This is a genomic window from Cysteiniphilum halobium (assembly GCF_003574425.1).
Lineage (GTDB): Bacteria > Pseudomonadota > Gammaproteobacteria > Francisellales > Francisellaceae > Caedibacter > Caedibacter halobius.
This window is the reverse complement of sequence record NZ_QLIU01000032.1, coordinates 1-55,256: the sequence shown is the minus strand read 5'-3', so window position 1 is coordinate 55,256 and position 55,256 is coordinate 1. Positions and strand designations below refer to the sequence as shown.

Annotated in this window: 44 protein-coding genes and 1 tRNA gene; 10 read left to right on the top strand and 35 right to left on the bottom strand. The window is 37.0% G+C overall.

The features are described from left to right. Nucleotides 1-75 precede the first annotated feature (75 nt). A tRNA-Arg gene (locus DNK85_RS07330) sits at nt 76-150 on the top strand. Nucleotides 151-345: 195 nt separating this feature from the next. Next, nucleotides 346-1,617, top strand: coding sequence for a cation:dicarboxylate symporter family transporter (locus DNK85_RS07325; RefSeq protein ID WP_119328930.1), 1,272 nt, complete (start codon nt 346-348; stop codon nt 1,615-1,617). A 68-nt stretch (nt 1,618-1,685) separates the two neighbouring features. Here the strand turns inward: DNK85_RS07325 and DNK85_RS11540 are convergent, their stop codons facing one another. From DNK85_RS11540 to DNK85_RS07295, 7 genes are all read right to left on the bottom strand, one after another. After that, nucleotides 1,686-1,841, bottom strand: a complete 156-nt coding sequence (locus DNK85_RS11540) for a hypothetical protein (protein ID WP_162896587.1) — start codon at nt 1,839-1,841, stop codon at nt 1,686-1,688. A 175-nt stretch (nt 1,842-2,016) separates the two neighbouring features. After that, nucleotides 2,017-3,714: a peptide ABC transporter substrate-binding protein gene (locus DNK85_RS07320; RefSeq protein WP_119328929.1), complete on the bottom strand. Its 1,698-nt coding sequence runs from the start codon at nt 3,712-3,714 to the stop codon at nt 2,017-2,019. Nucleotides 3,715-3,804: 90 nt separating this feature from the next. Beyond that, the gene (locus DNK85_RS07315; RefSeq protein WP_119328928.1) at nt 3,805-5,460 is read right to left on the bottom strand and encodes a peptide ABC transporter substrate-binding protein; all 1,656 of its coding nucleotides are present in this window, start codon (nt 5,458-5,460) and stop codon (nt 3,805-3,807) included. Nucleotides 5,461-5,477: 17 nt separating this feature from the next. Beyond that, nucleotides 5,478-6,497: an ABC transporter ATP-binding protein gene (locus DNK85_RS07310; protein ID WP_119328927.1), complete on the bottom strand. Its 1,020-nt coding sequence runs from the start codon at nt 6,495-6,497 to the stop codon at nt 5,478-5,480. After that, nucleotides 6,490-7,479 carry an ABC transporter ATP-binding protein gene (locus tag DNK85_RS07305; protein ID WP_119328926.1) on the bottom strand — a complete coding sequence of 330 codons (990 nt, stop codon included), beginning with the start codon at nt 7,477-7,479 and terminating at the stop codon, nt 6,490-6,492. Before DNK85_RS07305 ends, DNK85_RS07310 begins: the two co-directional genes overlap by 8 nt. 8 nt (nt 7,480-7,487) lie before the next feature. Then, nucleotides 7,488-8,423: an ABC transporter permease gene (locus DNK85_RS07300; RefSeq protein WP_235842407.1), complete on the bottom strand. Its 936-nt coding sequence runs from the start codon at nt 8,421-8,423 to the stop codon at nt 7,488-7,490. A 15-nt stretch (nt 8,424-8,438) separates the two neighbouring features. Then, nucleotides 8,439-9,377, bottom strand: coding sequence for an ABC transporter permease (locus tag DNK85_RS07295; RefSeq protein WP_119328925.1), 939 nt, complete (start codon nt 9,375-9,377; stop codon nt 8,439-8,441). A 613-nt stretch (nt 9,378-9,990) separates the two neighbouring features. On the opposite strand from DNK85_RS07295, the gene trmB reads away from it, so the two are divergent. Both trmB and DNK85_RS07285 read left to right on the top strand, forming a co-directional pair. Next, nucleotides 9,991-10,677 (top strand): tRNA (guanosine(46)-N7)-methyltransferase TrmB, encoded by a 687-nt coding sequence (gene trmB / locus DNK85_RS07290; RefSeq protein ID WP_119328924.1) that lies wholly within the window; start codon nt 9,991-9,993, stop codon nt 10,675-10,677. Nucleotides 10,678-10,759: 82 nt separating this feature from the next. Beyond that, nucleotides 10,760-10,987, top strand: coding sequence for a hypothetical protein (locus DNK85_RS07285; RefSeq protein WP_119328923.1), 228 nt, complete (start codon nt 10,760-10,762; stop codon nt 10,985-10,987). A 9-nt stretch (nt 10,988-10,996) separates the two neighbouring features. Here DNK85_RS07285 and DNK85_RS07280 read toward each other — a convergent pair whose 3' ends face one another. Both DNK85_RS07280 and secA read right to left on the bottom strand, forming a co-directional pair. Beyond that, nucleotides 10,997-11,305 carry a helix-turn-helix domain-containing protein gene (locus DNK85_RS07280; protein ID WP_119328922.1) on the bottom strand — a complete coding sequence of 103 codons (309 nt, stop codon included), beginning with the start codon at nt 11,303-11,305 and terminating at the stop codon, nt 10,997-10,999. Nucleotides 11,306-11,551: 246 nt separating this feature from the next. Continuing rightward, complete coding sequence (secA, locus tag DNK85_RS07275; RefSeq protein ID WP_407919667.1) at nt 11,552-14,254, bottom strand: preprotein translocase subunit SecA; 2,703 nt, start codon at nt 14,252-14,254, stop codon at nt 11,552-11,554. 84 nt (nt 14,255-14,338) lie between these two features. Between secA and DNK85_RS07270 the strand changes: the two genes are divergently transcribed. Next, nucleotides 14,339-14,794: a hypothetical protein gene (locus DNK85_RS07270; RefSeq protein WP_119328920.1), complete on the top strand. Its 456-nt coding sequence runs from the start codon at nt 14,339-14,341 to the stop codon at nt 14,792-14,794. Further along, on the top strand, nt 14,787-15,458 hold the full coding sequence (locus tag DNK85_RS07265) for an HAD-IA family hydrolase (protein WP_162896586.1): 672 nt from the start codon (nt 14,787-14,789) through the stop codon (nt 15,456-15,458). The genes DNK85_RS07270 and DNK85_RS07265 overlap by 8 nt, the downstream gene beginning before the upstream one ends. Before the next feature lie 50 nt (nt 15,459-15,508). Here the strand turns inward: DNK85_RS07265 and DNK85_RS07260 are convergent, their stop codons facing one another. Then, entirely contained in the window at nt 15,509-15,796 is a 288-nt protein-coding gene (locus DNK85_RS07260) for a helix-turn-helix domain-containing protein (RefSeq protein ID WP_119328918.1), read from the bottom strand. Nucleotides 15,797-16,244: 448 nt separating this feature from the next. On the opposite strand from DNK85_RS07260, the gene DNK85_RS07255 reads away from it, so the two are divergent. Beyond that, nucleotides 16,245-16,664 carry a hypothetical protein gene (locus DNK85_RS07255; RefSeq protein WP_119328917.1) on the top strand — a complete coding sequence of 140 codons (420 nt, stop codon included), beginning with the start codon at nt 16,245-16,247 and terminating at the stop codon, nt 16,662-16,664. A 5-nt stretch (nt 16,665-16,669) separates the two neighbouring features. On the opposite strand, the gene DNK85_RS07250 is transcribed toward DNK85_RS07255, so the two are convergent. The 6 genes from DNK85_RS07250 to DNK85_RS07225 all read right to left on the bottom strand — a co-directional run bounded on the left by DNK85_RS07250 (nt 16,670) and on the right by DNK85_RS07225 (nt 22,433). After that, a complete protein-coding gene (locus DNK85_RS07250; protein WP_119328916.1) occupies nt 16,670-17,665 on the bottom strand; it encodes an FUSC family protein in 996 nt (331 codons plus the stop codon). Next, entirely contained in the window at nt 17,658-18,677 is a 1,020-nt protein-coding gene (locus tag DNK85_RS07245; protein ID WP_119328915.1) for a hypothetical protein, read from the bottom strand. The genes DNK85_RS07250 and DNK85_RS07245 overlap by 8 nt, the downstream gene beginning before the upstream one ends. Continuing rightward, nucleotides 18,652-19,653, bottom strand: a complete 1,002-nt coding sequence (locus DNK85_RS07240) for an HlyD family secretion protein (protein WP_119328914.1) — start codon at nt 19,651-19,653, stop codon at nt 18,652-18,654. The genes DNK85_RS07245 and DNK85_RS07240 overlap by 26 nt, the downstream gene beginning before the upstream one ends. 72 nt (nt 19,654-19,725) lie before the next feature. Then, nucleotides 19,726-20,670 carry a DMT family transporter gene (locus DNK85_RS07235; protein WP_119328913.1) on the bottom strand — a complete coding sequence of 315 codons (945 nt, stop codon included), beginning with the start codon at nt 20,668-20,670 and terminating at the stop codon, nt 19,726-19,728. Nucleotides 20,671-20,711: 41 nt separating this feature from the next. Next, nucleotides 20,712-21,758 (bottom strand): Holliday junction branch migration DNA helicase RuvB, encoded by a 1,047-nt coding sequence (gene ruvB / locus DNK85_RS07230; protein ID WP_119328932.1) that lies wholly within the window; start codon nt 21,756-21,758, stop codon nt 20,712-20,714. A 126-nt stretch (nt 21,759-21,884) separates the two neighbouring features. Continuing rightward, on the bottom strand, nt 21,885-22,433 hold the full coding sequence (locus tag DNK85_RS07225) for a PadR family transcriptional regulator (RefSeq protein ID WP_119328912.1): 549 nt from the start codon (nt 22,431-22,433) through the stop codon (nt 21,885-21,887). Nucleotides 22,434-22,567: 134 nt separating this feature from the next. On the opposite strand from DNK85_RS07225, the gene DNK85_RS07220 reads away from it, so the two are divergent. Continuing rightward, complete coding sequence (locus DNK85_RS07220) at nt 22,568-23,752, top strand: multidrug effflux MFS transporter (RefSeq protein WP_119328911.1); 1,185 nt, start codon at nt 22,568-22,570, stop codon at nt 23,750-23,752. On the opposite strand, the gene DNK85_RS07215 is transcribed toward DNK85_RS07220, so the two are convergent. The 4 genes from DNK85_RS07215 to guaB all read right to left on the bottom strand — a co-directional run bounded on the left by DNK85_RS07215 (nt 23,753) and on the right by guaB (nt 27,790). After that, a complete protein-coding gene (locus tag DNK85_RS07215; RefSeq protein ID WP_119328910.1) occupies nt 23,753-24,361 on the bottom strand; it encodes a hypothetical protein in 609 nt (202 codons plus the stop codon). It lies immediately after the preceding gene. A gap of 190 nt (nt 24,362-24,551) precedes the next feature. Beyond that, nucleotides 24,552-25,097: a pyridoxal 5'-phosphate synthase glutaminase subunit PdxT gene (pdxT, locus tag DNK85_RS07210; protein WP_119328909.1), complete on the bottom strand. Its 546-nt coding sequence runs from the start codon at nt 25,095-25,097 to the stop codon at nt 24,552-24,554. A gap of 3 nt (nt 25,098-25,100) precedes the next feature. After that, on the bottom strand, nt 25,101-25,976 hold the full coding sequence (gene pdxS / locus DNK85_RS07205; RefSeq protein WP_119328908.1) for a pyridoxal 5'-phosphate synthase lyase subunit PdxS: 876 nt from the start codon (nt 25,974-25,976) through the stop codon (nt 25,101-25,103). A gap of 353 nt (nt 25,977-26,329) precedes the next feature. Continuing rightward, nucleotides 26,330-27,790, bottom strand: coding sequence for an IMP dehydrogenase (guaB, locus tag DNK85_RS07200; protein ID WP_119328907.1), 1,461 nt, complete (start codon nt 27,788-27,790; stop codon nt 26,330-26,332). 407 nt (nt 27,791-28,197) lie between these two features. Between guaB and DNK85_RS07195 the strand changes: the two genes are divergently transcribed. Next, nucleotides 28,198-28,842, top strand: coding sequence for a helix-turn-helix domain-containing protein (locus tag DNK85_RS07195; protein WP_119328906.1), 645 nt, complete (start codon nt 28,198-28,200; stop codon nt 28,840-28,842). On the opposite strand, the gene DNK85_RS07190 is transcribed toward DNK85_RS07195, so the two are convergent. The 8 genes from DNK85_RS07190 to DNK85_RS07155 all read right to left on the bottom strand — a co-directional run bounded on the left by DNK85_RS07190 (nt 28,826) and on the right by DNK85_RS07155 (nt 41,657). Beyond that, the gene (locus DNK85_RS07190) at nt 28,826-29,815 is read right to left on the bottom strand and encodes a VUT family protein (protein ID WP_119328905.1); all 990 of its coding nucleotides are present in this window, start codon (nt 29,813-29,815) and stop codon (nt 28,826-28,828) included. The two genes, DNK85_RS07195 and DNK85_RS07190, sit on opposite strands and share 17 nt — an antisense overlap. Nucleotides 29,816-29,833: 18 nt before the next feature. Further along, nucleotides 29,834-30,658: an NADPH-dependent 7-cyano-7-deazaguanine reductase QueF gene (gene queF / locus DNK85_RS07185; RefSeq protein ID WP_119328904.1), complete on the bottom strand. Its 825-nt coding sequence runs from the start codon at nt 30,656-30,658 to the stop codon at nt 29,834-29,836. 249 nt (nt 30,659-30,907) lie between these two features. Beyond that, complete coding sequence (locus tag DNK85_RS07180; RefSeq protein ID WP_119328903.1) at nt 30,908-32,443, bottom strand: HAL/PAL/TAL family ammonia-lyase; 1,536 nt, start codon at nt 32,441-32,443, stop codon at nt 30,908-30,910. 19 nt (nt 32,444-32,462) lie between these two features. Further along, entirely contained in the window at nt 32,463-33,701 is a 1,239-nt protein-coding gene (locus tag DNK85_RS07175) for an MFS transporter (protein ID WP_119328902.1), read from the bottom strand. A gap of 309 nt (nt 33,702-34,010) precedes the next feature. Further along, on the bottom strand, nt 34,011-34,781 hold the full coding sequence (locus tag DNK85_RS07170; protein WP_119328901.1) for a phosphodiester glycosidase family protein: 771 nt from the start codon (nt 34,779-34,781) through the stop codon (nt 34,011-34,013). Between the two features lie 136 nt (nt 34,782-34,917). Further along, entirely contained in the window at nt 34,918-37,518 is a 2,601-nt protein-coding gene (clpB, locus tag DNK85_RS07165; protein ID WP_119328900.1) for an ATP-dependent chaperone ClpB, read from the bottom strand. A gap of 502 nt (nt 37,519-38,020) precedes the next feature. Further along, nucleotides 38,021-38,653 (bottom strand): peroxiredoxin, encoded by a 633-nt coding sequence (locus tag DNK85_RS07160; RefSeq protein WP_119328899.1) that lies wholly within the window; start codon nt 38,651-38,653, stop codon nt 38,021-38,023. Between the two features lie 217 nt (nt 38,654-38,870). After that, nucleotides 38,871-41,657: a valine--tRNA ligase gene (locus DNK85_RS07155; RefSeq protein ID WP_235842406.1), complete on the bottom strand. Its 2,787-nt coding sequence runs from the start codon at nt 41,655-41,657 to the stop codon at nt 38,871-38,873. A 393-nt stretch (nt 41,658-42,050) separates the two neighbouring features. On the opposite strand from DNK85_RS07155, the gene DNK85_RS07150 reads away from it, so the two are divergent. Next, nucleotides 42,051-43,046, top strand: coding sequence for a hypothetical protein (locus DNK85_RS07150; RefSeq protein ID WP_162896584.1), 996 nt, complete (start codon nt 42,051-42,053; stop codon nt 43,044-43,046). Between the two features lie 109 nt (nt 43,047-43,155). Here DNK85_RS07150 and DNK85_RS07145 read toward each other — a convergent pair whose 3' ends face one another. The 7 genes from DNK85_RS07145 to DNK85_RS07115 all read right to left on the bottom strand — a co-directional run. Next, nucleotides 43,156-44,628 carry a sodium-dependent transporter gene (locus DNK85_RS07145; protein WP_162896583.1) on the bottom strand — a complete coding sequence of 491 codons (1,473 nt, stop codon included), beginning with the start codon at nt 44,626-44,628 and terminating at the stop codon, nt 43,156-43,158. A gap of 309 nt (nt 44,629-44,937) precedes the next feature. Next, nucleotides 44,938-48,018, bottom strand: a complete 3,081-nt coding sequence (locus tag DNK85_RS07140; RefSeq protein ID WP_119328896.1) for an efflux RND transporter permease subunit — start codon at nt 48,016-48,018, stop codon at nt 44,938-44,940. 3 nt (nt 48,019-48,021) lie between these two features. Then, a complete protein-coding gene (locus tag DNK85_RS07135; RefSeq protein WP_119328895.1) occupies nt 48,022-49,227 on the bottom strand; it encodes an efflux RND transporter periplasmic adaptor subunit in 1,206 nt (401 codons plus the stop codon). A 93-nt stretch (nt 49,228-49,320) separates the two neighbouring features. Further along, nucleotides 49,321-50,262: an alpha-L-glutamate ligase-like protein gene (locus tag DNK85_RS07130; protein ID WP_119328894.1), complete on the bottom strand. Its 942-nt coding sequence runs from the start codon at nt 50,260-50,262 to the stop codon at nt 49,321-49,323. Between the two features lies 1 nt (nt 50,263). Next, nucleotides 50,264-51,892: a UUP1 family membrane protein gene (locus DNK85_RS07125; RefSeq protein ID WP_119328893.1), complete on the bottom strand. Its 1,629-nt coding sequence runs from the start codon at nt 51,890-51,892 to the stop codon at nt 50,264-50,266. Nucleotides 51,893-51,928: 36 nt separating this feature from the next. Continuing rightward, entirely contained in the window at nt 51,929-52,618 is a 690-nt protein-coding gene (locus DNK85_RS07120) for an ATP-dependent zinc protease family protein (protein ID WP_162896581.1), read from the bottom strand. A 243-nt stretch (nt 52,619-52,861) separates the two neighbouring features. Beyond that, the coding region (locus DNK85_RS07115) for a BspA family leucine-rich repeat surface protein (protein WP_119328891.1) at nt 52,862-55,256 on the bottom strand (2,395 nt) is incomplete at its 5' end.

The window sequence follows — 55,256 nt, the reverse complement described above, 5'->3', positions numbered from 1 at the left end:
AAATCATCGTGTACAGAGAAGAATATTTTCATATGCTTGAATATATTTAGCTTTTCAGGCATTATCTCATCTTCCGTCCTGATAGTTCAACGGATAGAACAAGCCCCTCCTAAGGGCTAGATGCAGGTTCGATTCCTGCTCGGGACACCATATTGCCTATATCAAACGTTATCATCAAACCAAACAAGCAATTCATACCACACATTAGTTAACTCATTTCATTAATCAGTTTTTCTTATACTGTTAATAAATAATATATCAATTGTTTGTTTTGCTATCGTGTAATAACTCGCCTATCATTATTTGATACTTGTCTTTATTATTTCAACACTACGGAGTCCTTACGTGATTACAACTATTTTTTTGATCATATTGATCTTATTGGCATTGGTACAGTTCTATAAAGTTAGCTTTAACATTCGCGCAGTCGCCTCTTTAGTTCTAGGTGTTGTGTTTGGCATTATTTTACGCCTACTAAATCAAAGCGGTAGTGATGATACGCTACATAACCTGCTTCATTTAGTCAGTGATACTTATGTCAGTTTACTTAAGATGTTAATTATCCCATTGGTGTTAACTGCCATTATCCATGCGATTATTAACCTGCGCCATCATCAAGGGGCTTATCTCATTAAGATGGTAACAAGAGCGGTTGTTGTTATCCTTCTTCTCACAGGTATCAGTGCTATTATTGGTGGATTGGTTGGCTCTTGGATGCATATTGGTCTTGGCATGTCATTCTCTGGTGCGCTAACAACCCCTGAAACACATAATCTTGTTGATACCATCACAGGAATGTTACCAAGTAACCCTATCACAGCTATGGCAGATAATAACGTTATCGCTGTGGTCATTTTTGCAGCTTTGATTGGTTTTGCCACATTAAAGCTTCACCAACAGGAAAAGGAAATTGCTGCCCCATTTATCAGCTTTATTCATTCAACATTTTTTGTTGCCAAAAAACTTGCCAATATGATTATTGCGCTAACCCCTTATGGTGTCTTTGCGTTAATGACACAAATGACACTTGATCATGGGTTAACAACGCTCATGCAGATGATTAATTTTATTGCTGCAATGTATATTGCCATGCTTGTTGTTATCATTATGCATACCATACTCATCACCCTATGCGGCGTTAACCCAGTGTATTATTACAAAAGCGTTTGGCGTGCTTTACTCGTTGCCTTTACCACTCGCTCAAGCTTTGGCACACTACCTGTAACCATGGATGCCTTAGGAAATCGATTAAAGCTATCTGAAAGTGTTTCAAACTTCACACCAAGTATTGGTGCTACTATTGGAATGAATGCTTGTGCTGGTATTTATCCAGCGATGCTCGTTGTAATGACCTTAACGATTATGGGTGAGCCAGTTACTTGGCAAATTATCTTACTCGTTGGTGCAATTAATATGATCGCTTCATTGGGTGTCTCTGGCATCCCAGGTACTGCCTTTATTGCAGCAGGTGTTACCTTTGCAACACTTGGTTTACCGTTTAATATCATCGCACTTGTTCAAGGTGTTGACCCTATTCTTGATATGGGGCGCACAGCCACCAATGTCAACGGTGCAATGACAACAGCAGTCATTACCGATAGAACAACCATACGATAATTTATCATTTGAAAAAGCATCTCTACAATTGAGAAATTGTAAGCATCAAATTTCAAATATCCCTTGCGTTATTTAAAATAAAACCATTTGGAATAAATAAAATCTAAATTATTATCAGCTGGATGATAGCCACCAATACGTGGTTTAACCAGATTAGTGTATGAAGCATTATAAATTGGAATCGTCAAATAGGCATTCATTGCAGTGGTTAAAGCACTTTTCATATAATGGTTATAATCTTTAAAACTTGTTGCATGAATTGCTGCTTGATAATCCTTATTGATCGATGGAATACAGGAGCCACCACTATTAGATGGTGCATTACAAGTTAATGCGTAGACGAACTCATTAACCGCATTAATAAATGTAAGGCGTATAAATACGCCCCTACGGATAATTTTAACTTTTCGTATCCTCTTTAAAATGTAACCATTTAGATTGAATTTGATTCATATGATCATTTTGTGCCGTAAATCCAGCAATACGCTTACTCATCAAATGGCTATACGAGTAATTGTAAAGTGGTAGAATAATATAATCATTCATTGCTGCCTTGATAGCTTTGGTCATATATGGGATCTCATCCTGCTCATTTTTCTGACTAACCGCTTTTCTAAAGTTTTCCGTTACTTCTTGATTACACGATTGACCATAGTTGTTACCACTACCACAAGTCATTAATTCTACCCAGTCACTAGCATCATTATAATCCGCCTTCCAATCCAAAAGACCGACATCAAATTGATGATTGTTCATGGTTTGTAAAAACACTTTCCACTCTTGATTTTCCAGCGATACATCAATGAGGTTCCCAAATGCCTGCTGCCACATTCCAATGACTGCAAGCACGAGTTCCTTCTTCCATTGCAAAGTATCATAAACCACTGTGAATTTAAGTGGATGCTCTTCAGAATACCCTGCTTTTTCAAGTAGTTGTTTTGCTTCTTGTTGACGTTTAGCCATGTCTTGAGATACCCAACTATAACTTGGCATTGTCTTATAAATATCCTTATATAAACCACCTTGTACACCATCAGCTAAAACACTATAAGATGGTGTTTCACCTTTTTTTGTCACACTTTCAACTATTGCTTTACGATCCACTGCAATCGTTAATGCCTTACGTACATCAACTTTTGCTAAATCTGGATTCTTAAAATTAAACCAAAAAAATTCATTACCAAGCATTGTGTTGTGCTGTAGTTGAGCACCATATTTTTTAGCATAAAACTCAATACTTTTACCATTGGGGACATCCCAAGTCATGTCTAAATTGCCCGATTGAAATTGCGCATATTCTGTTGATAGATCAACAATTGGTAAGTATTTGACCGTTTCAATAGCTACATGCTTTTTATCCCAATAATAGGGGTTTTTAACCGCAAGTAAATGCCCATTAGGCACCCATTCTTTTAGTACATAGGCACCGTTACTCACCATTTTACCTGGTTGCGCCCATCCTTGCCCATATTTTTCAATTTCTGCTTTATGTAATGGATAGCTAGATGGCATTAGCATTAATTGTATGAAATATGGCTGCGGATGCGATAAGCTAATTTGCAGTGTATAGTTATCTATAGCTTTCACACCTAGACTTGCAAAGTCTTTTGATTTGCCATTAATAATATCTGGCGCACCAACAATTGCCTCATACATTGTATTAAATACATTGGGTACTTCTGGATTTAAATTACGTCTAAATGCATAAACAAAGTTTTCAGCAGTGACTGGATCACCATTTGACCATTTAGCATCATGCCGCAAATGGAATGTGTAGGTCTTACCATCTGGAGAAACATCCCAAGATTGAGCAACACCAGGAATAATTTCATCTTTTTGATTAAGCGTCACTAAGCCCTCATACAAATCATTGGCAACGCGAAATGAACTTATATCAGATAAGATCCCTGGATCAAGTGTTGGTACCGCAGCACCAACACCAACAGTTAGCACCTGATCTTTTGTTGACGTTTGTTGCTGTGTTACAGTCTGCGCCTGTCCACTATCGTTTTTTGTCGACTGTGATTTTGAGCAGGCACTCATCGCCACAGCTACAACACCAAGTGACATGCACAGCAGTAGTTTTTTGATTTTCATATTTTCCTCCCTCTTGATGGTTGTTGTTTAGCGTATAAAAACCTCTTTATTTATCTTTCCTGTTTTATTCATCATTCATCTTAGTAAGTTTTACTTTTTAAAATACATCCACTTCGAATAAACATGATCCATGTGGTTGTTTTTCGGATCATAGCCACCAATATATGGCTTAACTAAACGATAATACGTGTAATTATACAGTGGTAATGCGTAATAACCTGACATTGCAATCTCAATGGCTTTTCCCATGTGTGCGTCAAATTGTGCCTGTGTTGGCGCGTACATACCTAAATTATATTCTTTGTCTAATGCCTTGTTACAGAATCCAGCATTATTATTCGGGCTATTACATAAAAACATATCGACAAAATTGCTTGCGGCATTAAAATCAGCAACCCACGCAAAACGTCCAATTTGATAGTTTTGTTGCTGCAAGGTTTGCAGATAAACTTTCCACTCTTCATTTTGCACTTTAACCTTAACCATATCACCAAAAGCACGCTTCCACATTTGCGTAATCGCTTCAGCAATTTTTTGATGCATTGGTAAGGTATTATAGCTAATCGTTAAATTAAGCGGATGTGTATTGGAGTAACCCGCTTTTTCCAAAAGCTTTTTGGCTATTTGATCGCGCTCTGCCATCGGTTTATTTACCCAGCTATAACTTGGTACATTTTTGTAAATATTATCATAAATACCACCTTGAATACCTTGTGGCACAATGCTATATAAAGGAGTTTGTCCCATACGTAATATAGAGTCAATAATGGCTTTACGATTCACTGTCATCGTTAGCGCTTTACGCACTCCCAACTTATCAACCCCCTCAGAATGGGTGTTAAACCAATAGTAATAAGCCCCTAACTGTGTCACATCAATAAATTGTGCACCAAACTGCTGACGATATTGCTCAGCGCTTAAACCATCGGGTAATGTAAATGTCATATCCATCTGCCCTGCTTTATAGCGATTAAGCTCATCTGTTGGATTACTAATTGGCAGAAAGCGTACTTTATCGATTTTGACATTATCAGCATCCCAGTAATATGGGTTTTTAACTGCCAGAATATGTCCATTAGGGATCCATTCTTTAAGCGCATAAGCACCATTACTCACCATTTCACCGGCTTGTGCCCAACTTTTTGGATCCTTTTTAACTAGAGGGGGGTAGACAGGATAGGCGACTGAATTTGCCAAAATTGCTGGAAAATACGCTAAGGGATGCGCTAAGGTAATTTGTAAAGTTAAGTCATTTAATGCTTTAACACCTAAAGTATCTGGCTTTGCCTTGCCATCCATAATCGCTTGCGCGCCTTTAATAACATTGAGCATCGTATTGTTCGGTGCCGCGGTTTTGGGTGTTACTGCACGTCTTAGTGAAAAAACAAAATCTTCAGCAGTCACAGGTTGACCATTTGACCATTTAGCATTATCACGCAAATGAAAGGTATACACGGTGCCATCCTTAGATATATCCCAGGATTTAGCAACACCAGGAATCGCTTTATTTGACTGGTCTTCAGTGGTTAATCCTTCAAAAAGATCATCAACTACACGCCCTGAAGTGACATCATTCACAAGCTGTGGATCTAAGGTTGGTACCCCATTGCCCACACCGACAATCAATGTATCTTTAGCCTTTGGTGCGACATCTGAATTTGTTGATTGCGTGTTACCTCCACCACAACCAGAAAGTAGAGATGCCAAGGTTAAACCTAATACTAATACCTTTTTTGATCCATTCATATTACTGCTTTCACTCCTTAGTTTTGTAAGCTTCTTAAGTTATCTTGCTTAATGTTCAATTTTATACATGCGGCTTTGCGCTCATCAGATAACGCATATAATAATGGTTTGTCTTTAGCACACACCTCATCTGCTAATGGGCACCGTGTACGAAATACACAACCTGATGGTGGATTAATCGGTGAGGGTAAATCACCCTCCAAAATCTGTATTTTCTTATCGCGCTCAAGAACCGGATCAGGTAAAGGCACAGCTGATAATAAAGCTTTAGTATATGGATGCACTGGATGATCACACAATGCTTTTGACTCCCCAACCTCCATTAAATTACCTAAATACATTACCATAATGCGATCTGAAATATGCTTCACCACACTTAAGTTATGTGCAATAAATAAAATTGTCAATCCTAATGTTTGCTGCAATTCTTTTAATAAATTCACCACTTGTGCCTGAATAGATACATCAAGGGCACTAACAGGTTCATCACAAACTAGAATGGATGGATTTAAAATCAATGCACGCGCAATACCAACACGCTGACACTGCCCGCCTGAGAACTGATGTGGGTAGCGATTAATATGTTTTGGTGATAAGCCCACCATACGCATCATCTTTTCAACACGTGTGCGACGTTCCTCTTTTGATAGCTTTGGTTCATGCACTCTTAATGGTTCAGCAATAATATTACCAATTGTAATGCGCGGGTTAAGTGAGGCAAAAGGGTCTTGAAAAATCATTTGAATCTCTTTTCTAACTGGCTGCCACAATCTTTTATGTTTCAATGCCGTTAAGTCTTTACCTGCCCATACCACTTTGCCTTCTGTCGCATTTACTAACCCGACAACAGCACGAATAAGCGTTGATTTACCACAACCTGACTCACCTACTATTCCTAGTGTTTCCCCCTTTTTGACATTAAATGACACGCCATCAACTGCTTTGACAAAACGTGTTTCCTGCCATGGCCATGATTTTTTTAGTGGAAAATAAACTTTTAGATTTTCTATATTTAAAACAGTATCACTATTAAGCATGACTTATTGCCTCCATTTGTTGCTTGGCATAAAAACATGCGACCAAATGAGTTTTATCTTTTGCAAAATTTTCTAACTGCGGTTTATGATTTAAGCAATTTTGTAATGCAAAATCACATCGCGGCTGAAAAGCACAACCTTGTGGTAAATTCGATAAATCAGGAGGCTCTCCCGGAATTGCCTGTAAACGAGAACTTGGGATATCAACACGTGGTGTTGCTGCCATTAAACCCTTGGTATATGGATGATAATTATGCTTAAACAAATCATCAATATTTGCTGATTCAACAGGAGAGCCACCATACATGACCATCACACGGTCACATGCACCAGCAATAACACCAATATCATGGGTAATTAAAATTGTTGCCATGTGAAACTCATTTTGTAGTTCCTTTAATAGCTTTAAAATCTGTGCTTGCACCGTAACATCTAACGCGGTTGTTGGCTCATCTGCAATCAATAGTTTAGGGCGACACATCAAAGCCATTGCAATCATTACTCTTTGACGCATCCCACCTGAAAATTCATGCGGATAGAGCTTTACACGATTTTTGGCATCAGGGATATGCACCGCATCAAGCATCTCTATGGCTTTTTTAGCAGCGTCCGCTTTAGAGCAATTACGATGAATCATTAATGTTTCTGATAACTGCTTTTCAACCGTAATATAAGGATTAAGTGAAGTCATGGGATCTTGGAAAATCATCGAGATTTTATCACCTCGTATTTTATTTAATGCTTTTGCAGACATACCAATAAGTTCTTGACCATCAAACTTAGCTGAGCCTGAAATCACCGCATTGGATGCAGACAATCCCATTAGTGCTAAAACTGTTTGGCTTTTGCCTGAGCCAGATTCACCAACGATACCTAATGTTTCCCCTTGATTTAAACTGAAATTAATTTTATTGACTGCACTAACAAGCCCATCATTGGTTTTAAACTTTACTTCTAAGTCTTTTACTTCTAATAGTGACATATTCCCTCCTAGCGATGCTCACGCGGATCAAGCGCATCTCTTAAACCATTTCCCACAAAGTTAAAACATAACAAAGTAACCGTTAAGAAAATTGATGGGATCACCAATACCCACCAATAATTAAAAGCAATCACTTGCACACCATCACTAATGAGACCTCCCCAATCGGTCATGGGTGGTTGAACACCTAAACCTAAGAAGCTTAAAAATGCTGCCGTCATAATAACAACAGGCACAGTTAGCGTAATATAAACAGCAATAATCCCAATCAAGTTTCTAATAATATGACGTGTGATAATCACTCTTTCGCTGACACCACAAACATAAGCTGCTTCAATAAACTCTTTGCTTTTCAACCCTAATGTTTGACCACGTACCACGCGTGCCATATCAAGCCAGCTGACAGCACCAATGGCAATAAAAACAAGTACAAAGTTTCTGCCAAATAATGTCACCAATAAAATAGCAAAAAACATAAAAGGTAAACCATATAATACATCGACAATACGCATTAAAATATTATCGATCTTGCCGCCAAAAAAACCAGCAGTTGCACCTACCAGTGTGCCAATAATCACACTGACAAGTGTTGCTACCAAACCGATTTCAAGCGTTACTCGGCCGCCAACCATCACCCGTGTAAAGACATCGCGGCCCAAACTATCGGTGCCAAACCAGTGACTCGCACTAGGTGCTTGATAAACCTCAAGCAAGTTTTGATAAGCATAGGTATAAGGTGAAAACCACGGTAACACGATAACTGCTAAGACAATCAACAATAATATTACGAGACTAATCATCGCAACTTTATTCTTCTTAAAACGTACCCATGCATCATAATATAGACTTCGCCCTTTAAAGATTTGCTCATGCGAGGTGTTTACCACATCTTCTAAAAACTTTGCATTTTTCTTTTTTTGTTCAATCGTAAAACTTTTTGCCATTTTATTTCCCCCTTTCTAATAGCGAATTTTTGGATCTAAAAAGGCATAAACAATATCAACAACCAGATTAAATAAAATCACTAATAAACTATAGATAATCGTTAATGCTAACACTAAATTATAATCGCGATTTGTCGCCCCTTGAACGACTTGCACTCCAATACCAGGAATGGTAAAGACTGTTTCAACAACAACCGACCCTGTTAGAATACCTGCAACCGCAGGACCCAAGAAAGAAACCACAGGCATTAATGATGGTTTTAAAGCGTGTTTCCAAACAATACGCGGCATTGAAAGCCCTTTAGCCTTTGCTGTACGAATAAATGGCGAACTTAAAATTTCAATCAAGCTACTTCGTGTGATTTGCGTGATAATTGCAATATAAGGAATCGCCAAAACAATCACTGGCAAAACTAAATCATTCCAACTCCCCCAACCACCTGCTGGGAACAAGCCTAAAATCACCGCAAAAATAAGAACGGCTAAAGGCGCTGTCACCACAATTGGTGTTGAGATGAAAAGCATCGCAATCACACCAATAATATGATCAACAAAACTAAGTTTCGTATTACGTGTTAAGGCTGAAAAAATGCCGAAGATAATACCGAAAATACTTGCCAAAATAATACTAAAAATACCTAATTGCACTGAAACCCAAAAACCACCCTTTCCACCATCAGGGAAAACTAGTCCATTAATTGACTGCCCTTGGTATTTATAGGAATAACCTAAATTACCATGCAATAAATCATTGATATAGTAGAAAAACTGCTTCCACAAAGGTAAATCCAAATGGTATTGATGGTGTAGCTGCTTTAAGACTTCAGGTGGCAGAGCACGCTCTGTTGCAAATGGGTCACCTGGTGTCATATGCACCATCAAAAAGCTAATAAGCACCACTACAAATAATGTGGGGACTGCTCCAGCTAAACGTCGAATAATATAACTAAACATTATTTCTCCCTTGTTGTTTTAACGCATATTGCCAATAAATCAACGTGAATTCATAAGCAACGAACATATGCATTTTAAATTTCTTACAATAGTGTCACAAAGTGTTTATAGATTTATTGCGCATACTACTGGACTAGATCTAACAAATCAGACTCCGCTGCATTTGCACACACCAAAATATCTTTGTCTTTAGCCGTAAACTGATCTGATGACTTAACAGAAGTTTGCTAGCTATCATTGCTACGACCGGCAATGAAAGTGCAGACAACAGCAATGTTGGTATTAAGTTAATCTTTTTCATATTTCCTCCCCAGGAATGAAGTTTCACTACTATCCAAATTAAGTTATAACTTTTAAAAGGAGATGTCACGCAAAATATATCGATAAAATGTAAAATTATTACTCAAGGTTTTGATAAGATCAAAACATAACCTATCATCTGTTTTCTGCAGATCATTTAATCATTAGCCATATCAAAAGCATGGAAAGTGCAATAGCAAAAGTACTGTAAAATGATTTGTGGTGGGTATAGATACAAAATTCAGGCTTGTGCTTTTTAAGTTGACGTTTTACCATAGCGCTTTTTAGACTGACCCTTTTTCATCAAGATAAAATGAGCGACAACAATACACTTCCTATACGGACAATTAAAAGCTTTGTTAAGCGTGCTGGTAGAACCACCGTACGCCAACAACGCGCATTAGATAATTACCTACATCTCTACCAAATTCTTTATACAACTGAAGAAACTAATTTTGATAACTATTACAATATTAAACAGCCTTTAGTTGTTGAAATTGGTTTTGGGATGGGCAACAGCTTAGTCACCATGGCCAAAGAAGCGCCTGATACCAATTTCCTTGGCATTGAGGTCCATGAACCTGGTGTCGGTAATATTGTAGATCATATTCACGAAGGCTTATTGGCCAATTTGCGTGTTATTCAGCATGATGCTGTTGATGTTTTTAAACACATGATTGGGGACAATACCTTAAAAGGAGTACAAATATTTTTCCCTGATCCATGGCATAAAAAACGCCATCATAAACGCCGCTTGGTTAATCCTAAGTTTATTGAAATTATCCTCCAAAAACTTGCAACCAATGGTTTTATTCATTTCGCCACTGACTGGCAACATTATGCTGATGAAGTGTTGACACTTCTCACTAGTAATAGTCAGCTTGAAAACCCACACAATGGTTTTGCACCACGTCCTAAGCACCGACCACTGACAAAGTTTGAAGCACGTGGTCAACGCCTAGAGCATGGCGTATGGGATATCATTGTTTATAAGTGTTAATTATTTCGCTGTAAAACCTAGTATTGACCCTTTTTTTTGCATATAGTTTGACCTATTGAAATTTTTAACTCATTAAAAATATATGAAAAAACTACATCCTTTACAACTTATATTCTTGATAACCATTGCCATACTATTATTGCCACTTTTTCTTTTTCTAGGAATGTGTTTTGTTATTTATGGGTTAATTATCAAAAGACGTATTAAAGAGATGCTTAACAAAACTGGACGAAATACAAACGAAGAATTAAACAACACCACCAACAGTTATAAAAATACAACTAATGGGCGTGTTATTGATCATGAATAAATAAAGAAATTATTTTAATGGTGATTCGTCTTCAACAAGCATATTGTATTGCTCAAGCTTCTTACGAAAAGTACCACGATTAAGACCAAGAATGCGCGCAGAGCGACTTTGATTACCGCCAGTGAAATCCATGGTTGCCTCAATCATTGGACACTCCGTTTCTTCCATAATTAATTCATATACATCGTCAGGGTTTAACCCTTCCTGCGAGACCATTTTGTAATAATGTTGGACGCGTTTGCGTACGACTTCACGTAATGGAAATGTCTCAGCAGATTCTTGATCCGGTTTCAATTTATAATGCATTGTTGCAGCCATAATCGTTTCCCCCTATATTGAAACTTTATTTCATTAGCTTGTTGGTTAATATCCAACAAAAGATTAATTGATTTAATACCTAATAACAATAGCGGTACTGCCAAAAAACTATATTTGCAGATAAAAAATGCCTTACTTATATAGGATAGACTGAAAAATATACCATAGACATAAATAAAAATTATGCCGCTCATAAATTGTTTTGTGTGTTTAATGCTAAAGAAGTTTTACTACTTTTTGGAAATATTAATCTAATGCACCATGACATTGTTTGTATTTTTTACCTGAGCCACAGGGGCATAAATCATTACGTTTTACTTTGGGCATATCGCGTACAAAAGGTTGATTTGCTTTTTGCGCATTTTTTTCCTCGGTAACCGATGAAGAACTGCCTTCTAGGATATCTTCATGCTGTGCTTCAATATTTTTAATGGAATTCTTCCATTCTTCTTCCATACGCTGAGCCTCTTCTGGCGCCTGGATTCTGATCTTGGCAAGATTAGAAATCACTTCGTACTTAAAGTTATCAAGCATACTGGAAAATAGCTCAAAAGATTCTTTTTTATATTCATTCTTAGGATCTTTTTGTGCATAACCTCTTAGGTTAATACTATTGCGCAAGTGATCCATCGCATTTAAGTGCTCACGCCAATGTGTATCTAATGCTTGCATTAAGCTAATTTTCTCAAATTGGCGAATCGATTCGGCTTCAAGATTTTCTGTCTTTTGTTGATACTCTTCAACAATGGCTTTAATCACCAGCTCTTTTAGTGTTTCATCATGCAGATGATCATCTTCAGCAAGCAATTTACGTAAATTAAGTGAAATAGAGAAGTCACCTAATAAAGCTTTTTCTAAACCTTCTAGATCCCACTGTTCTTCCATTGAGCCTGCTGGCACATGATCATGAAATAATTTTTCAGCAACATCATAACGCATATTGGCAATAATTTCAGAAACATCATCCTTGCCTAGCAGCTCTTCACGTTGCTTATAAATGACCAAACGCTGTTCATTAGCAACATTATCATATTCCAATAGATTCTTACGAATATCAAAGTGATATTGCTCAACTTTAGACTGTGCCTTAGCAATAAAGCGCGTCATCATCCCAAATTGAATAGACTCACCACCAGAAAGCGCTTTTTTCATGCGATTGGCTAAGCTTTCAGAAGCAAAAATACGTAGCAAATTATCATCCATTGATAGATAGAAACGGCTTTCACCTGGGTCTCCTTGACGTCCAGCTCGTCCACGCAACTGATTATCAACGCGACGTGAATCATGGCGTTCTGAGCCTAGAATACACAAGCCACCAGCTTCAATAACTTTTTTGTTACGTGCTTTCCATGCAGTTTTGATTTCATTAATTTGCGCCTCAGTTGGCTCTTCAATCTCCGCAATTTCAGCTTCCCAGTTACCACCTAAAATAATATCCGTACCGCGGCCTGCCATGTTAGTGGCGATTGTGACATTACCAGGATAGCCCGCTTGCGCGATAATAGCTGCTTCTCTGGCATGTTGTTTGGCATTTAACACATCATGTTGGATCTTTTTCTTACGTAAAAGTGTCGATAAGATCTCAGAGGTTTCAATGGATGCTGTTCCCACAAGTATTGGCTGCCCCTTTTCAACACGCTCTTTGATATCATCAACAATCGCCATAAACTTATCTTTTTGATCACCAAAAATGCGATCATGATGATCTTGTCGCTGAGGTGGCCGATTTGTTGGAATAACCACTACTTCTAAACCATAAATTTCATGAAACTCAAAGGCTTCAGTATCTGCCGTTCCCGTCATTCCCGACATTTTGTTATAAAGTTTAAAGAAATTCTGGAAAGTAATTGATGCCAAGGTTTGATTCTCACCCTGAATTTTAACACCTTCTTTCGCCTCAATCGCTTGATGTAAACCATCTGACCAACGACGACCTTCCATCGCACGCCCTGTGTTTTCATCAATAATGATGACTTCCTGATCACGAATAATGTAATCAACGTTCTTTTGATACAAGCTATGCGCTCGTAAACAAGCATTTAAATAATGCATTTTTGTCACATGCTGTGGTGAGTACAGATTATCACCCTCGTTTAACACGCCTTCTTTAATTAAAGCTGCTTCAATTTTAGTATGTCCTTGATCGGTTAAATACGCCTGCTTTGATTTTTCATCTAAGTAATAATCTCCACCTGTCGCTTCTTCATTTTCCTGTTTAATTAAGGTTGGAACCAATCGATTAAACAGTAAATACATATCTGAGCTATCTTCTGAGGCGCCTGAGATGATCAGTGGCGTGCGCGCCTCATCAATTAAGATAGAATCAACTTCATCGATTACCACAAAGTTGCGACTGCGCTGAACCTGTTCTTCTTTGCTAAATGCCATATTATCGCGCAGATAATCAAAACCAAATTCATTATTTGTACCATAGGTAATATCACAAGCATAAGCAGCACGACGTTGATCAGGTGATAGATTGGCAACAATAACACCAGTGGTTAACCCTAAGAAACCATAAATTTGCCCCATTAATTCTGCATCCCGTGAAGCTAAATAATCGTTTACCGTAATTACATGTACACCTTTACCTGTTAGTGCATTTAGATACACGGGTAATGTTGCAACAAGCGTTTTACCTTCACCGGTACGCATCTCGGCAATTTTACCTAAATGCAACACCATACCACCGATAAGCTGTACATCATAATGGCGCATACCCTTAACACGTTTAGCCGCTTCTCTTACAACTGCAAAAGCTTCTGGTAACAGTTGCTCCAACGTTTCATCTTTAGCTAGCCTTTCTTTAAACTCAAGGGTTTTGGCTTTAAGCTCAGTCTCGGACAGTTTTTTAATATCTGACTCTAAGGCATTGATCTTATTGACTGTCTTTTGCATTTTCTTAATCAAGCGGTCATTACGACTGCCAAATAGCTTTTTAATAATCATTGATATCCTAGATAAGGCTTTTCCACATAACTGGTTTTGGATTATACTGCAACTTATACCATAACAAAAGCCAAGTGCATCAAAATGATCCGTAAGTATAGTGCGTCTGTCACTGAGCTTTTAAACAGCAGAAAAAACAAAAAAGGTTCACTTTTACACACCATTAAACAGCAACATGAACTGGTCAAAATGACCGAACAAAAATTGCTGTATTTTGATATCCCCTATTTCAATCATACTAAGGTTTGTTTTTACAATGGCAAAAAGCTTGTATTAAAAACAGAAATCCCTGAATTGATTGCCAAATTTCGTGAATTGAAAAAAGATCTTATTGCCCTCTTAAATACCAGCGACTACTTCAAAGACTTAAATGCTTTAGAGTTAGTTCTCGTGTTTGAACCAAAGAAAAAAATAAACTCAACTGAAACACATATGCCTAATAGTGCACAAACTGCATTTAAAAACTTGGCAAAAACGCTAGAAGATGGTCAAATCAAACAATCAATTAATAACTTACTTAAAAAACATCAGCATGAATAAACCACACTATGATACTTTGTTTTTTGATCTTGATGGCACACTAATCAATAGTGTTAGCGACATCACCTATGCATTGAATAAAATGCGTGCGCATTTTGCTTTGAATCCGATTTGTGACCGTACAACAGCAAGCATTATTGGTAAGGGCTTCCCAGAGACAACCAAAAAAGTACTATCACTTGATTTGGCACCTGACAAAGTTGCCGTTTATGCAAACGATGCACTAAAGCTCACCTTAGATTATTATGAAGCAGCTATGGGGCAACACACGCATATCTACCCAGGTGTTACTGAAGCACTGACACATTTTAAAGATCTTAAAATTAATATGGCAGTGGTAACGAATAAAGAAGAATCGCACGCCATTAAAACACTAGAACATTTAGGTTTAGATCAATACTTTGATTGTATTGTTGGCGGTGATACCACAGCATTTTATAAACCAAACCCTGCCCCCTTGGAATACGCAGCTAAAATGCTAAACGCTAAGATAATAACAAGTCTGATGATCGGTGACTCTGTAAATGACGCTTATTGCGCTGAAGCCTATAACATGCCCTATATTCTTATTAGCCACGGTTATGCCAATGGTGTTGATCTACACAGTTTAAATGCCATTGCGGTTATTAAACATTTTGATGAATTAAAGAATTATATTATTTGAAATAAAAAAGGCCGCACAAGGCAGCCTTTGGATATCAGATTATATTGGAATTACAACATACCGTAATGTGCTAATTTCTTACGGAAAGTACCGCGATTAATGCCTAAAATTTTTGCAGCACGACTTTGATTTCCACCTGTATACTCCATCGTTGCCTCAATCAAAGGTAACTCAACCTCAGCCATCACTAGTTCATAAACGTTTTGTGGTTTAGTACCCTGTGAAACCATGTTTTTATAGTAAGTAGCAATCACTTCTTTAATGTGATCACGCAATGGTAACTCTTGCTGATGAGCATCTTGTTTATGCGCATCGCCATAATGCATAGTTGCAGGCATAGTATTTTCCTCTTTATCTTGATTTTCTTATATTTCTGTTACTTGTTATTAAACAGGAACTCCCCACCAAATCATGTTTTGAGCACTGTTTCTATTGATCTTGTCAATCAACTGTGTATTATAAGGACAGCTTAATTTAAAAGCAAGCATAATACTTGCTCAATAATTTAGTTATGCCCATCGTAAATCATTTTGTGGTGTTCAGTGTCAAAAAAGTTTTTAATGCTTTTGGACAATTGGATTGCGGATAATAGTTGCCCTTGACAGAGTCTTTGGGCGCTCATTTGCTAAAAACAATGAAACTTTTCATTGTTTCTTAACGCATTTGCTATTGGCAAAATCTAATTGTCCAAAAACGCGAAAAATTCAATGGCAGAAATACTGTTAAATAACTTATGATGGGTATCACCCCTCAAACTGATAATTAATAACCTAAAGAACGATATTCATGACAGACACGCCATTTAGAAAAACCCTCTCATTGAAACGCAAAAAACTAACTGAGACAAAACATAATCAAGAATCAAACAACACAAATGATAATACCAATAATCGAAGCAATAACACATCACAACATAATCATCGCCCATCCAAGCAAAAACGCCATTTTCAAGAGCAAGAAATAAGCTTTAGCACACAAAAACAATATCAAAACAACACAAAGGATCATGTAACACTCCTTGCCAAGAATGATCCGTTGTTACAGAGTTTACAGAAAAAGCGTGATGGTTTACTTGAGCAAATTAAAGTACTTGAGCAGCGTTTAGTGTTCATTTCCAGCGAACCGTTACAAGCTGCCTGCAATGAATTAAAAAAAGAAGATACTGAGATTTTATGCCAGATCAATGACTATCTAATCAAAAAATAATCATACTAATTGCTACTTTGTTTAAACTCTATCAGTGCACTTTGCGATTGATATGCCAAATGATTAAAAGACAGCAAATTCCCTATAATTTCCCGCTCAACATCTGTTTTGAAATTATTTTTTTCAAATACTTTATTTAAAGAAAATTGACGTGTCTTGTCATAAGTTAAGAGTTGACTTAAATTATCACAAATAGTAACAAACACCGTTTGATGCTGAGTAATAAATGCATACATTTCTTCTTCATTATATTCTGCTAAATAATGCAAGCTTATCAAATGCACACGCATCTTAAAAACTGGCTCAAGACAAGCATCCATCAACTGCTGATGATTTAGTCTTAACTTTGTTTTATTTAGCTCTGCTGCTTGCTTTAAACTTAGTAAACTATTATTAAAGTTCATGGAATATTCGATAGAGATATTTTTAAATTGTTGCTTGGCAAATGATTCGTACATTAATCTAAAATGTTTAGCATAAGCCTCTAAGATATCTTCCAAATCTTTTAAAATAGCATGTGCAATCATCTTTCTTGGTCTAAAAAAAACTTCTGCAATAAAACAAATTGCACAAGCAGTAAAAGTATCCATTAATCGCGCTAACATAAAGGTTGCTGGCGACATACCTTTGGTATACATAGCTGAATAAAACAACATAACTGCAACCGTCACAAACATTGAAGAGTAGGTATAATTAATCATTGAGAAATAAAGTACAAAAAGCACCACAAGCGGCAAAAAAGCCAGCCAAGTGACATCTGCTATTACAATTTCAACTAAAACGAAACCAAATAAAAGACCAACAACCGTACCAATTAAGCGCATCTTGATACGATTATTAACAAGTCCTGGCTCAAAAGGCATATAGATAATCATTAAAGTCATTGCAATCCAATAACCACGTTCTATATCAAAAAATAGCCACGTAGCAACAGCGATTGTTAACATAACACTGATTCTAACCGCGCGATAAATGCTTAAGCGATCCATTATACTAAGCATATTTTTTCCTTAGTTGCTTGATCTCTGTATAGAGCTGAGCTAACAACTGTAGATCAGCATCTGCTCGCTCAATCGCTTTTTTAAATTGTACATTTTCTTCCATTAACTGCAAACGAAGCACTCTATTTTCGATCACTTTATCTTGAATCTCTGGATCTTCTTGCTCTAATAAATTATCAATTTTAAGACATGCATCGTAAAATGGTAATTTCACCGCATGATTATTGAGAATATAAACATAAATCATCACAATCTGATAAACCACATTAATATATTTATCAATCATTTGCTTAAATTCCGTATTAAAACGCTTATGATGTTCATCTCTTTGTTGCCGCATATAGTATAAGTGGCGATACATGGAATATAGGTTATCACGATAGCTCTTTTCATCCGTGCTACTTAACATACGTCTTAATGCGTAAATATACTCGATCATGGCAATCAACACCTTTGCCTCATAACGTCGTGGCTGGATTATAGCAACGGCTATAGAAAACAAAGTACAAATAACAATTGCCACACTGTAATTGACAAATACCTGTATATTATTGACTGGTACCATCGCTGAAGCATCATCAACCAAGTGAATAAAAATCGGCAAAAATAATACACTCAAACCAAAATATAAACGTAAATTCATATCTTTAAGTGTCAGCAAATAATAGCCCAAAGAAAATGCAAATACTAATACAATAGTCCAACTTCTGGAGCTGGCGACAACAAAAACACATACAAAGCAAAACCAAAGACCACAACTCATGATCACAGAAGCCTTTACCTGTCCCCAACGTGATTGTCCAAGCGGGAAAACACTCATAAAAATCAGCATAATCGAGACTAATAAAAAAATTAAAAAGTCTGGCCATTGGAAAATCATATATAAAATCAATAACACACAGAATGCCATTAACGTAACGATAACATGGTAAGCAATATCTAAATAAGGGTCTTGGGGCAGTGTGTAGCTACTGCAGTATTTACGCTTATTTCGTCGGTTCAATCGTAACATATGCGCTTGCCCCAACATGCAATGGAAAATTTGGATCTGGCTTATCTATTTTTATCATCACAGGAAACCGTTGCGGCAATAGTAGCCACTGATTCTCTTGTGGCACTGATTGTAAAAGATCTGCTGAGTCATCAGCTCTTCTCCCCACCGCCCAGTTGGTATCTTCAACCGTTCCATGATAAACTTTGTCACCTAAATACATACGTAAACGAATCTTGGCTTTATCACCCTTTTTAACACCTGCTAAATCTGTTTCTTGAAAATTCGCCTGAACCCACCACTGTGACGTATCTATTAATGTCACAATAGGTTTATAAGCATTAACAGGACTCCCTTTAACCATATGTAAATTGCTAATAATTCCATCTTCTGGTGCATATATTTTTGTAGATGCTAAGTTATATCTTGCAATTTGCACTTGATTAAATAATTCTTTGATACTACTTTCAATATTTTTCTCATCAAGCTCTGCACTTTTTAGATTTTGATTTGCTTGACTCATTAAATACTGTGCGTTTATATAATCTTTTTTAGTTTCATAGTATGTTATAGTTGCCAACAGTCCTTTTTGATGAAGATCTGTTGCAGCATCAAAGCGACTTTTCTGTAAATCAAGATTTGACTTAGCAAATTCAATAGACTCTTTGGAAACCTGAATTTTTTCTATATTCTTTTGATAACTTATCTTCATTTGTTTAAGTTTTGACTCTGCGACGTTTAATGCATACTTATACTCTGTTGGATCAATATCTATTAATAATTGACCTTTATGCACAGACTCATTATTTTTCACATAAATATTTTCAATAATTCCTGAAATTGGTGTACTAACATAGCTCATGTTGGCGACCACATAAGCATTATCTGTTGATGTTGAGTGGGTCGCCCAAAAATAACCAACATAAGCAATAATGAGTAAAATAACAATACTAAAAACTACTTTACTGCGTCTGAGTAAATTAAATAATGCTAGCATTTTATTACGCTAAACTCCTTTTATATATAGACAAAGAAAGTGTAGAACATCATTACGTTTTCGCAACTTTAATTAACAGGTAACTTGCGCATATTTTTTATTCCCCTTTGATGCAAAATAAATACCTATAATCAATACGATACTCCATAAAATGAATGACTCTTGAACATGAGTAATATTAAATAATACACTAAAAATTCCTGCCCAGAAAATAAAACTAGCATTAAATGTCGTACCCAGGCTTGCTCCTATGCGTTTGATTGCATGATAATACGCAAGGTATGAGCTTGAAGCAGACAATACACAGCCAATAATTAAAAGTGGCACAAATAAATGACTGATCACTGCCCATGTTTGTTGGTAATCACCAACAAGTAATATTGCAAGAATTAATAAATAACTTAATGCTGAAGCACTTTGACGTACTGCTAAAAGCCATGAGACATCTTGTGTTGATGATTTTTGCGCAATGGAAAATAAAATCGACTCAGCACCCCAGCCCAACATCGCACAACTGGCAAAAATTAAACCGATTAAAATATGTGGCGCTCCCGAGCGCACACCTGCAATAGAAATAAACATCACAGCAATAACCGACAATATAATGCCAATCACCTTTATTTTTGTTGGCTTCTCGCGCAGCAAAGTCATCGCTAACAAAAGTGCAATAACAGGATAGCATGAGGTCACAACTCCTGCATAAACAGGTCCGGCATAAGCAATACCCATAATACCTGCAACCATTCCTAAGGGGCCTGCACAAACAGCAGCTATTATTAATGGCCAGAAGTTTTTATGTCTGGTTTTAGCAATATTTTTCTTAAAACTACCACGCATAGTGTGATAGCTATAAATTCCAACACAGGAAAAACTATCCTGCATCAAAGATAATACCAACGCAAATACCAGTACTGCAAAAGTAGCTGTGCTAAATAAAGCTTGCTCAGAGTAAACGTTAGTCAATACGTCATTTAATCCCCATAACATGCCTGAAATGATCCCAATAATAATACCCAAAACTTCCCCTCTTATAATTTGGTGCTATTCACTAAAAACAACTAATATTCATCATCTAATGATAACTGCTGCAAATCACTTAACTTCTCAGGCATTACCACATCAAAGTGCCGATAGGCATGATGTGTTGCAACTCGCCCGCGTGCTGTACGCATGATATAACCTTGTTGTATTAAATAAGGCTCAATCATATCTTCAATTGTGCCACGTTCTTCTGAAATCGATGCGGCAATCGTATCTAAGCCAACAGGTCCTCCTGAGAATTTATCGATCAAAGCCAATAAATAGCGTCTATCCATATGATCAAAACCAACCGGATCAACATTAATCAGTGACAAGGCTTTGTCGGCAACCTTGTGATCAACAACACCTTTGGCTTTAACATCAGCATAATCACGCACACGTCTTAATAAACGATTAGCAATGCGTGGCGTGCCACGCGCGCGTTTTGCAATTTCTTTGGCACCTGATTCTTCAATTTTTACACTTAATAGTTTTGCGGAACGCATCACAATATCTGCTAGATCATTTACCGAATAAAACTCTAAGCGTTGAACAATACCAAAACGATCACGCAAAGGAGAGGTCAAAAGCCCTGCTCGAGTGGTTGCTCCCACCAAAGTAAAGGGAGGCAAATCAATTTTTATGGATCTAGCGGCAGGTCCCTCACCAATCATAATATCTAATTGATAGTCCTCCATCGCAGGATAAAGAACTTCTTCAACCACCGGACTTAAGCGATGGATCTCATCAATAAACAATACATCATTGGCTTCAAGATTCGTTAATAGCGCTGCTAAGTCACCTGCCTTTTCTAATACTGGACCGGAGGTTTGCTTTAATGAAACATTCATCTCATTAGCAATAATGTGTGACAGTGTGGTTTTGCCCAAGCCAGGAGGACCAAAAATAAGCACATGATCCAAAGCTTCAGCACGCTTTTTTGCCGCTTCAATAAAAATTTCCATCTGCTCTTTAACCACTGGCTGACCGTGATAATCCTGAAGCATTTTAGGGCGGATCGCACGATCGATCTGCTGATCTTCTTTTTGTTTATTACCCGAGATAATACGATCTGTTTCTATCATAGAATATAGCTGATCAAAACTTATTACAACTAAACAAAAGCCTATCATGTTTTAACTCTAAAAACGATGAAAACGATATGATTTTTAGGCTTTTCATTATCCTTAACTGTTTTACTTAATCTAATTTTACATCGCCTGTAACGATTGAATAGTCTCTAGCGCCCATTCAATCTCTGCTTTTAAGCGCTTTTCATTATAGCGATACACCAACAATAGGTAAGCTTGATCCTCTCTACCATCATGATCGACATGAATATGGTTAACAACCTCAGTTAGCTTAATCTTCAACATTTGTAAATGTGTGATGTAATTATTAATATGTTGCAAGAGGTCTGTTTTGTCCATCACAAAACCACTACTTAGCTTTAATAACAATTCATTACGCTCTTTAGCGTTATAGCTAATTGGCTGCATTAACCACTTTATTAAATGGGCTTGGCCTGATGCAGTGATCGCATAAATGCGCTTTTGACGTTTGCCACTGGATTCATCTAATCGTGATTTGACAAATCCTTGATCCTCTAATTGTTTCAGCATTGGGTAAATTTGCGCATTACTTTCCGACCAATAAAAATGCGCAATCTTTTCAAAAATCACTTTGATACCGTAACCGGATAATTCTTTTTTATTGAGTAAACTTAAAATTGCATAACAGGAATTATTTTCTCTTGCCATATTATCTTTCTCTTATTTACCTTTATGAGTTGTAACTACTTAATTTTAAAAAGAGATCTTATTGCATTTTACGTGTACAAAGAGTATAGTCAACAGGTATTTAATACCTATATGGTAAATCCAAAGAGGATAAAATGAAAAATAAGATGATGTTCTTGATTCTCACTGTTTGTGTTATCACACCTTTTGCAAATGATGTATTCGTTGCTTCTTTGCCGGCAATGGCGCAAAATTTTCACACTGCTCATATTGGATTGGTCATGACTGTATTTATGATTGGCCTTTCCACTTCTCAGCTTTTTTATGGCCCTTTGCTTGATCGTTTTGGCAGAAAACCCGTTCTTATAATTGGGCTTGTTATTTACACCTTAGCCAGCCTTATGATTATCTTCTCAAGCAGTTTCCACATGCTACTTATCGGACGCTTCTTTCAAGCAATTGGCACATGCAGTAGTATTGTTGCGGCAATGGCAATTGCTCGTGATGTGTATAAAAAAGAAGATCTGGTTAAAGCAATGGCAATGATAATGGCGATTATTGGGATTTGTCCTGCAATTGCCCCTCTTCTTGGTAGCATGTTACAAGAGCTATTTGGCTGGCATGGCGCCTTTGTATTTCTATTGTTACTTGGCGTATTTTACCTATTGGTTATTAGCTTTTTGTTTACGGAAAGTATTAAGCAAAAAAATATGCATGCTACAAAGCCCAAACAGCTTTATCATAATTATCTATCACTACTTAAAATCAAAAGCTTTCAAGGTTATATTCTAACAAGTGCTTGTTCTTATGGCGTTCTATTTTCATATGCTGCAGCAAGTAGCATGTTGATTATCGGTGTGTTTAACTTTTCAGTATTAACTTTTGGCATCATTTTTGCATTAAATTCACTAGCGATTGTGATTATGTCCATTCTAGCACCTAGATTAAATAAACGCTTTAGCATTGCACAATTAGTACTTACAGGTGCAGTACTTCTTGTCACAGGAGCAATATTAACCATTCTTTTAAACATTATTTTTACGAGTAATATCTACACTTTAGTGTTACCTATGTGGATAACAACCCTAGGTTATGCCATGATTCGTCCAACGGCAAGTGCCGGAGCAATATCAAGCGCACCACATCAAATCACAGGATCAGCCGCTGCACTGTTTAACTTCATGTCTTTCTTCGGTGGCGCAATTGCAACCTTTCTATTGACACAATTTACGATGACAAATATTCATTTTGCTATTTTTATACTTGCAATCGGATTGCTAGCAGTTGTTTTTGCGCGTCATGCGCATAAGGGGCACTCCCTTGACCTAGCCACTACTTAGTTAAAATCGTATAAAAAATTTCACAGTAAATACGACACCAATATAAGATAGTTCTGCTCCCAAATTTTTATAGGCATAGTCAATATAAAGCTCGGTAATTGGTAAAACCGGTAAGTATTTTGCAAAATCTGACATACGTTGATCATAACCTGACATCATACCTAGACGATAACCCACATTCACCTGATTGTTTTGTGATAATTGGTTAGTATATAGATTGCGTTGCACACCAACAACAAAAGCACGATCACTAAATGAGTTGAGCAAAGTACCTACAAAAATACTATTATAAAGCCCACCAACCAAATTATTTGACCAACGGTCATGCGCCCGACTTTCAGGATTAAAATGCCAGGTAAACATCCCTAAGTAAAGGGCATTATCCGGCTGTGTTCCTTTTAGAAATACCCAAAAGCTCTCATCTTTATCGGGTGTGCCTTTTGTTTTGTCATTTGTAGCATGTCCTTGCTTTGTTGTCCCAGGATTAATAGAAGCATTGACTGGTTGTACTGTTTTTGCAGATGACTCACCACTATTTGCAGCAAAACTAACACCCGCTATAGTCAATAAAACCAGCCTTAACAAATGTTCTTTTACCCTTAATCTCATTTTTATCACGCGAATAACCATATCCCTATTACAAGCAGCATATTCATTCAAGTATTGTTACAAAAACTATAAAAACAAGCGCGCATGATCGCAAAATCCTGCTTTATAGTCAATGCACAAAAATATGTAAAAATATTTACATATTGTAAATGATCGTAACCATTAAATCCTCGATACCATTGATGTTTCTTTAATGGCGTATTAAATCAATAAAGTATTTATGAATTGGTGAGCTTTGGCATAGCTCAGGATGAAAGGTCGCTGCTAATATTTTATTTTTTCTAATTAAAACTGGCTTATTTAAGTGGTAAGACATAATACGAATCTCTTGATCATGTATCGCATTGATGATGGGTGCACGAATAAAAAAGGCTTCAATTTCCTCATTCATCGTATCAAATGTGACCGTTAAAGGAAAAATGCCACTTTCTAATTGTCGCCCATAGCCATTACGAATTACATCAATATCCAGCACACCCATCCTTTGCAATAGGATGACCCCTGCACACGTTGCTAAAACAGGAATTTCTTTCATCCGCGTGATCAGCGGCTGCCACAGATGATGTTTTTGTAACAAGTAAGTCATCGTAGTACTTTCACCACCTGGTAAAATAAGTGCATCAACCTTTGCCAAGGCTGCTTCTGTTTTTACCAAAATACAATTAATACCAAATGATTCAATTTTTTTCTGGTGCGCATCATATGCGCCTTGCAAGGCAAGCACCCCTATATTCATCTTCTAGCCTCTAACTGAAAACATCTCATGTGGTAACAAATGGTCGCAATTAATCCCTGTCATTGGCGCTCCTAAGTCTTCTGAGACTTTGGCAATCACCTCTGCGTCATTAAAATGCGTTGCTGCGCTAACAATTGCTTCCGCACGCTTCTTAGGATTATTAGATTTAAAGATACCAGACCCAACAAAGACGGTTTCTGCACCCAATTGCATCAGCATAGCTGCATCAGCAGGAGTTGCAATACCACCAGCTGAGAAATTAGGTACCGGCAATTTACCATGTTCATGTACATACCTTACTAACTCATAAGGTGCAGCTAGTTTCTTAGCAATTGCCATTAGTTCACCACTGTCAGCCATTTGTACTTCTTTCATCTGACGATTTAACGCACGCATTTGCTTCACTGCTTGAATCACATCACCTGTTCCTGCTTCACCTTTTGTACGGATCAAAGCAGCCCCTTCGCCAATTCGACGTAGTGCTTCACCTAAATTACTACAACCACAAACAAAAGGGACTTTAAAAGCATGCTTATCAATGTGATTCTCATCATCAGCAGGTGTTAACACTTCACTTTCATCAATAAAGTCAATACCTAGAGATTCTAGAATCTGCGCTTCAACAAAGTGACCAATACGCACTTTTGCCATTACTGGAATACTTACTGTTGCCATAATCTCTTTGATAAGCTTTGGATCTGACATACGCGCAACACCACCATCTTTACGAATATCAGCAGGGACGCGCTCAAGCGCCATCACCGCAACAGCACCAGCATCTTCTGCAATTTTTGCCTGCTCTGCAGTTACAACGTCCATAATCACGCCACCTTTGAGCATTTCAGCCAAGCCAACGTTAATCTTTAATCTATCATTCATGAGCCAATACTCCACTTCTATTTATTACCAGTTTTAAAAACAAGGTTTATACTATTACATCATTTATACTATTACATCGGGGTAAATTACTTAGCGATGCATAAAATACCCGCATACAATAGAGCAATTTTAAAGCTGATACAATCGCTTAAATTCCAAATTTACCTTTTTTGCTATTTTTTCTTAGTGATAACCCAATATCGCCCAGCAAAACTGATCTGACCACACCCTGAGCGAAGTCAAAGGGAAATACAAAAATGACAAAGAAATGACCATTGGTTTCAACTACCGATCAGCCAATGCTTGCACAATAAAACTGCATAGCAGTATGGTTGTAACTTTTCCTTTGTTATTTATTTCAACTGATAATTCGGCGGTTCTTTGGTAATCATTACATTATGCACATGACTTTCATTAAAGCCAGCTCCTGTAATCTTGACAAAGGTTGGTTTAGTATTCATCTCCCTAATCGTAGCACAGCCTGTATAGCCCATACCAGCACGTAAGCCACCAATTAATTGATGAATAACCGCAGCGAGTGTCCCCTTGTAAGGAACACGACCCTCAATTCCTTCTGGCACAAGCTTTTTCGCATCAATACTATCTTGAAAATAACGATCTGATGAGCCTTTTGCCATCGCACCTAAGGAACCCATACCACGATATGATTTATATGAACGCCCTTGGAATAATTCAACTTCACCTGGTGACTCTTCGGTTCCTGCAAATAAGCCGCCAACCATAACAACAGAAGCACCTGCAGCAATTGCTTTACAAATATCACCAGAGTAACGAATACCACCATCAGCGATCACTGGTACATCCAGTGGCGCCATCACTGCAACAATATTTGAAATAGCTGTTAATTGTGGTACACCAACACCTGCTACCACACGTGTTGTGCAGATTGATCCTGGACCAATACCCACCTTGACGCCATCAGCTCCCGCTTCAACTAAAGCTTTTGCCGCTTCTGCTGTGGCAATATTACCACCAATAACTTGTACTCTTGAGAAATGCGTCTTCACCCATTTCACGCGGTCAAGTACACCTTGAGAGTGACCGTGTGCGGTATCAACAACAATCACATCAACACCAGCTTCAACCAATGCCTTGACACGTGCTTCAGTGTCTCCTGCGGTACCTACTGCAGCACCAACAACTAAGCGCCCTAATTCATCTTTACAGGCATTTGGTTTATCAATGGACTTCTGAATATCTTTTACTGTAATTAAACCAACGAGTTCATATTGATCATTTACAACCAATACTTTCTCAATGCGATGCTGATGCAACAAACGTTGAATCTCGTCTTCTTGCGCACCTTCTTTAACCGTCACCAAACGCTCTTTTGGTGTCATGATACTTGAAATTGGCTGTGTTAAATCTTTGGCAAAGCGAATATCGCGTGATGTCACCAAACCAACCAATGCTCTACCCTCTACAACAGGCACGCCTGAGAAGTGATACTGTTCAGTAATTGCCAACAACTGGCGTATCGTTGTTGTAGGTGAAGCAGTAATTGGATCAATCACCATACCATTTTCAAATTTTTTGACTTTGCGTACTTCAGCTGCTTGTGCTTTGATCGACATATTCTTATGAATAATCCCAACACCACCCTCTTGCGCCATTGCAATAGCTAAACGTGATTCAGTTACTGTGTCCATCGCCGCGGACACCAATGGCATTTTTAATTTTATTTTACGCGTTAGATGCGTTGTTAGTGATACCTGATGTGGTAATACATTAGAATAACCAGGGGACAACAGCACATCATCAAAAGTGATGGCTTCTTCAGTAATACGTAACATAAATAACCTCGTAATTAAGTTAGATAAAATTGGAATTCGTCTTAATTACAGCGGCATTCTAGCAATATTTAGCATGCTTTACTAGCATTGGCATTTAATTTCTTATTGAATTTTTTGATCACCTAAATACCAGTAAAATAAAACCAAAACGAAAAGAGCTTTAGCGTGGTGCTAAAGCCCTTTTCTAGGAACTTTACCCCAAAGTCCCTGCCCCTCATTAAAAACAACTCATCAGCCCCCAGCCATGAATTTCCTTTTATGTTATCGCTGAAATTTTTTATTGTAAAGTAAATTTTTCCTATTTTTACTTATTCAAGTAATTTTTTATCTATATATCAACTTATTCTACTGACAAACAACTACAGCTCTTGCTATACTTTATAGCGAAACTTGGGAGTAAAGAAACCATGACAAATATAGTACAACAATTAAGTCATAATATTTTCAACCTCATGCGCAAGCATGATATCAAATCAGTTAGTGAACTAGCAAGACAGGTTGGCTGTTCAGCAACGACTATATACAACATCACAAGCCAAACGAACAAAAACCCATCTATTGAAACAATTAAAATGCTTGCTGACTTTTTTCAAGTCAGCATCGATGACTTTATCCGCCATAATCTTATGGATAGCGTGAAAAAGCCACATAAATCAAGCCGGCTATGTCCAGTTATTGCTAAAGAAAACTTAGCACGATTTATCACGGGAAAATATCAAGATGAAGACAGCAAGGTTACTGAGATTGCGAATAATCAATTATCAATAAATGCCTTTGCTATTGAGCTTGATCAAAACTTACCACCCTATCAGTCAGGAAATGTCTTGATTTTTGATTACTTAGATCTTGAAGAAATCGCCTTTCCTAGCCTTTGCATTATCAATAGTAAGGGTAATTATATGATTCAAAATATTTATCAGATTGATGGTGGTTTATACCTGAAAATAAAACAAGGTATTTTTAACAAAAAAGATATGCTTATACCGCTAGATGATGAGGCGCCTGATGCTGAAATTATTGCAGCTTTAGTTGAAGTTAAGTTTTATCACTAAACGCATTCACACACCGCTCTGAATCAATCTTAAAGCCCACAATATTGGTAATTTTATTGCTTGGCAGCTCTATAATGTCGGTTTTCTCTAAGCGCTTAATATACATTGCAATTTTACTTGAGAAGATACATGCAATAATATCATAAGTAAGCTTGATAACATATTGCGTCAAGACAATCAATAAAATAGTTTTAATAGGTACCACAAATAAAAATACGCCGAAACAAAAAATAATGCTATCAATCAAAGTCCCTATTGAGGTCGCTATAATAAAACGACTCATTATTCGCCTGCGCTCGCGAGTATGATCCATACCATGCTTTTTACGCGAATAATATTTCAATCTGGCTATAATATTTGTATTGATATATTCAGCAATAATGAAACTGGCAAATGAAACAATAAAAGTTCTAAGTATATTAGCTCCCGAAAAAATAAGTTCATAAATATAGTTACGCCCTCCTACTGCCGGTAAGATCGCTAATATAGCCAAAGCAATAACTGCAACTAATGAAGTCATTGCAACTATTGAATATATCCGTCGAACAATCGAAAAACCATATATTTCAGTCAATAATGAGTCAATTAGAAATGTAAATGCATAAATAAAAATTGCAGCAGGGGCTATAAATGTAACCCCCGAAATACTTCCCAAGGAAATTAGTGTAGAACCTGAGATATTTGAAGTAAAAAATATTACCGTATACAAGGAGACAAAGATAAGAAAAACGTATTTTTTTTCTTCAAGAGCTGAAAGCTTAATATTTTTTTTAATTTTTCCAAATAGGCTATCTTCTCTACCAGCGTTAAATGCAATTATGCGCTGATCACTTTCCGAAAACAAGTCTATAATATCATCTGCATTAAGTTTACTAGCCAATTGGCTAACACTTTTTTTAGTTAATGTATCGTAAAATTCGATCATGAAAGTGTTAGGGTTTATATGGCTAACACGGTAATGATACTTCTCCATTGAAAATACCAAATAATATTATTGGCGTGCTAGACGCATCTGTTTTTGCTGAGCATCAAACGTAAAGTTTGCACGTATTGGATTAATATCCAAACCACCGCGGCGTGTATAGCGTGCATAAACACACAATTTTTCTGGTTGGCAATAATGCATAATATCAGTATAAATACGCTCAACGCATTGCTCATGAAATTCATTATGATCACGGAAAGAAACAAGGTATTTTAGCAAACCTTCACGGTCAATTCTGCCACCTTGGTAGTCAATCAACACACTGCCCCAATCAGGTTGAAATGTAACCAAACAATTTGATTTAAGCAAATCACTACTTAAGCGCTCATGCACCTTGGTAGTATGATCTGCCATTAAAAATTTAGGGTTGGTCATATATTCATTGATTTCAATATCAAGCTCATCAATTGACTCTGCCTTAAATTGATTAGTAATATAACAAGGGTAATCTCGTAATGAATACAATTTAACAGATACCACCCCATTGGTAGCTTGGGTTAGGTCATGTTGCATAATTTCAATAACTTCATCATCACTGGCAAAACGTGTACTATTAAAAGAATTCAAATACAGCTTAAAACTTTTTGACTCAATCAAGCATTCAGAAAGCGCATCAATTTCAAATACTGCGATGCGCACTTGTGGTTTGCCCTTCATATTAAGCCATGAGATTTCAAAGCCCGTCCAAACATCAACTCCTTTAAACTCAGGAACTCCCTTTATGCCTAACTCATCACGCTTTATTGAACGTGGAATAGGAAATAATAAACTCGCATCGTATTGTGTTTTATATTCAGATTTTTTACCTAACTCAGAGAATACTAAATCCATTAAACTTAACTCAGCAACTATTGTGAATTCGCTAACTCTATCATAATGTTATTGCCATCTCAATGGGTATTCAATATTTCCAAGCAACTATGCCTGTTTTTCATTATCTCACCAATTATAGTCATTCCAGTATATAACCGATCAACCGTGATTTTGATAACCTATTACTGATATAGATTAAAGATATATGGGTATTTATTAGAATGACTATATTTATAACGCAGGCTCGATATAGCATTTAAGTTAATCTCAAGCTTGCAAGTGAATGTTGTTTAATTGAAGTCGATCCAAAAGAGCACCCGATTCAATCAAAGTAGATATCCTAGCAATATCTAGATAATGCTCTCTATCCTCATCCAGAAATGAGACTTTTTCACGTAATACGGCTTGTGTGATTGAAACACCTAGCCCAATAGCTTTACAAACTGCCATATCAAATGCTTGGGATGCCACTAACCATTCTATTGCTAATACAGAAAGTGTATTGTTAATCACTTGCAGACTTTTTTGTGCGGCATGCGCTCCCATACTCACATGATCCTCTTGACCTGCACAAGTAACAATAGAATCAACTGAGGCCGGATGTGATAATACTTTATTTTTAGCTACCAAATCTGCACTGACATATTGTGTAATCATATAGCCTGAGTTGACACCTGGATGCTGTACCAGAAAAGCAGGTAAATGACTAAGATGCTGAGATAAACATCGATACGTACGCCTTTCACTAATGCTTGATAATTCAGACATTAATATGCAAAGATAATCCGCTGCAAATGCCAAAGATTGTCCATGAGGATTTGCACTTGACAGTACGGATACCCCTTCATTTTGACGGATAATTAAAGGATTATCCGTTGCACTTTTTAACTCCTGTTCGACTAAATTTCGGATATGTGCAATACCATCTTTAATTGCACCGTGCACCTGTGGAATAGCACGCAAACTTAATGATGCCTGTAAAGCATATTCTTCCTGAGAATCATCAGCGCCTTGTCGCAATGCTTGAATATTATTTACTGTTGTTACCACACCAATGTGTTTCTTATATTTAATAATTTCAGAAGAAAACGCCATTGGATTGACACGTAAAGCTGTTGCTGTAAGTAATGAAATTGCATCTGCATGTTTTATGATATGTTCAGCCTTATAAACTGCCAATGCTGCCAATGCTGCAATATCTACCGTACCACTGAGTAAAGATAATGCTTCTTTAGCCTCAAGCTTGATTGATGAAAACTGATAACTATCCTCTACACCATCAATAAGACAACCCTGATTGTCAATCGTTTTACCCAACCCAATTAATAACAGTGCAATATGTGCCTGAAAGGATAAGTACCCCAAAGATCCGTCAGCAGGAACATAGGGCATAATGCCTTTATTTAATAACTCAATTAACTTTTCAATAACTTTTAGCCTAATACCAGAAAACCCATGACATAAATTACAAATCATTGTAAAAACAATTGCTCTGACCATCTCTGGCTCAAGTGCTTTACCAACACCACAAGCATGACTTTTAATGAGTTTATACTGCATATCCTCAGATTGTGCTAGATCTACCGCAATCGTAAAGTTTGCACCAACGCCTGTATTGGCACCATACATCGCAACACCCTCAGCAAGTAAACTACATTTATCCTGATATGATTGGTTAATCCTTTTCTTTACTTCTTCGGACAGGCACACGATCAATTTGCCATAAGCAACTTTAACAATGTTTTCAATGGTTATTTTATCATCACTTAGGATTAGTGTTTGCATCTTTATACCTATTGACATTCATTCCCCCTTAGTACTCTTATGTAATTTGTAAATAGCCTTTGCATATTCTTATAAAACCATGCCCAATAACACCAAAGAGGATGACAAATACTACTAACCAAATTAATGCTGAGTTACTGTGACCACTTAAAAAGCTTGCACTAATCATCGGGAAAAAACCGGCTATTCCAGCACCAATATTCCAGGAAATTGCACTACCTGTCATACGCCACTTAGGAAAGAAAACTTCAGCTGAAACACATGCCACGCCACTGATAATAAGCGCATGCGCAAATACGAGTAATACACTATACAGCAATACCAGCCAAGGATTAGTAGTGTGAATAAGTAATGTCACAGCAATTAGCGTCAAAATCATGCCAAAAAACGCCATACGTTGCTTACCACATCGATCGGCAATTGCCCCTGCCACAGGGTAAAGTAAGCAGGCAATACTAATTTGCGCAATACTTATATGGTAAGCAGTTGCACTGTTGAATTTTAGATTAAGTGTTAAATAAGTATAAAAATAACTAAATGAAAAGAAATACATACATCCTGAGTAAGCTGATAACACCGTAACACCGATCAATGCTCGGTATTGTGTTGTGATTAACTCTATCAAGCCAAATGAATGCAGTTTTGTTTGTATCTTATGCTTAGAAGGCATTCGTTTTAAATCATCTTTATCTACGCCAAAGAAATGAAAGAAAACACCCAATAAACCACTAATAACAAAAGCAATACGCCACAACTCAGGACTCATACTCTTTGGCACAATAATCGTTAAAAGATAACCAGTTAAAGCTGCTAGCAAAAAGCCCATTGTTGAGACGGTATATGCCATATTTGCTAAGAATGATCGTCTGCTGTTTGAGGTTTTTGTTACAAGTGATAATAAACCGGAAAACTGTCCTCCCGCACAAAATCCTTGCCCTAGGCGCAGCAGCACCAAAATGATTATTGATAACATTCCAATGTGCTGATATTGAGGGATAAAGGCAATGAGTAATGAACACAACGCCATACCATAAACGGCAATATTAACAGCAAGATATTGACCATACTTATCACCAAACTTCCCAAGCAAAAAACCACCAATGGGCCTTGCCAAAAAGCCTATACCAAAGACAAAAAACACCTCTACCACTGAAGTAATAACGCTACTACTTTTTGGAAACAAAGCAGCACCAATAGCAACCGAGTAGAATGCAAATAAACTAAAATCATACCACTCGATGATATTGCCAATGGATGCCTTGAAAAATTTTTTCATACTGGTATTTTCATTTTCCACTCTTTTTTCTCCCCCAATATCAGTAAATAGTAAGTATACTTGCAAAATAATCTGCAAAGACTATATGACTTAAAGCACTTAGCATAACATGAAATAAATACACCCCAAAAAATACATAAATTAATAATATTAAATAAAACAAATACACTATTATATCTTGAAGTTTATTTACCCTTAGATCAATGAGTCTAATTATAAGTATTGCTCATTGCAAGCATTAATATTATCTAATAAAGAGTGGCTTAGGAAGGCAAAATGATAGTTAAAAATCATCATTAATCTAACTATTTATTTCTCCTTTAAAATAAAATAAATAATACTTTTCACAGAGCTATATTCCGGATATATTACTGGTGTCACGTATTTACGCAAGATAAAAGCCCCTGCTTTACCACCATCAAAATTTACTGCACGCTTGATATTAATCTTAAAATAACTGGCAAGCGCTTTAACAATATATGCCGCCTGTTGTAAGGTTGTACTATCAATATAAATCACCATAAGTTTTGAACTTGTTTGTGCATAGACAATGCGTTTAGCAATTTTGTTATCATCTACTTTTTGTACTAGATTATCTTTAAGCAAAATAGGTCCTACTTGAAAAGCATAATACGCGTTATGATATTTTTGATTTTTATCTAAAATATTGACCTGACCACGCTGATCAATTGTAATTATCGAGGATAATAAAGTATTATTAACTAATGGTAAACGTAGTTTACTTTGATCAATTAAGAGTCCATTCACCAGAAATCCCTCTTGATAAAAGCCACCATTAGTCGCCAAAAATGCATCTTTTTGAGTTGCAATATCAAGTACACTTTGGATATTATTTTGTGATTGAATTGTAAGTCCTGCTTTATATGAACCGTTATCTAATAACACCACATCAATAACTAGCGGGAAATGCTTTTTTTTAAATGCTCCAAAGTTATAAAAATGCACTTTTTCTGGCACAATATCGACAGATTTTTTTTGCTGCAACTGCCATGGGGTAGCAAATGACATCATAGCAATACTCAATAGCAATCCCAGAGATAATATACGTTGTAATGACATAACTACATTAATTAAATAAATATGCTGCTGATTATATCAGAAAATGCGCCAACCTGCTTTTTGATAAAACTTCACAAATTCAAGTCCAATGCCTTTATTAGCACCTGTAATAACAACTATTTTTTTTCTGATTCATTTACTTATCCATATCTTCCGTCACTGTTGCATCTTTTTTAGAAAAAACAAAACTATCATTCTCACTGGTCACTTGAATAGCATCACCTGGCACATAACGTCCCTCTAAGAGATAGGTTGCTAACGGATTTTCAATATATTGCTGAATCGCACGTTTCAATGGTCTTGCACCAAATACCGGATCAAAACCGTGATCTGCTAGTTCATCCATTGCTACTGCTGAAATTGTTAATGTCAAATCACGCTCATGCAAACGCTTACGCACACGATTGATTTGAATTTCAGCAATTTGTTTGATCATCTCTTTATCTAATGGCTCAAAGACAACGGTTTCATCAATACGATTGATAAACTCCGGTCTAAAGTGTTGCAAGACAATCTGTAAAACTTGTTCCTTGACTTGGTTATACCCTTCACTATGGAGTTTTTCTTGAATCAACTGTGAACCTAAGTTTGAAGTCATAATTAACACGGTGTTTTTAAAATCAACCGTACGCCCTTGGCTATCAGTCAAACGCCCATCATCTAAAATTTGTAATAGAATATTAAAAACATCTGGATGTGCTTTTTCAACTTCATCCAACAAAATCACTGAATAAGGTTTGCGTCTTACATGCTCAGTTAAATAACCACCTTGCTCATAGCCAACATAGCCTGGAGGTGCACCAATTAAGCGTGCCACAGAGTGCTTTTCCATGTATTCTGACATGTCGATTCTAAGCATCGCATCTTCGCTATCAAACATAAACTCAGCTAACGCTTTAGTCAGCTCAGTCTTACCCACACCAGTTGGACCCAAAAATAAAAACGATCCTGTTGGACGATTAGGGTCAGATAAACCAGAACGTGCGCGGCGAACGGCATTTGACACAGCGACAATAGCCTCTTTTTGACCAATAACACGTTTACCTAAGAAGTCTTCCATATGTAATAACTTCTCACGCTCACCTTCCATCATTTTATTGACTGGAATGCCAGTTGATTTAGATACCACCTCAGCAATCTCATTTTCAGTGACCTGTGTGCGCACCAATTTCGTTTTAATCGGATCGGCACTAGCAAGTGCTTTGATCTGCTCTTCTAACTGCGGGATAAGTCCATATTGCAATTCTGCCATTTTCGATAAATCACCGACTCGCTTAGCTGCATCAAGCTCAATTTTAGCCTGATCCAATTGCTCTTTTAACTTTTGTGAGCCTTGCATTTGTGCTTTTTCTGATTTCCAGATTTCTTCAAACCCAGAATACTCTTTCTCTAAGCTTCTAATTTCTTCTTCTAAAACATCCAACCGCTTTTTAGTAGCATCATCCTTTTCTTTTTTTAGCTGTTCGCGCTGCATTTTCAGCTGAATAATACGGCGATATAATTTCTCCATTTCTTCAGGACGTGAATCGATCTCCATGCGGATTTGACTTGCCGCTTCATCCATTAAGTCAATGGCTTTATCCGGCAATTGCCTATCGGTAATATAGCGATGTGATAGGGTTGCTGCAGCAACAATGGCTGGATCAGTAATATCCACGCCATGATGCACTTCATAACGCTCTTTTAGTCCGCGCAAAATTGCAATCGTATCTTCTACTGTTGGCTCATCAATCAATACCTTTTGAAATCTACGCTCAAGTGCTGGATCTTTTTCAACATTTTCACGATATTCATCTAAAGTTGTCGCACCCACGCATCTTAGCTCACCACGCGCCAAAGCAGGTTTTAACATATTACCAGCATCCATTGAACCTTCAGCTTTACCTGCCCCAACCATAGTGTGCAACTCATCAATAAATAAAATCACACTACCTTCTTGTTTGGATAATTCTTTGAGTACGGATTTCAAACGCTCTTCAAAATCTCCTCGAAATTTGGCACCTGCTAGTAGCGCACCCAAATCCAAAGATAAAATACGCTTATTACGAACGCCTTCAGGCACTTCATTATTGACAATGCGTTGTGCTAGACCTTCAACAATTGCTGTTTTACCAACACCTGGGCGACCAATTAATACTGGGTTGTTTTTAGTGCGACGTTGCAGTACTTGGATCGTGCGTCTAATCTCATCGTCGCGCCCTATCACCGGATCGATCTTACCTTGACGCGCTCTTTCGGTTAGATCAATGGTATATTTCTTTAACGCACCTTGCATATCTTCGGCATTTTGACTCTCAACACGTGCCCCACCTCTGACCTTATCCACAGCTTGCGTAAGATTTTCTTTTGATAGGCCAGCAGCTTTAAATATCTTGCTAATCGCACCATCAGTAAATCCTGCAATTAAAAATAAATCGCTTGAAATAAACTCATCCTGCTTTTCACTGGCAAGTTTCTCCATTTGCTGCAGTATTTTAATTAAGTTATTTGACGCACCGATTTGGCTTGCTGCACTGCTTGTAGCTAAAGCATTTAAGGCGTTATTTAACTCACTATTAAGATTTGATAAATCTCCCCCTGCTTGAGTGATAATTGACGCAATCATTCCACCTTCTTGATCCAACAATGCTTTTAACACATGAATAGGCTCAAGCATCGTGTGACTCTTGCTAATGGCTAAACTCTGCGCCTCAGTTAGTGCCTCTTGTAACTTATGGGTAAACTTCTCTGCTTTCATATTTCCTTTATCCTTATTTCTTTAACACAATGAATCATCTAAACAATCATCGACTTAAGCTATAACCTTAAATTAATCATAAAGCCTAGACCATTTAGTTATAATTTTTCACATTATTGATCTTTAACACCTTCTACATATCAGCTTATGATCAACATTCCATTACTTGACACTGATATTTTATGTTTTTAACTCAAAATAACAAAAGGTGTTTCAAAAATTCAATGCCTAGAAAGTGAGGATAGGAAAATTTTTTTCAAGAGGTTTTTTTAAGGTTCATTTAGTAGTAATCACAGCAAATCTCTTGCTAAGCTAAATGTTTTTGTTTAATTTTTCTTAATATTTTGTGAATCCAGCTATTATAGCAGCAAATTGATCATTCTCTAAACTTGCAGACTAAACTATTGGTTACTCTTTAAAACAAGACTACCAAGGTTTATATTGAAGCAGAGTTTTATGTGTCTTTGTTATAAAAAATCACGTCTTTTAATAGCACTTACAATTATGCCGGTACATCTGTTAATCGCAAATATGGTTTGATTTCTTCAAATCCATTTTTAAACATTTGTTCTGCTTGTTCATTAGTAACGCTTGGAACAATAACGCATTGATCACCTTTTTTCCAATTAACTGGAGTAGCAAGACTATATTTATCTGTCAATTGTAAGGATTCAATCACTCTTAATATTTCATCAAAATTACGACCTGTGGAAGCAGGATAGGTAAAGGTAAGCCTTACTTTCTTATGTGGATCAATTATAAAAACACTACGCACCGTCAGAGTATCTGAAGCGTTCGCATGAATCATATTATAAAGTGTAGATACTTTTGTATCAGAGTCATCAATAATTGGATAATTTACCGTGGTATTTTGTGTTTCATTGATATCTTTTATCCATTCCTTATGCTCATCAACTGTATCAACACTCAAAGCTATCACTTTGCAATTAAGATTTTCAAATTTAGGTTTTAATTTTGCCGCCACGCCTAATTCTGTTGTACACACGGGAGTAAAATCCTTAGGGTGAGAGAATAAAACACACCAGCTATCCCCAATCCATTTATGAAAGTCTATTTCTCCTAAAGTTGTTTTTGCTTTGAAATTTGGTGCACTATCACCTAACTGTATACTCATGATAAATTCCTTTTGTTGTGTAGAAGTGTATTACCAAGGCAAACTAATCAGTCTAATTACCAAGGTAATGTGTCACTTCGAAAGTAACATGAAACACGGTGTTCAGTCAATTTTTTGTTACTGTTTTTCCTTAGCCACGAATTGAATCAAATTAAGGCACAACCAAATATACAAATAGCATTAGAGCAGTAATACTAATTGATCTATTTCCTACACTTTAATGCAACTCTTCTAATTTTTCAAATTGCTCAATCAACTTGCTTTGTGTTGTTTGGTAGTCGGCAAGTTTCTCTTTTTCCCTAGCCACGACATCCTCTGGCGCATTGGCGACAAATTTTTCATTGCTAAGTTTTGCTACCAAACGCGCAATTTCCTTGTCTAATTTTTCTTGTTCTTTTTTCAAACGCGCCTGCTCTGCTGAGACATCAATTAATCCTGCTAATGGGATATGTAACTCAAGTGTGTCGACAAGACTTGTCGCTGACATTGGCACATCATTACTCACAGTAATATGTGAAATTTTTGCCATCGATTGAATAAGTGCTTTTGTTGCATTAAGTTTATCTAATTCTGCTGTTGACGCATTTTTGATAAAAAGTGGAATGCTCAAACTTGGCTTGATATTCATCTCAGCACGCACTGTGCGAATAGCAACAATAACACGCTTAAGCCACTCTATCTCATTAGCTGCTTTGTCATTGATAAACAATTCATCAAATAGTGGAAAGGTACTCACCATAATTGACGTTGCATCATCTTGTGTAAAGACTTTAACCTGATTAAATATCTCCTCGGTAATAAACGGAATAATTGGATGCGCCAAACGTAAAATTTTATCAAGAACTGTGATTAAGGTATATTGTACCGCATGTTTGCGTGCGGCACTCATCGTTTGATCGTTAATGGTCGCTTTAGCAAATTCAAGATACCAATCACAATATTGATTCCAAACAAACTCATAAATCGTTTGTGCTAATAAATCAAAGCGATAATTAGCAATATGCTTATGCACCTCAGCAATTGTGTTATTAAGCTCATGCCAGATCCATTCTTCGGCAACACCCATTTCATATTGATTATACACGGGATCATAGCCTTCCAAGTTCATCATCACAAAGCGTGAAGCATTCCATATTTTGTTGCAAAAATTGCGATAACCTTCCATGCGCGAGACATCAAAACAGATATCACGTGAAGTTGATGCAAGAGCAGTAAAGGTAAAACGTAAGGCATCGGTGCCATAGGCTTCAATGCCTTCTGGAAAATGCTTACGCGTTTGCTTCTCAACCTTAGCTTTCATCTGTGGTTGCATTAAGCTTTGCGTTCTTTTAACAACTAAGTCTTCTAAAGAAATACCATCAATCAAATCTACTGGGTCAAGCACATTGCCTTTTGATTTAGACATTTTTTGCCCTTCAGCATCACGAATAAGACCGGTGATATAAATATCTTTAAAAGGGATCTCATCCATAAAATAAAGCCCAAACATCACCATCCGTGCCACCCAGAAAAAGATAATATCAAAGCCTGTTACCAGCACACTGGTTGGGTAATATTTCTTAAGATCCGCGGTATCATGTGGCCAGCCTAGCGTTGAAAAAGGCCATAATGCTGACGAGAACCACGTATCAAAGACATCTTCATCTTGATGCAATCTAAGCTCTGACGATAAACCATATTTACTACGTACATCAGCTTCTGACTCACCGACATAGACATTACCATGCTCATCGTACCAAGCAGGGATTCGGTGTCCCCACCATAGCTGGCGTGAAATACACCAATCTTGTAAGTCACGCATCCATGAGTAATAAGTATTTTTCCAGTTATCAGGTACAAAGCGAATGTCGCCATTTTCAACGACTTCTAACGCTGATTTACCTAACTCGCTGGCCTTAACAAACCACTGTTTAGTCAAATACGGCTCAAGGATAACACCGGTGCGATCACCACGTGGCACTTTTAAAGTATGTGGTTCAACTTTTACTAGCAAACCTTGTGCTTCCATATCAACAACAACCTGCTTACGCGCATCAAAACGATCTAAGCCGCGATAGGCTTTTGGCGCATTATCATTGATCTTACCTTCAGGAGTAAGAATGTTGATCATTGGTAATTGATGACGTTTCCCAATTTCGTGATCATTAAAATCGTGTGCTGGTGTAATCTTGACACAACCCGTACCAAAAGCAATATCAACATAATCATCAGCAATAATGGGAATCTCACGCCCTGTTAATGGCAGTTTAATCATCTTGCCAATTAAATGCTGATAACGGTCATCGTTTGGATTCACTGCCACAGCGACATCTCCCAACATTGTCTCAGGACGTGTTGTGGCAATCTCAATCTTACCTCCATCGGCTAATGGATAAGCAAAATGCCATAATGAACCACTTTCTTCCTCTTGCACAACTTCTAAATCAGAAACTGCGGTTAAAAGCACTGGATCCCAATTGACCAAACGTTCACCACGATAAATCAAGCCATCTTCATAAAGCTTAATAAAGCAGGTTTGCACGGCTTGCGATAAACCATCATCCATCGTGAAACGCTCACGCGACCAATCAGCAGATGCCCCCAAACGGCGCATTTGTCTGGAAATTGAACCACCTGAATACTCTTTCCATTGCCAAATTTTTTTAATAAATTTCTCACGACCTAAATCATGACGTGTTAAACCTTCGGCATTTAAATTACGTTCAACCACCATTTGTGTCGCAATACCGGCATGATCAGTACCAGGTTGCCATAACGTGTCATCACCCATCATTCGATGATAACGCGTTAATAAATCCATTAAGGTCTGTTGGAAACCATGTCCCATATGTAAATTGCCGGTAACATTAGGTGGCGGCAACATAATCGTATAAGGTACACCATTAGTTTGCCCACATTTGAATAAGCCTTTTTTCTCCCACTTATCATAGCACTGCTGCTCTAGTGCTTTAGGATCATAATTTTTTTGCATTTCTACTTCTTGTTGTTCTTGCGTTTGTGACATTACCTAAGCCCTATTATTTGTTATACCCATCACCGACCATTTTGTGATAGGTATCGATATTAAAAAGTTAAAAAATCAAAAATTTAAAGCCGCATTTTATCACAATGCTTCAAGATTGGTTCATAGAATTTTGAGTAAAAAAACCTAATACAAATACTACAAGACCTTATCTTTAATATTTCTGTAACACTTGCTGATTACTCTCCCCTTATAGTGTGATCACCAACATTAAGATATGAGTAGCAAACTGACATGAAAATTAAACATGCAGCCAAATGTTATAGAAATAAAGGTAAACAATCTCTATTTCGCAAATACAGTTGTTTTACTAGCATCAAGCGTACCTTATATAAGCCATATTTTACAACCCAACAATGCTTAAGGATCAATAGCATGAAACGATTTAAACAATACAGAAAGCTCTTAGCTACTGCATTATTTGCCATGACGTGCCAGAGTGCTTTAGCACAAGCACCCAAGATAAAACCTGCGACAGTTGATTCATTGAAATTGTATAGTGAAGCCACTTCACTGACGATGGCATTTAACGCCAAATATGGTAGACCATTTAGCTTGCCTACCAATGCCAAAGCAGCGATAGATCAAATAGCTGACAATTCTGACACTAAGCGCTATATGGGTACTAAAGACTATAATGATTTTGCTAAAGACTCGCAATTTGCCAAGGATGCAGATTCAATGATGAGAGACTTAACTAGGCTTATTGCTAACTTTAAAAAGATTGGCTTTATCCATGCAATTGAAGCTAAAGGTAAAATACCAGCGATTATGTTTGATATCGATAACACCATTGAGTTAACGTCATTTGATGATGATTACTTTACTAAATCAGGTATTAATGATCCAGCTACTGCCGAATTTATTGAACAAAACTGTTTCAAAGATGGTATTACCTGTTACTTTATCACCGCAAGATCATGCAATCACAATGAATCATCTGCCACCAGAAGCTGGCTTAAAAAACATTTACATTTATCTGATCAAAAACTTGATCAATATGTCTTTTTATCCGGATCAGTGCCTGCTGATGCCTGTACAAACAACACCAATGAACGTGTTGCTTACAAGGATGTTTTGCGTCGCGCATTAAGCGATCAGCGTCATGTCTATTGGCTTATGTCAGTGGGGGATCAGATGACTGATTGGTTTGGTAAAAATACTGGTTTAAAGGTCTGGTATCCCAATGCGATGTTTGATAGCTCGATCGTTGAGAATAATCACAACAATTCTCAGGCTAAATTGCATTTGCAAAGTGTAAGTGCTCCAAGTAAGCAATGCTATAATAAATTGAAGAAATACGTCCTAGCCCAAAGCACACTTCAGTATTGTCTTGCTTTTAAAAATAATCACTTTGTTAAAAGCGTTTAGTATAACCACCCTTCGACTACGCTCAGGGTATGATAAATATATTATAGTATGGTGTTTCTAAGCGCCTTCGGCTTCCCTCAGAGTGCGGCATGTCATCTTCCTTTTACATTTAAAACTTGCGACTTAATCGCTGAGCAATCACAACACTCAAAACTAAAACCAAAGCACCTATTCCCCATAAGTAAGTGCTAGGATAATCACCATAGCCGCCTGAGATATCGACATAAACCTGCTTGATAAACAACACACTTAATACTATTGGGATAATATAAGCAGTTAGCGCCTTAAAAATAACATGTAGAATATTGGCATTGTGATTAGGAAAAAGCTCGCGCGTGAGCTTATTAATATCATAAAGCCATGCGATAACAAGTACCTCGGTAACCATTACAACAAGCATTAAATAACCATTGATAAAATGATCAACGACGTCCAGCAAGTACAAACCATTGCCCATAGTGTAAAACAAATTGCAGATCAATAAAGCCACACAAATAACCAATAAAATACTAGCACGCTTAAGCTTAATCTTACTATCCATCAATGCAGCTAAAATAGCTTCAAATAATGACACGATCGAAGTAAGTGCCAAAAAGAAAACAGATGCGTAAAATATGAATGAGAAAAACTCCTGTGCTGCCGGTAGCAAAGTCAATGCATGAGGGATGACCACAAACGCCAAACCAATTCCACCTGAAACCACATCATGTATATTTTTACCATCGATATGTGCCACATGTCCAAGCACTGAAAATACAATCATACTGCAGATAATTGATGCTAAAGTATCACCAATCACAACAATCGTGCATGTGCGTCCAATTTTGACTTTTTTATCCAAAAGTGCACCATAAGCAAACATTACCCCAGTAGCCAAAGAGATGGAGAAAATCACCTGCGTTGCTGCGGCGAACCAGATTTTAGTATCTAAAAGCGATGACCATACCGGCACAAATAATGCATGCAAGCCGGTGATACTTCCCGATAAAGATACCGAATTGGTGAGTAAAATAATTAGCAATATAAAGGGAATGGGTGTGATCCACTTTGCAACAAACGCCAAACCACTTGTGCCTCTATACAACGAGATATAAACTAATAGCAAAATAGCAATTACGCCAAAGACAATCGCAAGTTTAGGTGTGCCAAAGCTCTCAATACCAGCGCTTAATCCTAAAAATTGATGAAAAAAATAGCTTTCACTACCTATTTGCCAAGGCATCTGAAAGGAATCAACGGCAAAATTAAGTACCCAAGAAGTAATCACAATGTAGTAAGTCAATACCCCAAAGGCAGCAAGAACCGCAAGCCAGCCGATAATTTTAAAGCGTTTTGCATGACCAATAAGTGCTAATGACTCAGGTGCGCCTTTTTTCGAAACCTTACCCAACCCAACTTCAAGGATTAATAACGGCAACCCAATGCACAATAAACAAATGATATAGGCAATAAAAAATGCAGCCCCTCCATGCTCATATGCCAAATAAGGAAAGCGCCATAAATTGCCCAGTCCAGCAGCAGATCCCACAGCTGCCAAAATAAATATCCAAACGGATGTGAAGTCTTTACGTGTTTGCCCCATACTTTCTCCTATTTTTGACATAAAAGCCATAATATAGTTCAATAAACATCTTATTTACTACCATATTTATGTCAACATACGAAATCGTTCATATGGGATTATAGTATTTGATCCCTTATAAATAGATACATTCCGTCGTTTACATATTCAAATTAACGGCTAAGAATAAATCTTCATCCACAAATGCTCACCGCGCCCTGAGCGTAAGTCGAAGGGTAAGCTTGGGAAAATCACCCTTCATAGAGGCTTCGACTTACGCTCAGCCAACGCTTACACAATCAAAACAGACTGAGTATGGTCATAGTCAAATTAACTTTGTAATAATCGTGCCTTATTCGCTTTTAATATTTTCTTTTTCTTATGATCTAAGGGTGACAAAATCACATAAGCCACTGGTACGATCAATAATGAGAATATTGTTCCAAAGCATAGTCCACCAACGATTACCCAACCAATCATATTATTGGCAGTATTTCCAGGTCCCATAGCAAATGCCAATGGAATAGAACCTAAAACCATTGCCGAGGTTGTCATCAAAATAGGGCGCAAACGCGTAATAGCACCCGTTTTAACTGCATCGATTAAAGACACACCTTCTTTAAAATATTCATTGGCAAACTGTGTAATCAAAATACCGTGTTTGCTAATAAGTCCAACGAGTGTGATAAGACCAATATTGGTAAATAAATTCAAATCACCTCCTGTCATTAGCATCGTGATCAAAGCACCGACAGTAGATAAAGGAACAGTGAGCAAAATAATAAACGGATCAACAAAGCTCTCAAACTGAGCAGCTAAAACAAGATAAATAAAAATCAATGCCAATGCAAATAGTCCAAACATTGTACCACTAGAGGAAAGAAATGCTGCCATACGCCCACCAAAATCAATACCAGCACCATCAAGATTGGTTTGATTTGTTAGTTTATTAATTTCGTTATAAACTTCACTCATACTATAACCACTAGAAATATTCGCAGTAATTTGTGCCGTGTTCACACGGTTATATCTAAAAAGACTACTTTGTCTGACATCAGGTGTTACCTTAATTAGATTTGATAATGGAACCATTAGACCCGAATCACTTGGTACATAGATTTTGCTTAGACTACCAAAGCTTGATAGATCTTTTAAGTTCATTTGTACTAATACTTGATAACTTTTTTCATCGGTTTTGACATCTGTAATATGTTTACCACTCATCAAAATACTAAAAGTGTCCGCTATATTTTGTGGATCAACACCAATATTGGCCGCTAGTTCACGTTGAAACTTAACATTGTAAACGACATTATCAAACTTAAGACCATTATTAACATTATTAAGTCCTGGATAATTCATCAGTTTTTTAGTCAAACTATCAGCCGCTTTTACTAAATGATTAATCGGACCAACATTATGTAAATAAATGATCACATCGGAGCCATCGGCATCTGGTCCAAAGCTCACCGGATCAGGAACACTCATACTCACCTTGATACCTGGGATTTGCTGTGCTTCAGCTAGTAGCTTGTCAATGACTTTCTGCGTAGACACCTTACGCTTGTCACCCCATGGTTGCATCGTAACAAAATTATTGGCACTACCTGAGAATACATATTCCGCATTATTTAAAATATAAGGATTATTCTTATAAACACGTTGGCTTAACATATTCATGTAGTAATCAGTATAATCAAGAGCAGCACTAGGTGGTGAAGTAATATTCGCCTCAAAATAACCGATATCTTCTTTAGGAATAAATGACTGAGGTACCACTTTAAATAGCATAAAGCAAAGCACTCCCAAAATAACCAGTAATGCGACGACCCAGTACTTTGCCTTTAACACGAAATTTAAAACTTTGGCATAAGCGCCATTTAATTTATCGAAAATATGTTCTAGCCAAATTTCTATTTTAGTTTCTTTTTCACGTGATTTTAAAATGTAAGCACACATCATCGGTGATAATGTCAGTGCAACAAAACCTGAGATTAGAACTGATCCAGCTAACGTAAATGCAAACTCTCTAAAAATGGTTGCACTAAAGCCTGATAAAAAGCCAATTGGTGCATAAACTGCTGCAAGAGTCAAAGTCATCGCAATCACTGAAAAACCAATTTCAGCAGACCCCTGCACTGCAGCCTCAAAAGGTTTCTTACCCATTTCAATATGCCTATGTACATTCTCAAGCACAACAATGGCATCATCGACCACCAAACCAATGGCTAAAATAATTGCTAAAAGTGTCACAACATTGATACTAAAACCACACAATAGCATTACGCCAAAAGCACCGATAACACATACAGGGATTGTTAATATTGGGATCAAAGCAGCACGAATACTACCTAAAAAAATAAATACTACGATCATTACCAGAATAATCGCTTCAAGCAAGGTATCATAACCATCAGTAATTGATTTTTGTAAAAACGTTGATTGATCATAAACGACTTTGACTTCCATACCTTTAGGTAGTTGATTGGCAACACGCTTAAGCTCTTCCTTGGCAAGGTTTGCAACGGTAATCGGATTCGCATTATCCGTAGGTCTTAACTGGACACTAATGGCATTTTGCCCATTAATCAGCATCGGTGAATCGCTTAAACTGGCATTACCTAGATCAACTTTAGCAATATCTTTCAAATAAACAGGTGCATTACCACTGTCTTTAACGACTAGATTTTTAAACTGATCTGCTGTGGTTAAATCAGTATCTGAGCTAATTGAAAAATTGCGATATTTACCACGAACACTACCACCTGAGAAACTGATATTGTTGCTATTTAATGTGCTTTGCACATCAGAGACAGTAATCCCAAGTGCTGCCATTTTTTGTGGATTAAGCCAAATACGCATTGCGTAATCACTAGCGCCATATACCCACACTGCCCCCATTCCTGGAATTGATTGAAAGATTGGAACAATGTTTTTTTGAACATAATCGCGTATCTGCGCTGATGTTAAGTTTTTATCTAATACACCTAAGTTAACGACGGGACGTTCAACACCACCTTGGGTAACACTTGGAGCATTAATATCCGCAGGTAACTTCTGCGATATAATACTTGAGATATTATCACGCACCTGACCCATAACATTAGTCATATCGGCATCATCAGCAAAAGTTAGATTAATCTTACTACTACCATATGAACTTGTTGATGTCATTTTGACTAAACCATCAATATTATAAAGTGCATCCTCAACAGGTACGGTTACATCATTTTTCATCAACGTTGGTGAAGCACCTGTGTATGAGATCGATACTTGTGCAATTTTTTGCTGAATCTTTGGAAAATAACGAATCTCCAGATAGCTAAAGCCAACGATACCTAAGACGATAATCATTAAACTTAAGACAACCGCGAAAACGGGCCTTTCAATACAGATCTTCGAAAGCTTCATGCGTTACTTACTTCCATTTTTACCATTAGTTATCGCTTGATCGTTAATCCCAAAACCATTTTTCGGATCAACATTGATATTTAATTCTTTTTGCAATTTATCAAAGCCAGGTGGCGACAAATCAGAAACACTAATTTTAGCGCCATCGGTTAATTTAAACCCACCAATAGTCACAACTTTTTGTCCTTCTTGTAAGCCTTTGGTAACTTGTGTCCAGCCACTATGCACCATACCGATATCTATTTGCACGGCTTTCACAGTATTATCAGGATTAACCACATAGACAAATGAGCCTTGTTGATTCGTCTGAATCGCCATATCCGGTAAGGCTAAAATAGACTGCTTATCTTTTAAAATTTGTGAGACTGACATAAACATACCAGGAGACAATAAATAATCATCATTATTTACTTCTGCCTCAATCTCAAGTGTACCACTCTTACTATCCACCGTTGGCGAGATATAATTTACAACACCTTTAAAGATTTTCTTTGGATAGGTTTCAGTAGAAAGCTCAACTTCATTTCCGATTGCCACTTTTGGCTTAAGATCTGCCGGGATTGCAAAACGTATCTTTAATGGATTTTCTTGTGTTAACTGAACAACAGCAGTACCTGCTGCAACATAAGCACCAACATCAAACTTATAAATCCCAAGCACACCTGTAAATGGTGCTTGTAATTTGTCGTGCTCAACCACCGTTTTTTGTTGATCAACATCCGCTTGTGCTTGTTGTAAATCAGCATATTTCTGATCAATATCCTCTTTAGAAATCGCACCAGATTGCTCAAGTAACTTAACACGCGAGTAAGTTTGTTTAGCTAAATTTAACTTCGCTTGCAATGAACTTAACGTTGCCATATCTTGCTGATCATCTAAGGCAGCAACAGTTTCGCCTTTTAATACCCTATCACCATTTTTGAAGTATTTTTCTTTTAACTTACCGCTATTATCAAAACTTAAATTAACTTGTTTTAACGCATAGATATTACCCACTGCCGTAATTGTCTCTGGCACATTAATTTTCTTAACCTCACCCACATTAACAGCAATAGGCTTGACCACCTGATCTTTGTCTGCCGCATAACAAAACGTGTTTAAGCTCATCAATGGGATAGCTAAAACCATCACTAATGTTGTCATCTTCACTGTTTTAAGAGTTTGATACTTGTTCTTTTTACTATTTTTATTCATAGGCTCACTTGTCATTAAATTCGTTAGGTCATAAGCTAATTTGATTATAGCTACTGCTTCTGTTATGTCTAATAAACTATGATTTTTTATATCACCAAGTTATAAAAACTATAGTCGATCTAAAACATACTGAATACGTTCTTTCTTGGTCATCGGCTTATGTAGCACCGACTTGATCAGCGCATGACGCTTTGCCAGACCAACTTGGTTGGCGATTTGAATATTAAGGCCAGGGCGTGCATTAAGCTCAAGCATTAATGGTCCATGCTCTTTGTCTAACACCAAATCCACACCTAAATAACCCAAGTTTGTCATATCATAACTGGCACTGGCGATTTCTAGGCATTCCTCCCAATGTGGCACGGTAATCCCCTCAATCTCATGTAAAGTATCGGGGTGATGTGTAATGATCTCATTATGCCACACCCCATGCAATGTCAATCCGGTTTTTAGGTCAACACCTGCACCAATTGCCCCTTGATGTAAATTTGCTTTGCCATTGGATTGCTGTGTTGGTAGACGCACCATTGCCATCACTGGAAAGCCTTTGATCAAAATGATGCGAATATCTGGCACTCCTTGGTAGGCAACTTTGGCAAAGGTTGGATCAAACTGAATCAAATATTCAATCATCGCTTTATCAGGATGACCCCCAAGTGAGTATGCACCACTTAATGTCGTTGATATATGATAGCGTAAGTGATCTAATGTCATAAGTTTACCGTTTGCTAATCGGTAGCGATTATTAATAAAATGCGTAATGACAAGAATCCCTTCACCACCTGCGCCTTGCGCGGGTTTAATCACAAACTGATGACGATCACCTAATATTGTCTGTAAGTTCTTATTATCATGCTCTGATGCAATTACACCATAGAGTTCAGGGACATGGATACCATGCTCCAGTGCCAAGGATTTACTCTTTAGCTTGTCATCAACCAATGGATAGTATTTACGATCATTATATGCCTGAATATAACCAACATTACGATTATTAATCCCCAATACACCGGCTTGTTTTAACGCGCGCCATTTGCTAATCCACCACATGTTATTGATCACCTTTATCCTTTTTACCTTTCTTGCCTTCTTTTCCTTGTTCGCTGTGCTGTTTATCATTGATCTTCTGCGCCAATGCTTCAAAACGATAAAGCTCAGTTAAGCGATAACCACGATAACGTCCAATCAATAGCATTACTGCCATGACAACCAACAGCAATCCAGGGAAGGTAAAAAACCAATACTCAAGATATGCATTAAAGATAAAAACATAACAAATGGTTGCAGCCAATAAGCTGCCAATAGCAATCTTAATTGCCTCCGTACCACCACGTTCCTCCCAAACAATCGATAAACGCTCTATCGACATTGTTAAAATAACCATAGGGAATAAAGTAATCGATAAGCCTTGAGATAACTCCATTTTATGCATTACAACACTAATAAGTGCCATAATAAGTACGACAACACACAGTAACATTCCAAGTCTTGGCACAACCAGCAATTGCAATTTCTCAAAGTAAGCTCTGAAGCTTAGGCCTAAGATCACCACCAGTGAAAATAAGACAATCCCCCATATTAAACTGGTATCCTTAAAAGCTAAGGCAATTAATACTGGCATAAAGGTACCCAGTGTTGGCACACCAATAATAATGCGCAAAATCAAAATAATCAGCACACCAAAAGGCACTATTAAAATGATTTTATAAATTTCCTGTGTTTGTGCCGGTAAATTAAGTAAAGAAAATTCATATATATTTTGTTTTACTGTATTGTTTTTAAGATCTAGATAACGCTCCATCGGAATGCTTTGTTGTGCTGCAGTAAAGGATACAAGCTTGACGACTCCTCCTTGGACATTAATGAAATTATCATTACCACTCCACCAAGTCATAGCTTTACTATTAGGATTATCAATATACTGACCCGTGCTGACATCATAGGTATGCCAATCTTTGCCATAGTAAACTTTAATCCACGTTGGTAAGTTTTTAAGATTTAGTTTCCCTTCATATTCATAAGGCACTACATGAATAATAAAGTTCGGCAAATTAAGCTCAGTTAATAAATAGTTAAGCGATCTTGCACGTGCTTTTGCCGTTGGCTTACCATTAGTCATTTCTTGCCAAAAGTATAAATTACCATCATCATTAATAAAGTTTATTGCTTGCGCAATCAGCGTTGCTGAATCTGCTGATTTTTCCGCAATCTCCTTTGCTGTAGTTAACAACGTTAATAATTTCTTAGGTTCCAAAATATCTTTTATTTTCTTTTTTTCTTTTTCAAGATCAGGCACCATCGCTGTAACACTTTGTGCATTACTAGCAACCGTAACATCATAAATCACCGTTTGCTTGCTGCTGACCTCGCTTTTGGAGAGTACTGCCATACGATTATTCTTATCTTCTGAACGCAAAATAATCTTACCAAAACCGGCAGCATTAATACTTTCATCTAATACATCTGCTTTGACCAAGTTAGGCACTAATAAATTAACCTTAAGGGATGAGTCTGTCGTATCTGGCACAATCTGCAGCTCAGCATTAAACTTCCACGTCATATTCTCATCATTTGGCCACCACGAAAGTCCCAGTTTAAAGTGCTGATAAAGACTAAAGCCAATACCTGCAACCAATAAAATGATCAGTAGTGTGAAAAATTGTTTATTAACCTTGCTCATCTTGCTTTTTTCCGTGATTGATTAACTTTGTTGTCATCACTGAGCTTTTTCGCTGGCATCATTTTCTATCGTTGGTTTGCTATCAGCAGCATTTTCTGTATCATTCTTTTGGCCAACATTTATTTTTTCTTCTTTTGCTTCTTTTTCTTTCTTCTCTTCTTTTGCAATCTTTTCAAATAAAGCCTCACAAGCACTATCATCCATCGTGAACTTTTGCGCCGGATCAATCACCGCACCCAACTGAATCAATGCTTTTCGCCCTAAGAGTACCGGATAGTCAAAATGCGTTCTATCGGTTAAGTTAACCTCAATGGTATAGATCTTGCCATCAAAACAAATGGGCATCTCCACTACAGGACGCTCATCGTATTGCTCTTTTTTATCCTCACCCGCACGATTTTTAATATTCATCATACGTTTTAAAGGCAAATCATATGCCACTTTTTCAATTTTATCTTTATTACGTTTGCCCTGTTGCTCTATTGCTTCATGTGTAACATCAAAACGCACATATTTCTTATCACCTTTTTCATATACATGAATATTCGTAGCCGAAACCGATGAAATACCGGCACCGGTATCAAGTTTGGCATCCAATAACGTTTTACTTGGTAAGAGATAAACATTTTCAACATAACCATAACCCGTTTTGATATTCGCCATCGCTGTACTCGTCACTAACATGGTTGATAAACCTAAATATTTTATGATCTTATTTACCTTCAATTTGTTTCCCTTTAAATTTTTTTGCTTTATACCCATCACAAATTATTTTACAGAATTTTTTTGCTTTGCACTTTGCAGCTAAAACACCACAAAATAATTTGTGATTGGTATAGCAGTAAATTGCTCTGTAGTATAGGGAAAACTTGGTATTATGCCAATGATATTGGCTAGTAACTATTAATGAAAAAAGTTAGGTAACAATTACCCCAACACATAAAGGGGTAATTTTTGTAGTTTTGCTGGCTAGAAGCTAGGTTTTTCTGCTGAGATCCAATCTGTAGATGTATTTGCATCAAAGCCCGAATGATCAGTAACATTGCCAACATTCCATCCACTGATATCCTGATCAAAAGAAGATGCATTATTAAACATGTAAGCCATGGTTGTTACATTTCCTGTATTCCAGTTAGATAGTGGTTGGTTAAATGATGATGTTCCTGAAAACATTCCAAACATATTAGTAGCAGAGCCAGTACTCCAGTTGGATAGTGACTGATTAAAGCTGCTCGCATCATGAAACATCTGAGAAAAATCTTGAACATTGCTAACATCCCAGCCGTTTATAGCGCCATTAAAATCACTTGCTTCATTAAACATGAAGTTCATCTGAGTTACTTGAGACGTATTCCAAGTAGTTAATGATTGATTAAATGCAGTTGCTCCTCTGAACATGTATCCCATATTAGTTACGTTTTCTGTATTCCAGTTAGATAGTGGTTGATTGAATGATATTGCTCCTCCAAACATTCCAAACATATCGGTTACATCTTCTGTATTCCATGCGTTTAGAGGCTGATTAAAACTGGAAGCATGATGAAACATTTGATTGAAATTAGTAGCTTTAGAGACATCCCATGATTCTAAAGGTTGATTAAACGAAGAAGCATGCTCAAACATTTGCTGAAAATTCTGAACATTAGAAACATCCCATGACTCTAAAGGCAGATTAAATGTACTTTGATTTTGGAATAACTGCTGCATATCTGTAACTAAGCTAGTCGCTAGGTGTATATTCCCTGATATAAAATCATTTAGAATAGTTGGGTTTTTTATACCATATCCAGATGAACCATCTTCTACAACTAAATATTCTAAACCATCATATCCCGTAATAATCTCTCCTGGTTGTGCATTAGAGCTGTCAATTTTCCTCATCGCAACTAAACGAAGCTGTTTAAATGCCACATTATGTATTTCACTGTCAGTTGTACCAGTGGTCATCTCAAGGACTTTTGGCACTGCCATTTCAGTAGTACTTGAGATGGTAAACTGACAAGTATTATTTAGATTGAGAGTCGTATTATTGCATTGGTTATTTGAAATTGTAAAATCTGCGGCAGCAATTTGGATATTATTTAAGGAAGTATCTCCCGCATTTTTCAATTCAAATATATATTGATTGTTAACACCTATATTAATAGGTTCATCAGCGTTGGCCACTTGCTGGTTGCCTTGACTTATTTTAAACCATTCTATATATGCTTTATTACCAGTTATTGAAAAACTAAATGATGATTCTTGAACTAAATTAGTGTTATTAATATTTAGCCTAATGTTTGCATCTTGTTCTGGGGTTAAACTGTTTACATCAAAATACATTGAACAACTATTTCCAACAGTAACAACACCTGAGGAGATACAGGAATTTGGTTCGCCTGTATCCCAAAGAAGATTATTACCATTAAGTTGATAGTCACTGCTATCATGAGATGGCTGCCAGTTATAAGGACCTGTATTAGTAAATAATACATGAACCCTATTACTTCCTGTATTTGGCTTATGAAGCATATTTGAGTCATCAATGCTAATAGCAACATGAGTTAAAGTGCTCACTGTAATATTATTCTGATCTGTAACCGTTTTTTGTGTACCATTAATAAGATAAGTTAATGATAGTGGAAGACTTATATCACTTGGATCTTGATCAGAAATTTCACCAGTTGCAGTGACCTTAATCTCGCATTTACCATTCTTTGGTAACGTGTAGCCAACCTCACATGGTGGAATATATTCATAATTCAAGTAACCGTCGGCTGGTAAATTTTGAAGCACAACATCTCCTTGCTCATAGTTATAAAAAGTTATAACTTCACTTGGGAGTTTAGTACTATCTATGACACTTAAATCATCTGGTAAGTTTATTGCTAATGTTGGTTGATCGCCTGCCATAATTATTCCAGAATTATCTAATAATATACTTTGCTGAGGTAAATTAGCACCCGAAAAATACATCAAAAGATCGCCACTGTCAGTTTTGTTATTTTTGATATTATCGATTTCTGATTGACTTAGATTTAAGTTAGGCACATCCTTTAGAAAAAATTTAAACTCATAACTTTCATTTTTGCCTAGGTGATCAAGACGAATTTGGTTATTGTCAATAATGATACTGCTCTTATCCATATCTATAAGCTGTATAATATAGCTTGGAAGATTTAGTACCAAATTATTAATGTCAGTATCACCTGCCACAATTGGAATCTTCACCTCTGCACCAGGATAAAAATTTAGAAGTAAGTCTAATATGCTATCTGCATAAATTTCAGCTGGATTAGTAATTTCATGCCCATTGACAAATTTTGTTTGAATGGGAATATTCAAAACATTACTACTAGTAGTTCTCTGTACACGAAGAAAA

Excerpts from the sequence above, each read along its gene's own strand:
- secA (WP_407919667.1), bottom strand. The coding sequence starts at position 14,254 with ATGATTATTAAAAAGCTATTTGGCAGTCGTAATGACCGCTTGATTAAG.
- DNK85_RS07140 (WP_119328896.1), bottom strand. The coding sequence starts at position 48,018 with ATGAAGCTTTCGAAGATCTGTATTGAAAGGCCCGTTTTCGCGGTTGTC.
- DNK85_RS07255 (WP_119328917.1), top strand. The coding sequence starts at position 16,245 with ATGACAGACACGCCATTTAGAAAAACCCTCTCATTGAAACGCAAAAAA.
- clpB (WP_119328900.1), bottom strand. The coding sequence starts at position 37,518 with ATGAAAGCAGAGAAGTTTACCCATAAGTTACAAGAGGCACTAACTGAG.
- queF (WP_119328904.1), bottom strand. The coding sequence starts at position 30,658 with ATGGATTTAGTATTCTCTGAGTTAGGTAAAAAATCTGAATATAAAACA.
- DNK85_RS07220 (WP_119328911.1), top strand. The coding sequence starts at position 22,568 with ATGAAAAATAAGATGATGTTCTTGATTCTCACTGTTTGTGTTATCACA.
- trmB (WP_119328924.1), top strand. The coding sequence starts at position 9,991 with ATGAGCGACAACAATACACTTCCTATACGGACAATTAAAAGCTTTGTT.
- DNK85_RS07150 (WP_162896584.1), top strand. The coding sequence starts at position 42,051 with ATGAAACGATTTAAACAATACAGAAAGCTCTTAGCTACTGCATTATTT.
- DNK85_RS11540 (WP_162896587.1), bottom strand. The coding sequence starts at position 1,841 with ATGAAAAGTGCTTTAACCACTGCAATGAATGCCTATTTGACGATTCCA.
- DNK85_RS07295 (WP_119328925.1), bottom strand. The coding sequence starts at position 9,377 with ATGTTTAGTTATATTATTCGACGTTTAGCTGGAGCAGTCCCCACATTA.
- DNK85_RS07305 (WP_119328926.1), bottom strand. The coding sequence starts at position 7,479 with ATGTCACTATTAGAAGTAAAAGACTTAGAAGTAAAGTTTAAAACCAAT.
- DNK85_RS07135 (WP_119328895.1), bottom strand. The coding sequence starts at position 49,227 with ATGACAAGTGAGCCTATGAATAAAAATAGTAAAAAGAACAAGTATCAA.
- DNK85_RS07315 (WP_119328928.1), bottom strand. The coding sequence starts at position 5,460 with ATGAATGGATCAAAAAAGGTATTAGTATTAGGTTTAACCTTGGCATCT.
- DNK85_RS07260 (WP_119328918.1), bottom strand. The coding sequence starts at position 15,796 with ATGCCTGCAACTATGCATTATGGCGATGCGCATAAACAAGATGCTCAT.
- DNK85_RS07180 (WP_119328903.1), bottom strand. The coding sequence starts at position 32,443 with ATGTCAATAGGTATAAAGATGCAAACACTAATCCTAAGTGATGATAAA.
- pdxT (WP_119328909.1), bottom strand. The coding sequence starts at position 25,097 with ATGAATATAGGGGTGCTTGCCTTGCAAGGCGCATATGATGCGCACCAG.
- guaB (WP_119328907.1), bottom strand. The coding sequence starts at position 27,790 with ATGTTACGTATTACTGAAGAAGCCATCACTTTTGATGATGTGCTGTTG.
- DNK85_RS07175 (WP_119328902.1), bottom strand. The coding sequence starts at position 33,701 with ATGAAAAAATTTTTCAAGGCATCCATTGGCAATATCATCGAGTGGTAT.
- DNK85_RS07270 (WP_119328920.1), top strand. The coding sequence starts at position 14,339 with ATGATCCGTAAGTATAGTGCGTCTGTCACTGAGCTTTTAAACAGCAGA.
- DNK85_RS07320 (WP_119328929.1), bottom strand. The coding sequence starts at position 3,714 with ATGAAAATCAAAAAACTACTGCTGTGCATGTCACTTGGTGTTGTAGCT.
- DNK85_RS07190 (WP_119328905.1), bottom strand. The coding sequence starts at position 29,815 with ATGGAGAAGTATCATTACCGTGTTAGCCATATAAACCCTAACACTTTC.
- DNK85_RS07170 (WP_119328901.1), bottom strand. The coding sequence starts at position 34,781 with ATGTCATTACAACGTATATTATCTCTGGGATTGCTATTGAGTATTGCT.
- DNK85_RS07215 (WP_119328910.1), bottom strand. The coding sequence starts at position 24,361 with ATGAGATTAAGGGTAAAAGAACATTTGTTAAGGCTGGTTTTATTGACT.
- DNK85_RS07225 (WP_119328912.1), bottom strand. The coding sequence starts at position 22,433 with ATGGCAAGAGAAAATAATTCCTGTTATGCAATTTTAAGTTTACTCAAT.
- DNK85_RS07145 (WP_162896583.1), bottom strand. The coding sequence starts at position 44,628 with ATGGGGCAAACACGTAAAGACTTCACATCCGTTTGGATATTTATTTTG.
- DNK85_RS07245 (WP_119328915.1), bottom strand. The coding sequence starts at position 18,677 with ATGTTACGATTGAACCGACGAAATAAGCGTAAATACTGCAGTAGCTAC.
- DNK85_RS07250 (WP_119328916.1), bottom strand. The coding sequence starts at position 17,665 with ATGCTTAGTATAATGGATCGCTTAAGCATTTATCGCGCGGTTAGAATC.
- DNK85_RS07300 (WP_235842407.1), bottom strand. The coding sequence starts at position 8,423 with ATGGCAAAAAGTTTTACGATTGAACAAAAAAAGAAAAATGCAAAGTTT.
- pdxS (WP_119328908.1), bottom strand. The coding sequence starts at position 25,976 with ATGAATGATAGATTAAAGATTAACGTTGGCTTGGCTGAAATGCTCAAA.
- DNK85_RS07195 (WP_119328906.1), top strand. The coding sequence starts at position 28,198 with ATGACAAATATAGTACAACAATTAAGTCATAATATTTTCAACCTCATG.
- DNK85_RS07240 (WP_119328914.1), bottom strand. The coding sequence starts at position 19,653 with ATGCTAGCATTATTTAATTTACTCAGACGCAGTAAAGTAGTTTTTAGT.
- DNK85_RS07160 (WP_119328899.1), bottom strand. The coding sequence starts at position 38,653 with ATGAGTATACAGTTAGGTGATAGTGCACCAAATTTCAAAGCAAAAACA.
- DNK85_RS07310 (WP_119328927.1), bottom strand. The coding sequence starts at position 6,497 with ATGCTTAATAGTGATACTGTTTTAAATATAGAAAATCTAAAAGTTTAT.
- DNK85_RS07285 (WP_119328923.1), top strand. The coding sequence starts at position 10,760 with ATGAAAAAACTACATCCTTTACAACTTATATTCTTGATAACCATTGCC.
- DNK85_RS07125 (WP_119328893.1), bottom strand. The coding sequence starts at position 51,892 with ATGAGCAAGGTTAATAAACAATTTTTCACACTACTGATCATTTTATTG.
- DNK85_RS07265 (WP_162896586.1), top strand. The coding sequence starts at position 14,787 with ATGAATAAACCACACTATGATACTTTGTTTTTTGATCTTGATGGCACA.
- DNK85_RS07280 (WP_119328922.1), bottom strand. The coding sequence starts at position 11,305 with ATGGCTGCAACAATGCATTATAAATTGAAACCGGATCAAGAATCTGCT.
- ruvB (WP_119328932.1), bottom strand. The coding sequence starts at position 21,758 with ATGATAGAAACAGATCGTATTATCTCGGGTAATAAACAAAAAGAAGAT.
- DNK85_RS07155 (WP_235842406.1), bottom strand. The coding sequence starts at position 41,657 with ATGTCACAAACGCAAGAACAACAAGAAGTAGAAATGCAAAAAAATTAT.
- DNK85_RS07130 (WP_119328894.1), bottom strand. The coding sequence starts at position 50,262 with ATGTGGTGGATTAGCAAATGGCGCGCGTTAAAACAAGCCGGTGTATTG.